This window comes from Pantoea sp. Ae19-2 (genome assembly GCF_059801205.1).
Window position 1 is genome coordinate 1,035,776 of record NZ_JBCHWE010000001.1, and the last position, 57,671, is coordinate 1,093,446.

The 57,671-nt window shown below is 50.2% G+C and carries 50 protein-coding genes, 1 tRNA gene, 1 pseudogene and 1 other annotated feature (2 of these 53 running past the window's edge); of the genes and pseudogenes, 25 read left to right on the plus strand and 27 right to left on the minus strand.

Annotation, left to right across the window (positions count from 1 at the left end; all coding sequences use genetic code 11):
• The 4 genes from hisC to hisL all read right to left on the minus strand — a co-directional run.
• Nucleotides 1–725, minus strand: partial view of a histidinol-phosphate transaminase gene (gene hisC / locus AAIE03_RS04805; protein ID WP_013026348.1) — the 5' portion only. 346 nt of this gene lie to the left of the window's left edge; 725 of the gene's 1,071 nt are visible here — the first part of the coding sequence; it begins with the start codon at nucleotides 723–725; its stop codon lies off the left edge, out of view.
• Complete coding sequence (gene hisD, locus AAIE03_RS04810; RefSeq protein WP_498562828.1) at nucleotides 722–2,029, minus strand: histidinol dehydrogenase; 1,308 nt, start codon at nucleotides 2,027–2,029, stop codon at nucleotides 722–724. Before hisD ends, hisC begins: the two co-directional genes overlap by 4 nt.
• Before the next feature lie 3 nt (nucleotides 2,030–2,032).
• Nucleotides 2,033–2,932: an ATP phosphoribosyltransferase gene (gene hisG / locus AAIE03_RS04815; RefSeq protein ID WP_013026346.1), complete on the minus strand. Its 900-nt coding sequence runs from the start codon at nucleotides 2,930–2,932 to the stop codon at nucleotides 2,033–2,035.
• A gap of 52 nt (nucleotides 2,933–2,984) precedes the next feature.
• Nucleotides 2,985–3,105, minus strand: a sequence feature (His leader region).
• A complete protein-coding gene (hisL, locus tag AAIE03_RS04820; protein ID WP_100396937.1) occupies nucleotides 3,081–3,128 on the minus strand; it encodes a his operon leader peptide in 48 nt (15 codons plus the stop codon). Its footprint overlaps the feature before it by 25 nt.
• 179 nt (nucleotides 3,129–3,307) lie before the next feature.
• Here hisL and AAIE03_RS04825 point away from each other — a divergent pair, with 179 nt between their 5' ends.
• The gene (locus AAIE03_RS04825) at nucleotides 3,308–4,135 is read left to right on the plus strand and encodes an SDR family oxidoreductase (protein WP_013026345.1); all 828 of its coding nucleotides are present in this window, start codon (nucleotides 3,308–3,310) and stop codon (nucleotides 4,133–4,135) included.
• 33 nt (nucleotides 4,136–4,168) lie between these two features.
• Here AAIE03_RS04825 and AAIE03_RS04830 read toward each other — a convergent pair whose 3' ends face one another.
• Genes AAIE03_RS04830 through puuD form a run of 3 tightly spaced genes read right to left on the minus strand, consistent with a single transcriptional unit; the run spans nucleotide 4,169 to nucleotide 6,789 of the window.
• Complete coding sequence (locus AAIE03_RS04830) at nucleotides 4,169–5,446, minus strand: NAD(P)/FAD-dependent oxidoreductase (RefSeq protein WP_498562829.1); 1,278 nt, start codon at nucleotides 5,444–5,446, stop codon at nucleotides 4,169–4,171.
• Between the two features lie 27 nt (nucleotides 5,447–5,473).
• A complete protein-coding gene (gene puuR / locus AAIE03_RS04835) occupies nucleotides 5,474–6,031 on the minus strand; it encodes an HTH-type transcriptional regulator PuuR (protein ID WP_498562830.1) in 558 nt (185 codons plus the stop codon).
• A complete protein-coding gene (gene puuD / locus AAIE03_RS04840; protein ID WP_014594054.1) occupies nucleotides 6,028–6,789 on the minus strand; it encodes a gamma-glutamyl-gamma-aminobutyrate hydrolase in 762 nt (253 codons plus the stop codon). The genes puuR and puuD overlap by 4 nt, the downstream gene beginning before the upstream one ends.
• Before the next feature lie 212 nt (nucleotides 6,790–7,001).
• Between puuD and AAIE03_RS04845 the strand changes: the two genes are divergently transcribed.
• Both AAIE03_RS04845 and AAIE03_RS04850 read left to right on the plus strand, forming a co-directional pair.
• The gene (locus tag AAIE03_RS04845) at nucleotides 7,002–8,417 is read left to right on the plus strand and encodes a glutamine synthetase family protein (RefSeq protein ID WP_015699960.1); all 1,416 of its coding nucleotides are present in this window, start codon (nucleotides 7,002–7,004) and stop codon (nucleotides 8,415–8,417) included.
• A 372-nt stretch (nucleotides 8,418–8,789) separates the two neighbouring features.
• A complete protein-coding gene (locus AAIE03_RS04850; protein ID WP_013026340.1) occupies nucleotides 8,790–10,148 on the plus strand; it encodes an APC family permease in 1,359 nt (452 codons plus the stop codon).
• Between the two features lie 50 nt (nucleotides 10,149–10,198).
• On the opposite strand, the gene ygbI is transcribed toward AAIE03_RS04850, so the two are convergent.
• The gene (ygbI, locus tag AAIE03_RS04855) at nucleotides 10,199–10,969 is read right to left on the minus strand and encodes a DNA-binding transcriptional repressor YgbI (RefSeq protein ID WP_022623379.1); all 771 of its coding nucleotides are present in this window, start codon (nucleotides 10,967–10,969) and stop codon (nucleotides 10,199–10,201) included.
• Nucleotides 10,970–11,233: 264 nt separating this feature from the next.
• On the opposite strand from ygbI, the gene ltnD reads away from it, so the two are divergent.
• From ltnD to AAIE03_RS04880, 5 genes are all read left to right on the plus strand, one after another.
• Nucleotides 11,234–12,139 carry an L-threonate dehydrogenase gene (gene ltnD / locus AAIE03_RS04860; protein ID WP_498562831.1) on the plus strand — a complete coding sequence of 302 codons (906 nt, stop codon included), beginning with the start codon at nucleotides 11,234–11,236 and terminating at the stop codon, nucleotides 12,137–12,139.
• The gene (gene otnK / locus AAIE03_RS04865; protein ID WP_498562832.1) at nucleotides 12,139–13,401 is read left to right on the plus strand and encodes a 3-oxo-tetronate kinase; all 1,263 of its coding nucleotides are present in this window, start codon (nucleotides 12,139–12,141) and stop codon (nucleotides 13,399–13,401) included. Before ltnD ends, otnK begins: the two co-directional genes overlap by 1 nt.
• Nucleotides 13,394–14,020 (plus strand): 3-oxo-tetronate 4-phosphate decarboxylase, encoded by a 627-nt coding sequence (gene otnC, locus AAIE03_RS04870; protein ID WP_014605475.1) that lies wholly within the window; start codon nucleotides 13,394–13,396, stop codon nucleotides 14,018–14,020. The genes otnK and otnC overlap by 8 nt, the downstream gene beginning before the upstream one ends.
• The gene (locus tag AAIE03_RS04875; RefSeq protein ID WP_282844204.1) at nucleotides 14,020–14,805 is read left to right on the plus strand and encodes an HPr family phosphocarrier protein; all 786 of its coding nucleotides are present in this window, start codon (nucleotides 14,020–14,022) and stop codon (nucleotides 14,803–14,805) included. The genes otnC and AAIE03_RS04875 overlap by 1 nt, the downstream gene beginning before the upstream one ends.
• A 128-nt stretch (nucleotides 14,806–14,933) precedes the next feature.
• Nucleotides 14,934–16,289, plus strand: a complete 1,356-nt coding sequence (locus AAIE03_RS04880) for a GntP family transporter (RefSeq protein WP_014594048.1) — start codon at nucleotides 14,934–14,936, stop codon at nucleotides 16,287–16,289.
• Nucleotides 16,290–16,336: 47 nt separating this feature from the next.
• Here the strand turns inward: AAIE03_RS04880 and sbcB are convergent, their stop codons facing one another.
• Nucleotides 16,337–17,758 (minus strand): exodeoxyribonuclease I, encoded by a 1,422-nt coding sequence (sbcB, locus tag AAIE03_RS04885; RefSeq protein WP_013026333.1) that lies wholly within the window; start codon nucleotides 17,756–17,758, stop codon nucleotides 16,337–16,339.
• 198 nt (nucleotides 17,759–17,956) lie between these two features.
• On the opposite strand from sbcB, the gene dacD reads away from it, so the two are divergent.
• The 3 genes from dacD to tmaR all read left to right on the plus strand — a co-directional run bounded on the left by dacD (nucleotide 17,957) and on the right by tmaR (nucleotide 20,870).
• Nucleotides 17,957–19,114: a serine-type D-Ala-D-Ala carboxypeptidase DacD gene (dacD, locus tag AAIE03_RS04890; RefSeq protein ID WP_014605477.1), complete on the plus strand. Its 1,158-nt coding sequence runs from the start codon at nucleotides 17,957–17,959 to the stop codon at nucleotides 19,112–19,114.
• A 213-nt stretch (nucleotides 19,115–19,327) separates the two neighbouring features.
• Nucleotides 19,328–20,383 (plus strand): FUSC family protein, encoded by a 1,056-nt coding sequence (locus AAIE03_RS04895; RefSeq protein ID WP_024471873.1) that lies wholly within the window; start codon nucleotides 19,328–19,330, stop codon nucleotides 20,381–20,383.
• A 160-nt stretch (nucleotides 20,384–20,543) separates the two neighbouring features.
• Nucleotides 20,544–20,870: a PTS system regulator TmaR gene (gene tmaR, locus AAIE03_RS04900; protein ID WP_013026330.1), complete on the plus strand. Its 327-nt coding sequence runs from the start codon at nucleotides 20,544–20,546 to the stop codon at nucleotides 20,868–20,870.
• A gap of 100 nt (nucleotides 20,871–20,970) precedes the next feature.
• On the opposite strand, the gene AAIE03_RS04905 is transcribed toward tmaR, so the two are convergent.
• Entirely contained in the window at nucleotides 20,971–22,029 is a 1,059-nt protein-coding gene (locus tag AAIE03_RS04905; protein ID WP_498562833.1) for a LacI family DNA-binding transcriptional regulator, read from the minus strand.
• A gap of 92 nt (nucleotides 22,030–22,121) precedes the next feature.
• Complete coding sequence (locus AAIE03_RS04910; RefSeq protein ID WP_072136934.1) at nucleotides 22,122–23,036, minus strand: ketopantoate reductase family protein; 915 nt, start codon at nucleotides 23,034–23,036, stop codon at nucleotides 22,122–22,124.
• Between the two features lie 269 nt (nucleotides 23,037–23,305).
• Between AAIE03_RS04910 and AAIE03_RS04915 the strand changes: the two genes are divergently transcribed.
• The 5 genes from AAIE03_RS04915 (at nucleotide 23,306) to AAIE03_RS04935 (ending at nucleotide 27,194) form a co-directional block, all read left to right on the plus strand.
• Nucleotides 23,306–24,328 carry an LLM class flavin-dependent oxidoreductase gene (locus tag AAIE03_RS04915; RefSeq protein WP_019106503.1) on the plus strand — a complete coding sequence of 341 codons (1,023 nt, stop codon included), beginning with the start codon at nucleotides 23,306–23,308 and terminating at the stop codon, nucleotides 24,326–24,328.
• Between the two features lie 480 nt (nucleotides 24,329–24,808).
• Entirely contained in the window at nucleotides 24,809–25,291 is a 483-nt protein-coding gene (locus AAIE03_RS04920) for an Hcp family type VI secretion system effector (protein WP_013026326.1), read from the plus strand.
• A gap of 30 nt (nucleotides 25,292–25,321) precedes the next feature.
• A complete protein-coding gene (locus tag AAIE03_RS04925; RefSeq protein WP_013026325.1) occupies nucleotides 25,322–25,804 on the plus strand; it encodes an Hcp family type VI secretion system effector in 483 nt (160 codons plus the stop codon).
• A 35-nt stretch (nucleotides 25,805–25,839) separates the two neighbouring features.
• Complete coding sequence (locus AAIE03_RS04930; protein WP_013026324.1) at nucleotides 25,840–26,670, plus strand: hypothetical protein; 831 nt, start codon at nucleotides 25,840–25,842, stop codon at nucleotides 26,668–26,670.
• Nucleotides 26,671–26,972: 302 nt separating this feature from the next.
• Nucleotides 26,973–27,194, plus strand: a complete 222-nt coding sequence (locus AAIE03_RS04935; RefSeq protein WP_013026323.1) for a SymE family type I addiction module toxin — start codon at nucleotides 26,973–26,975, stop codon at nucleotides 27,192–27,194.
• Between the two features lie 219 nt (nucleotides 27,195–27,413).
• Here AAIE03_RS04935 and aldA read toward each other — a convergent pair whose 3' ends face one another.
• Nucleotides 27,414–28,847 (minus strand): aldehyde dehydrogenase, encoded by a 1,434-nt coding sequence (gene aldA, locus AAIE03_RS04940; protein WP_014605480.1) that lies wholly within the window; start codon nucleotides 28,845–28,847, stop codon nucleotides 27,414–27,416.
• Between the two features lie 830 nt (nucleotides 28,848–29,677).
• Between aldA and rhaT the strand changes: the two genes are divergently transcribed.
• The gene (gene rhaT, locus AAIE03_RS04945) at nucleotides 29,678–30,712 is read left to right on the plus strand and encodes an L-rhamnose/proton symporter RhaT (protein WP_116219920.1); all 1,035 of its coding nucleotides are present in this window, start codon (nucleotides 29,678–29,680) and stop codon (nucleotides 30,710–30,712) included.
• Between the two features lie 36 nt (nucleotides 30,713–30,748).
• Here rhaT and rhaR read toward each other — a convergent pair whose 3' ends face one another.
• The gene (gene rhaR, locus AAIE03_RS04950) at nucleotides 30,749–31,615 is read right to left on the minus strand and encodes an HTH-type transcriptional activator RhaR (protein WP_064374012.1); all 867 of its coding nucleotides are present in this window, start codon (nucleotides 31,613–31,615) and stop codon (nucleotides 30,749–30,751) included.
• 14 nt (nucleotides 31,616–31,629) lie between these two features.
• Nucleotides 31,630–32,451, minus strand: coding sequence for an HTH-type transcriptional activator RhaS (rhaS, locus tag AAIE03_RS04955; RefSeq protein WP_014594038.1), 822 nt, complete (start codon nucleotides 32,449–32,451; stop codon nucleotides 31,630–31,632).
• 288 nt (nucleotides 32,452–32,739) lie between these two features.
• Here rhaS and rhaB point away from each other — a divergent pair, with 288 nt between their 5' ends.
• The 4 genes from rhaB to rhaM are packed head-to-tail and all read left to right on the plus strand — an operon-like array spanning nucleotide 32,740 to nucleotide 36,618.
• A complete protein-coding gene (gene rhaB / locus AAIE03_RS04960) occupies nucleotides 32,740–34,221 on the plus strand; it encodes a rhamnulokinase (protein ID WP_498562834.1) in 1,482 nt (493 codons plus the stop codon).
• Nucleotides 34,205–35,461, plus strand: coding sequence for an L-rhamnose isomerase (locus tag AAIE03_RS04965; RefSeq protein ID WP_015699975.1), 1,257 nt, complete (start codon nucleotides 34,205–34,207; stop codon nucleotides 35,459–35,461). The genes rhaB and AAIE03_RS04965 overlap by 17 nt, the downstream gene beginning before the upstream one ends.
• Before the next feature lie 10 nt (nucleotides 35,462–35,471).
• A complete protein-coding gene (gene rhaD, locus AAIE03_RS04970) occupies nucleotides 35,472–36,314 on the plus strand; it encodes a rhamnulose-1-phosphate aldolase (RefSeq protein ID WP_014594035.1) in 843 nt (280 codons plus the stop codon).
• Nucleotides 36,304–36,618 (plus strand): L-rhamnose mutarotase, encoded by a 315-nt coding sequence (gene rhaM / locus AAIE03_RS04975; RefSeq protein ID WP_042676333.1) that lies wholly within the window; start codon nucleotides 36,304–36,306, stop codon nucleotides 36,616–36,618. The genes rhaD and rhaM overlap by 11 nt, the downstream gene beginning before the upstream one ends.
• A 393-nt stretch (nucleotides 36,619–37,011) precedes the next feature.
• On the opposite strand, the gene AAIE03_RS04980 is transcribed toward rhaM, so the two are convergent.
• From AAIE03_RS04980 to AAIE03_RS04990, 3 genes are all read right to left on the minus strand, one after another.
• Nucleotides 37,012–40,344, minus strand: a complete 3,333-nt coding sequence (locus AAIE03_RS04980; protein ID WP_498562835.1) for an AIDA repeat-containing protein — start codon at nucleotides 40,342–40,344, stop codon at nucleotides 37,012–37,014.
• 55 nt (nucleotides 40,345–40,399) lie between these two features.
• The gene (locus AAIE03_RS04985) at nucleotides 40,400–41,578 is read right to left on the minus strand and encodes an autotransporter strand-loop-strand O-heptosyltransferase (RefSeq protein ID WP_105077014.1); all 1,179 of its coding nucleotides are present in this window, start codon (nucleotides 41,576–41,578) and stop codon (nucleotides 40,400–40,402) included.
• A 984-nt stretch (nucleotides 41,579–42,562) separates the two neighbouring features.
• A tRNA-Asn gene (locus AAIE03_RS04990) sits at nucleotides 42,563–42,638 on the minus strand.
• Nucleotides 42,639–42,955: 317 nt separating this feature from the next.
• Here AAIE03_RS04990 and AAIE03_RS04995 point away from each other — a divergent pair.
• On the plus strand, nucleotides 42,956–44,077 hold the full coding sequence (locus AAIE03_RS04995; protein WP_105076822.1) for a Gfo/Idh/MocA family protein: 1,122 nt from the start codon (nucleotides 42,956–42,958) through the stop codon (nucleotides 44,075–44,077).
• 72 nt (nucleotides 44,078–44,149) lie between these two features.
• Here the strand turns inward: AAIE03_RS04995 and AAIE03_RS05000 are convergent, their stop codons facing one another.
• The 3 genes from AAIE03_RS05000 to AAIE03_RS05010 all read right to left on the minus strand — a co-directional run bounded on the left by AAIE03_RS05000 (nucleotide 44,150) and on the right by AAIE03_RS05010 (nucleotide 47,089).
• Nucleotides 44,150–44,980, minus strand: a complete 831-nt coding sequence (locus AAIE03_RS05000; protein WP_105076823.1) for a glycosyltransferase family 8 protein — start codon at nucleotides 44,978–44,980, stop codon at nucleotides 44,150–44,152.
• A 17-nt stretch (nucleotides 44,981–44,997) separates the two neighbouring features.
• Complete coding sequence (locus AAIE03_RS05005) at nucleotides 44,998–46,380, minus strand: D-arabinono-1,4-lactone oxidase (protein ID WP_105076824.1); 1,383 nt, start codon at nucleotides 46,378–46,380, stop codon at nucleotides 44,998–45,000.
• A gap of 67 nt (nucleotides 46,381–46,447) precedes the next feature.
• Nucleotides 46,448–47,089 (minus strand): TetR/AcrR family transcriptional regulator, encoded by a 642-nt coding sequence (locus tag AAIE03_RS05010; protein ID WP_105076825.1) that lies wholly within the window; start codon nucleotides 47,087–47,089, stop codon nucleotides 46,448–46,450.
• Nucleotides 47,090–47,515: 426 nt separating this feature from the next.
• Here AAIE03_RS05010 and AAIE03_RS05015 point away from each other — a divergent pair, with 426 nt between their 5' ends.
• On the plus strand, nucleotides 47,516–47,887 hold the full coding sequence (locus tag AAIE03_RS05015; RefSeq protein ID WP_042676490.1) for a type III secretion system chaperone family protein: 372 nt from the start codon (nucleotides 47,516–47,518) through the stop codon (nucleotides 47,885–47,887).
• Between the two features lie 672 nt (nucleotides 47,888–48,559).
• Here the strand turns inward: AAIE03_RS05015 and AAIE03_RS05020 are convergent.
• Nucleotides 48,560–48,790: a helix-turn-helix domain-containing protein gene (locus tag AAIE03_RS05020; RefSeq protein ID WP_042676491.1), complete on the minus strand. Its 231-nt coding sequence runs from the start codon at nucleotides 48,788–48,790 to the stop codon at nucleotides 48,560–48,562.
• 526 nt (nucleotides 48,791–49,316) lie between these two features.
• Between AAIE03_RS05020 and AAIE03_RS05025 the strand changes: the two are divergent.
• Together AAIE03_RS05025 and AAIE03_RS05030 are read left to right on the plus strand one after the other, a co-directional pair.
• Nucleotides 49,317–50,289, plus strand: a pseudogene (locus tag AAIE03_RS05025) (integrase core domain-containing protein).
• A gap of 365 nt (nucleotides 50,290–50,654) precedes the next feature.
• Complete coding sequence (locus AAIE03_RS05030) at nucleotides 50,655–51,938, plus strand: cellulase family glycosylhydrolase (RefSeq protein ID WP_181460461.1); 1,284 nt, start codon at nucleotides 50,655–50,657, stop codon at nucleotides 51,936–51,938.
• Nucleotides 51,939–52,219: 281 nt separating this feature from the next.
• Here the strand turns inward: AAIE03_RS05030 and AAIE03_RS05035 are convergent, their stop codons facing one another.
• The 6 genes from AAIE03_RS05035 to AAIE03_RS05060 form a co-directional block, all read right to left on the minus strand.
• Nucleotides 52,220–52,606, minus strand: a complete 387-nt coding sequence (locus tag AAIE03_RS05035) for a type III secretion system chaperone family protein (RefSeq protein ID WP_042676492.1) — start codon at nucleotides 52,604–52,606, stop codon at nucleotides 52,220–52,222.
• A gap of 18 nt (nucleotides 52,607–52,624) precedes the next feature.
• Nucleotides 52,625–54,736 carry a hypothetical protein gene (locus AAIE03_RS05040; RefSeq protein ID WP_498562836.1) on the minus strand — a complete coding sequence of 704 codons (2,112 nt, stop codon included), beginning with the start codon at nucleotides 54,734–54,736 and terminating at the stop codon, nucleotides 52,625–52,627.
• Nucleotides 54,737–54,938: 202 nt separating this feature from the next.
• The gene (locus AAIE03_RS05045) at nucleotides 54,939–55,457 is read right to left on the minus strand and encodes a cytidylyltransferase family protein (protein ID WP_498562837.1); all 519 of its coding nucleotides are present in this window, start codon (nucleotides 55,455–55,457) and stop codon (nucleotides 54,939–54,941) included.
• Between the two features lie 3 nt (nucleotides 55,458–55,460).
• Nucleotides 55,461–56,066 carry a CDP-alcohol phosphatidyltransferase family protein gene (locus AAIE03_RS05050; RefSeq protein WP_112900175.1) on the minus strand — a complete coding sequence of 202 codons (606 nt, stop codon included), beginning with the start codon at nucleotides 56,064–56,066 and terminating at the stop codon, nucleotides 55,461–55,463.
• Nucleotides 56,063–57,640: an AMP-binding protein gene (locus AAIE03_RS05055; RefSeq protein WP_498562838.1), complete on the minus strand. Its 1,578-nt coding sequence runs from the start codon at nucleotides 57,638–57,640 to the stop codon at nucleotides 56,063–56,065. Before AAIE03_RS05055 ends, AAIE03_RS05050 begins: the two co-directional genes overlap by 4 nt.
• A protein-coding gene (locus tag AAIE03_RS05060) for a hypothetical protein (RefSeq protein ID WP_105076829.1) crosses the window boundary here: on the minus strand, nucleotides 57,627–57,671 show its end. Its footprint extends 1,011 nt past the window's final position; only the last 45 of its 1,056 coding nucleotides appear in the window; its start codon lies off the right edge, out of view — the gene reads right to left on this strand; it ends in the stop codon at nucleotides 57,627–57,629. Before AAIE03_RS05060 ends, AAIE03_RS05055 begins: the two co-directional genes overlap by 14 nt.

Sequence of the window (57,671 nt, forward strand, 5' to 3'; positions counted from 1 at the left end):
TAGGGCGCAATAACTTTCATCAGCAGATCGATAACCGTCTTATTGGCCAGCGTAAAGCCACAGCGCAGGCCCGCCAGCGCGAAGGCTTTTGATAACGTACGCAGGATCACCAGGTGCGGGTAATCCTTTAACCAGCCCGCCAGCGTCGCCTCGGGACAGAATTCAATATAGGCTTCATCCGCCACCACCAAGGCTTTTCCGGCGGTCATAGCCAGCAGCTGACGGATAGCGTCCTGGTCGATCAGGTTACCGGTGGGATTATTCGGGCTGCACATATAGACGACTTTCACGCCGTCCAGCTGTTCGGCGATGGCGGGCAGGTTTAACTGCCAGTCTTCCCGCGCCGGAACGGTACGGTATTCAATGCCGATGGTTTCGGCACTGACGCTGTACATGCCGTAGGTCGGCGGGCAGAAAAGAATGGCATCTTTGCCCGGCTCGCAGAAGGCACGCATCAGCAGCTCAATGCCTTCATCTGCGCCACGGCTGACCAGTACCTGCTCTGGCGTAAGCCCGGCATAGGCCGCATAGCGGGTGATAACCTGTTTCGGCTGACACTCCGGGTAGCGATTCAGGGTTTGCTGCGACAGCTCGAAGGGCACCGGCAGCGGGAATTCGTTGGCATTCAGCCAGACATCGCCATTGCCCCCCAGGCGGCGAGCTGACTGATAGGGCGTCAGCGCACGCACGTTGGCGCGTGCCAGCTGTTCAATTTCCTGACTCATGCTTGCTCCTTGAGTGCGGCAACGCGCAACGTGACGGCATTTTTGTGGGCGTGCAGCTGTTCAGCGGCCGCCAGGGTTTCGATGGTCGCCGCCAGGTTCAGGAAGCCCTGCGGCGTCAGCTCCTGTACCGTCATGCGTTTCTGAAAGTCGGCCAGGCCCAGGCTGGAGCATGTCGCGGTGTAGCCATAGGTCGGCAGCACGTGGTTGGTGCCCGAAGCATAATCTCCTGCGGATTCCGGTGACCAGTCGCCCAGGAAAACCGAACCGGCGCTGGTAATCTGTTCCACCAGATCCCGTGGCTTGCGGGTTTGCAGAATCAGGTGCTCCGGACCATAGCGGTTGGAGATCGCAATGCATTGCTGCATATCCCGGGCGACGATCAGGCGGCTGCTTTCCAGTGCCTGGCGGGCTGTCGCCGCACGTGGCAACTGGGCCAACTGATCCTCCACCGCCTCGGCGACGCGCTCGGCCAGCGCCAGCGAAGGCGTCAGTAAAATCACCTGCGAGTCAGGGCCGTGTTCCGCCTGCGACAGCAGATCAGAGGCAACGAAGGCCGGTGTGGCACCTTCATCGGCAATCACCAGCACTTCCGACGGGCCAGCGGGCATATCAATCGCCGCGCCATCAAGGCACTGGCTGACCTGACGTTTGGCTTCGGTAACCCACGCGTTGCCCGGACCAAAAATTTTATCTACCTTAGGGATGCTTTCGGTGCCAAAGGCCAGGGCGGCAATCGCCTGTGATCCACCCACCTGGAACACTTCTTCCACACCGCAAAGTTTGGCCGCGTAGAGAATTTCATCAGCAATCGGCGGGGGCGAGCAGAGTACCACGCGACCACAGCCCGCAATCCGCGCCGGGGTAGCCAGCATTAGAACGGTAGAAAACAGCGGGGCAGAACCGCCCGGAATATACAAACCCACCGATTTCATCGGGCGCGTAATTTGCTGACAGCGCACGCCGGGCTGCGTTTCCACATCCACCGGCGGCAGGATCTGCGCACGGTGAAAGGTTTCAATATTGCCAATGGCCACGGCCATCGCCTGTTTCAGCTCGTCACCAAGGCGATCGCTGGCCGCCTGCATCTGCTGTGGCGTAACGCGCAGGTCGTCTGTTTCAATCTTGTCAAAGCGCGCGCTGAATTCTCGTAAAGCCGCATCGCCTTCCTCTTTCACTCTGACCAACACATCGCGCACGATCTGGCTGATGCTCTCAGACGAGGCGAGCGCAGGGCGTGCCAACAGCGCCTGCTGCGCCTCGCTGCTGCAGGCTTCCCAGTTCACGGGCGTCATGATTCTGCTCATCGTTTACTCCAGCATTTTTTCGATTGGCAACACCAGAATTGAACTGGCACCCAGCGCTTTGAGTTTTTCCATGGTTTCCCAGAACAGCGTTTCACTGCTTACCATGTGCATCGCCACGCGGCTGACATCGCCCGCCAGCGGCAGAACGGTAGGGCGCTCGGCGCCAGGCAACAGGCTGATCACGTCTTCCAGACGCTCACTCGGCGCGTGCAGCATGATGTATTTGGATTCGCGCGCTTTAATCACGCCCTGAATACGGGTCATCATTTTATCAATCAGCTCCTGCTTGGCCGCTGGCATCTCGCCGTCGCGCTGAATCAGCACGGCTTTCGAGCGATAGATGACTTCGACTTCGCGCAGGCCGTTCGCTTCCAGCGTCGCGCCGGTGGACACCAGATCACAGATGGCGTCGGCCAGACCGGCACGCGGGGCCACTTCGACCGAGCCGTTTAATAAACAGGATTTAAAATTGATGCCTTGCTTGTCGAGGTACTGCTTTAACAGGTGAGGATAGGAGGTGGCGATACGGGCGTTATTCAGGCACTGTGGGCCGGTATATTCGTCATCAACCGGCATTGCAAGCGACAGGCGGCAGCCGCCAAAATCCAGGCGACGTAGCGTGAAGTAACGCGGGTCTTCGCCCTGCGCGCGGCGGTCCAGCATCTCTTCTTCCAGCACGTTCTCGCCGATAATGCCCAGATCCACTACGCCGTCCATCACCAGTCCCGGAATATCGTCGTCGCGCACCCGCAGGATATCAATAGGCATATTTTCCGCAAAGGCGATCAGACGCTGTTGCTGAAGATTAATTTTGATACCACAGCGCGCCAGGAGCTCGCGTGAATCATCGCTTAATCGACCTGATTTCTGCATAGCTATGCGTAAACGGCTATTGTCTAACATCGTTCCTGTCCCCTTGATTGACCTGTCCTGAATGATTGATTTGCGTCAGCCCATAAAAAAACCCCCGGAAGACGATCTTCCGGGGGTTCTCTTGCGTTCGCACCACTGGAAGATCCTAGACGTCTTCCAGCACACATCGCCTGAAAGACTAGTCAGGGTGATGGTGGTGATGATGGTTGAACTGAACGCGTGTCATAAAATTCTCGATTAATGAAATCTTATTCATTTGTGTGGAATTAACCTAACGAAGATAGTTGAAATTGGCAACTCTTTTTTAATGTTGATATTCGCAAAGCGCCGAAACACTTTGAACTGGTTTGCAACTCAGGGGGAGCTTAAGATGGGAGAATCTTTGAGTCTGCAGCAGGAGACAACATGAAAAAGGTCGCAATAGTAGGACTGGGTTGGCTGGGCATGCCGTTAGCCATGGCGTTGAGCGCCCGAGGCTGGCAGGTGACCGGCAGCAAAACCACGCCGGATGGCGTTGAAGCGGCCCGTCGCTGCGGGTTAGACGCGTTTCAACTGGAACTGACGCCCGACCTTATCTGCGATGCTGAAGATCTGGATGTGCTGTTCGACGTTGACGCCCTGGTCGTTACCTTACCCGCCAGTCGCACGGCAGAGGGCGGGGACGCCTACGTTCAGGCGGTACAAAACGTGGTAGACACGGCGTTGGCCCATAGCGTACCGCGCATTATTTTCACCAGCTCAACCTCCGTGTACGGCGGCAGTTCGGGGATCAAAACGGAAAAAAGCCTGCTGCAGCCGGAAACCACAGCGGGCAAAACGCTGGTGGATCTGGAAAACTGGCTGCACGATCTGCCCGGTACCAGCGTGGATGTTCTGCGTCTGGCGGGGCTGGTGGGGCCTAAGCGTCATCCGGGACGTTTTTTGGCCGGTAAGCAGGCGCTACCCAACGGTTCCCACGGGGTCAATCTGGTTCACCTTGATGATGTGGTGGAAGCGATCATGCTGCTGCTGCAAACGCCCAGGGGCGGCCGGACCTTTAACCTGTGCTCTCTGAAACATCCGTCCCGCGCGCACTTTTATCCCGGCGTGTCACGCCAGCTCGGCATGACGCCGCCGACTTTCGCCGCCGAGGCGAGTGACGACAGCGGTAAGCTGATAGACGGTTCGCGTATCTGTCATGAGCTGGGTTTTGAGTACCGCTACGACGATCCCCAAAAAATGCCGCTGGAATAACGCTGGCGCTGCCCTGCACGCGCAACCCGGTATTTACACGCCGAGCCTGTCGCGCAGCGCATACCATGCGGCGCCCATTGCCGTCAGTGGCACTTTAAACCGCCGTCCGCCAGGGAAGGGCAGATGCGGAAGCTTCGCAAAGGCGTCGAAGCGCTCCGCATCGCCGCGCAGCACTTCGCTGATAAGCTTGCCGGAAAGGTGAGTACAGGTGACGCCGTGACCGCTGTCGCCCTGCATAAAATAAACGTTGTTTTCCAGCCGACCAAACTGCGGCATGCGCGACAGCGTCAGCAAAAAATTGCCGCTCCAGGCGAAATCAATTTTTACGTTGTGCAACTGCGGAAAGGTGCGCAGCATCTTGGGACGGATCATTTTCTCCACGTCGCCAGGCTCCCGGGCGCCGTAAACGACGCCGCCGCCGTATAGCAGGCGGTTATCTGCGGTCAGGCGGAAATAATCCAGCAGATAGTTACAGTCCTCGACCGAATAGTTATTGGGTAACAGCGCAAGCGCCCGATCCCGTGACAGCTGCTCGGTCGCGATAATCTGCGAGCCGCACGGCATGCTTTTCCGGCTCAGGCGTGGTTCCAGCTCCGAAGGTAAATAGGCGTTACCCGCGAAGATCAGAAAAGTGGCACGCACTTCACCTTGTGCTGTTTTCACCCGGTTTGGCGCACCATAGTCAACGCTTAACGCAGCAGAATGCTCATAAATGCGTCCGCCGTGACGACGAATCGCTTCGGCTTCGCCCAGCGCCAGATTCAGTGGATGCAGATGCGCACCACGTTTGTCGAGTAATCCGCCGACATAGCGTTCTGTCGCGACTTCCCGCCGAATGCCCCGTTCGTCCAGCAGTTCCAGATCATGATTGCCATAGCGCGCCCAGGCCGCTTTTTGTTTCGCCAGATGCGCCATCTGACGAGAATTAAAGGCGGCAAAAATGCCACCCGGGCGGTAGTCGCAGGCGATCGCATAACGATCGATACGATCGCGGATAATATTCCCGCCTTCAAACATCATGCTGCCCAGCATTTTCGCGGTATCTTTGCCATAACGCTGTTCAATCACATCCACATCCCGGCTGTAGGAGTTCACTGCCTGTCCGCCGTTGCGACCGCTGGCACCAAAACCGACCCGTGCGGCTTCAAGCAGTACCACATCATAGCCCGCCTCGGTTAAAAACAAACCGGCTGACAGGCCAGTAAAGCCCGCGCCGATAATGCAGACGTCACACTGAATGCTTTCCTGTAATACTGGCCAGGGCGCATGTGGATTCATTGTTGCGGTGTAGTAATTTTCCACATAATTCATATTTAGCTCCTTGGCAGACGGCCCCCATCAAAAATTGGCGGGCGTGTGGGCACTGACGATGCGGCAGGGCACATCGGCAAGGTTGGTAAAGCTGTGCGGCAGGCCCGTATCAATGACGTAACTCTCACCGGCAGACAGGTGAAATTGCTGGCCGTTTATCTCCAGAACGATCTGACCTTCCAGCAGCGTACCGGTTTCTTCGCCCGCGTGGTGCAGTTTTTCCCCGGTACTGGCACCGGGAAGATAGGTCTCCAGCAGCATGCCCAGGGCGCGCTTTGGGGTGCCGTTATCAATCAGCTTCAGTGAAACGCCCCGGCTGCCGATCTCCAGCAGATCCTTGGGCCGGACAACCACGTTGGGCGCATCCTGGCTGTGAGGTTCGGAGAAAAATTCCGACAGCGACAGACCATAAACTTTCAACAGTTTTTGTAGCGTGCTGACCGCCGGGCTGACCTTGTCCTGCTCGATGGTGCTGATGGCACTGTGCGTCAGGCCAGCCAGTTCAGCGACGCGCCGTTGAGATAATCCCATCGCCTGGCGAATTTGCGACAGCCGACGTCCGGGAGCCTGATTCGCATCATTCATTGCTGCTTTTCCCGTTGATAATGACGCGCGGCCTGAATAAAGCCGTTAAACAGCGCAAAGGACGGCGTTGCGGGTTTCAACTGCCACTCGGGATGCCACTGTACTGCCAACGCAAAAGGATGCCGGCTGAGGCTGACCGCCTCAATCAGGCCGTCTGGCGCCCGGGCTTCAATGCGCAGCTGTGGCCCGGTTTCGCGTATCCCCTGATGATGAACGGAATTCACGATTAACGGTGCCGGGCCGAGCAGCGCGGCCAGTAGCCCTCCGGGTTCAATATTCACATCATGGGCAGGTGCATACTGTTGCGACAGCGGGGCAGCGTCATCGTCGTGATGGCGCTGAAACTGTGGATGCTGATTAAGATGACGGTAAAGTGCGCCGCCGTTGGCTACCACCAGCTCCTGCATGCCGCGGCAGATGCCAAAGAGCGGGAGTTGTTTACCCACGGCGTGTGTGATCAGATTAAAGGCCAGCCGGTCCCGTCCGGCATCCGCGTCGGGTTCTTCGCCTGCTTCACCATACAGCCAGGGTTCAAGGTTGCTGGGGCTGCCGGTCAGTAAAATTCCGTCCAGCGCAGCCATAGCGTTTTCTGATAGATGAGGGGCAGCCATAAGCTGATGAGGCAGCGCAAGCGGCACGCCACCGGCGGTAACGACGGCATCAAGATATTTATTGTGCACCGACTGAACCGGATGCCCGTGATGATGCGTCTGACACATCACTACGCCGATCAATGGCTTGTCAAAAATAATGCCCATCTTTCCCCCTCAACAGCTGTTCGAAATATTTGACGAAAAGGGCATATCTGATGGTTAAGTGTGCAATATTTTGTCAATCTAGCAACCCACTGCCGGATCTTCAAACAGATTTGTTACATTTGCACACTTTTTGTGTTAGCGCTATGTTAGAGGTGTGGCGGTTTTTTTGAGCATTACGCACTCCCATTTTGTGGTTAAAGGCGGATGAAATCATGACTAACCTGGTAGAAGTAGAAGACTTCACGTTGCACAGTGAAGAGAGACGAACCAGCGCGTTCCAGCAAGAGGTTAAAAACTGGCTGGAGCGCCACCCTGAAACCCAGTACGTTGATATTTTACTTAATGATTTAAATGGTGTTTTTCGCGGTAAGCGTATTCCCGTCTCCGCGCTGGCTAAGCTGGAAAAGGGCTGCTACTTTCCCGCCTCGGTCTTTGCCATGGATATTCTTGGCAACACCGTTGAAGAGGCCGGACTGGGACAATCCCTCGGTGAGCCCGATAATCTTTGCCTTCCTGTTCCCGGCACGCTCGTTCCCTCCGCCGCCGATCCGCAACACATTGCACAACTGCTGCTAACCATGTGCAACCAAGATGGCACTCCCTTTGACGTTGAACCCCGAAATGTCCTGAACCGGCTGTGGCAACAGCTGCGTAACCGTGGACTGTTTCCGGTGGTAGCGGTAGAGCTGGAGTTCTATCTGGTCGATAAAAAGCGCGACGCGGAAGGTTTTATTCAGCCGCCCTGCGCACCGGGCAGCGACGATCGCAATATGCAGAGCCAGGTCTATTCCCTGGACAATCTTGATCACTTCTCTGAAGTCTTACGGGATATCGATACCCTGGCCCGCCTGCAGGGCATTCCTGCCGACGGCGCGCTGGCGGAAGCGTCACCAGGGCAGTTTGAAATTAACCTGCATCACACCCGGGATGTCCTGAGCGCCTGCGATCATGCCATTCAGCTTAAGCGCCTTATCCGGCAGGTGGCTGAGAATCACGGTATGACCGCTACCTTTATGGCGAAGCCCTATGAAGACTATGCGGGCAGTGGGATGCACGTACACATCAGTATGCTGGACGCGGCCGATCACAACGCCTTTGCCTGCGACGACGGCAGCGACTCTCCGCTGCTGAAGCGCACCCTGGCCGGTATGATCGATTTAATGCCGGCCTCCATGGCGTTGCTGGCTCCTAACGTCAATGCCTTCCGCCGTTTTGTCCCGGAGGCGTACGTGCCGTTGCAGGCCTCGTGGGGCCATAACAACCGCACGGTGGCGTTGCGCATTCCCTGTGGGGATCTTGAAAGCCGCCGAATCGAGTATCGAGTGGCGGGAGCGGATGCTAACCCCTATCTGGTGATGTCCGCGATTTTAGCTGGCATGTTGCACGGTCTGGATACGCAACTGCCTTTGCCGCAGCCGGTTAAAGGCAATGGTCACGAGGCGGAAGGGTTAGCGTTACCCATCCGTCAAAGTGATGCCCTTACCGAGTTTGAAAGCAGCTATCCTTTACAAAAATTACTGGGTGAGAAATTTGCCAAAGTGTGGTTTAGCTGTAAAAATTATGAGCTAATGCAGTTTGAAAGGTTAATCACTGCCACAGAAATCGACTGGATGTTAAAGAATGCCTGATTAATTTTTTGCATTCTCTGCGACAACGTCTTGAAATAATGCGTTGGGTTGGGGCAAAATACGCCTCCTGCAAATTCAGAACATAACCGACGCTCACCGCGTCGGTTATTTTTTTGCATGTTACAACAGAGTGAATTTTCACTGACACAAACGAGGCCGGGCGCGTACCCGGATAGATAAACACTGAAAACACGCACCCGCGTGAGATTGAGGATGTAAAGATGGGGTTGTTTAACACACTGCCAGCGCAGGCTGGTACACGTTTTCGTGATGACTACGGCGCCGCTGCCGCAAACCTTACTCCCTGTCGCTTAATGCGCAGTATCCTTGTGAATCAACCCAGTCAGGTTGCTGCGCAAGGAGGACTGAAGCATGTCGCTTAATACCTCTGCTGCACCACAACGTGCCCAACTGAAAAAAACGCTGACTTTACTTCCGGTCGTCATGATGGGCTTAGCCTACATGCAGCCTATGACCCTGTTCGATACCTTTGGTATTGTGTCGGGCCTGACCGATGGTCACGTTGCCACCGCCTATGCTTTCGCCCTGATTGCGATTCTGTTCACTGCCGTGAGTTACGGTAAGCTGGTACGCCGCTTCCCATCTGCGGGCTCCGCTTATACCTACGCTCAAAAGGCAATCAGTCCGCACGTCGGTTTTATGGTGGGCTGGTCATCGCTGCTGGACTACCTGTTCATGCCGATGATCAACATCCTGCTGGCAAAAAACTATTTTGAAACCCTGGTACCAGGTATCCCCTCGTGGATTTTCGTGGTGCTGCTGGTGGGCTTTATGACGCTCTCCAACCTTAAGGGAATCAAAACCGTCGCCAACTTCAACAGCGTGATCGTGATCCTGCAGGTTGTGGTGATGGTCGGTATTACTGCCATGGTGATCTACGGTGTGGCGCACGGTGAAGGTGCAGGAACAGTGGTAAGCAGCAAACCGTTCTGGTCGGAAAACGCCCACGTGGTGCCGATGATTACGGGAGCGACCATCCTGTGTTTCTCTTTCCTGGGTTTTGACGGCATCAGTTCGCTGTCGGAAGAAACGAAAGATGCAGAACGTACCATTCCGCGTGCGATTTTCCTGACCGCGCTGATTGGTGGCCTGATGTTTATCGTGGCCTCCTACTTCCTGCAGCTGTACTTCCCAGACATCTCGCGCTTTAAAGAGCCGGACTCCTCACAGCCGGAGATCATGCTCTACGTCGCGGGCAAAGCGTTGCAGGTCGGTATCCTGATCTTCTCCGTGGTCACCGTACTGGCTTCCGGCATGGCGGCGCACGCGGGCGTATCGCGTCTGATGTACGTAATGGGCCGTGATGGCGTATTCCCGGAGCGTTTCTTCGGCTATATCCATCCGAAATGGCGCACGCCGTCACTGAACGTGATTCTGGTCGGTGCCGTCGCGCTGATGGCCATCAACTTCGATCTGGTTACCGCGACTGCGCTGATTAACTTTGGTGCGCTGGTGGCGTTTACCTTCGTTAACCTGTCGGTGATTGCGCAGTACTGGGTACGTGAAAAACGTAACAAAACCCTGAAAGATCACTTCCAGTATCTGGTTCTGCCGATGCTGGGCGCGCTGACCGTTGGTGCGCTGTGGGTTAACCTGGAGCAGAGCTCGATGGTTCTGGGCTTGATCTGGGCCGCCATTGGTATTCTCTACCTGGCCTTTGTGACCCGCAGTTTCCGCAATCCGGTTCCCCAGTTTAGCGAAGAAGTGTAATCCCCCTGGTCCTGCTCTGTGCCCAATAACGGGACAGAGCAGGGCTGTTCTTATTCGTTTTTTCCGGCCATCATCAGTTCCCAACTTCCTGCCTGTAACGCATTTCGTCCTGCGGTATTCAATTGATCATCCGTCACGATCACATCAAACTTCTCCAATGGTAAGGCCAGCCACGTCGCGATTTTATCGTACTTAGAGCTGTCGCTGAGCAGGATGCGTTTGCTGCTGACCTCGCACACGGCCTGTTTAACCGCCACCTTGTCTTCATCCGGCGTAAACAATCCGCGCAGCCCCCAGCTTGAGGTGGACACAAAAGCGATATCTATCGCAAGTTGACGCAGGTGGCGTGCCGCCGCATCGCCAATGCAGGAGCGGTTATCCCGGCACACCGTACCGCCGGTGTGAATCACCCGACAACGACTCGCCTCCATCAGCAGATTGGTCACCATAAAATCATTAGTGACGACCAGCAGATCCTCCCGATCGGCAATTTCCCGCGCCAGCGCCAGCGTGGTGGTGCCGGCATCCAGATAGATGCAGCTGTCAGGCGGAATAAGCTGAGCGGCTAACTTGCCAATGGCTTTTTTTTCTTCATTGAACAGGGCCGTTTTGGTCAGATGTGAGGGCTCGCTCGCCAGCCTGTTAGCGGAACGAACACCGCCCGACACCGAGAGTACCGCGCCCTGTTCTTCCAGCTTTTGCACATCCCGGCGAATGGTCATATGTGACACGCCAAAACGCTCCGTAAGCTCGTTAATGCTCATTACGCCGCGCTCTGCCACCAGAGCCAGAATCTGTTGATGACGCTCAACCGGAATCATAACCACCTCGTTTTATCATTTTTTCACATTGTAGAGCATCGTCATGTGAAGAAACATGGAAATTTTGACTCTATTTTTCCTGAAAAACCGCGCATTCACTGCCCGGGTGGGGGAATTGCAAGCGGTGAGTGATGTGAAAAAATGTTTTACAGTGGCCTCTTTGAGTTAATTTATGTGAATAAGAACACGTTTTTGTGCGTCGTTTATTGGCACTATTAACAACAGAAATCAAAAATTCACTTAAATTAACAATGGAGGCCAACGATGCCAGTTTCACATATTTGTGTCATAGGCTTAGGCTCAATGGGAATGGGCGCCGCGAAGTCCTGCATTCGTGCCGGGCTGTCAACCTGGGGCGTGGATCTGAATCCGCAGGCGCTGGATGCGCTGCGTCAGGCGGGCGCGCGCGATGCTCAGACGTCGGCGCATGCCTTTGCCAGCCAGCTTGATGCTGTGCTGCTGCTCGTGGTGAATGCCAAACAGGTTAACACGATCCTGTTTGGCGAGCAGGGGCTGGCCGCCAGGCTGAAGCCAGGCACGGCGGTAATGGTTTCTTCCACCTTGTCCGCGCAGGATGCACAGCAGATCGCCGCAAAACTGGCGGACTATCACCTCCTGATGCTGGATGCACCGGTATCCGGCGGGGCGGCCAAAGCCGCCAGCGGCGAGATGACCGTGATGGCGTCCGGCAGCGACGAGGCGTTTGCTGCCCTGCAACCGGTACTGGATGCGGTGGCCGCGAAGGTTTATCGCGTCGGCACGGAAATCGGTCAGGGATCGACGGTCAAGATTATTCATCAGCTGCTGGCTGGCGTGCACATTGCCGTCGGGGCCGAAGCCATGGCGCTGGCCGCCCGCGCCGGGATCCCGCTGGAGACGATGTATGAGGTGGTGACCAATGCGGCCGGCAACTCGTGGATGTTCGAAAACCGTATGCGCCATGTCGTCGATGGCGACTACCGACCGACATCCGCGGTAGATATCTTTGTCAAAGATCTCAACCTGGTCGCCGAGACGGCGAAAGCCCTGCATTTCCCGCTGCCGCTGGCCTCCACCGCACTGAATATGTTCACCGAGGCCAGCAATGCCGGTTATGGCCGTGAGGATGACAGTGCGGTCATTAAAATCTTCAGCGGCATTACGCTGCCTCAACGCGAGGGGGAAATCTGATGCGGTTAGGGGTCATTGCCGACGATTTTACCGGCGCAACCGACATTGCCAGCTTTCTGGTACAGAACGGGCTTTCTACCCTTCAGTTTAACGGCATCCCGAAACAGGCCGCTGTGCCGGATGCTCAGGCCATTGTGGTCAGCCTGAAATCGCGATCCTGCCCGCCCGCGCAGGCCGTCAGCCAGTCGCTTGACGCGCTGCGCTGGCTGCAGGCGCAAGGTTGTGAGCGCTTTTATTTTAAATACTGCTCCACGTTCGACAGCACCTCCGAGGGCAATATCGGTCCGGTGACGGATGCGCTCATGGCCGCACTGGATGAGACGCTGACGGTGATCTGCCCGGCGTTGCCGGTGAACGGGCGCACCGTTTATCAGGGTTATCTGTTTGTGGGTGAACAGCTGCTGTCGGATTCCGGCATGCGCCATCATCCGGTCACGCCAATGACCGACAGTAACCTGCTACGGCTGATGGAGAGCCAGAGCACGGGAAAAGCCGGGCTCATCTCTGCGACCACGATAGAGCAGGGCGCAGGCGCGATATCACGGCAACTTGAGCAGCTGCGTGCTCAGGGGGTGAATTACGCGGTGCTTGATACGCTTACTGAGCAACATCTGCTGAACCAGGGCGAAGCACTCACCTCGATGCGGCTGGTCACGGGCGGCTCCGGGCTGGCGATTGGCCTGGCGCGCCAGTGGTCAACGACCCACCGCGATGAGCCGCAAGCGCAGCGCGCGGGTTACCCACAGGGCCAACGGGCGGTAGTGCTCTCGGGCTCCTGCTCACAAATGACCAACCGCCAGGTCAATGCCTATCGCCAGCAGGCATCCGCCCAGAAGATCAGCGTGTCGCGCTGCCTCAGCGACGAAAAGTACGCCGAGGCGTTATGCGACTGGGTCGCAGAGCATGCTGATGAGCCCCTCGCACCCATGCTCTATGCCACCGCGGATGCGCAACAGCTGCAGTCGATTCAACAGCACTATGGCGTACAGCGCAGCAGTGAGGCGGTGGAGCAGCTGTTTGCCCAGATAGCTCGCACGCTGAAGTCCCGTGGCTGGCAGCGCTTTATCGTCGCAGGCGGCGAAACCTCTGGCGTGGTCGCCCAAAGCCTGGGCGTGACTGCATTCCATATTGGTCCGGTGATTTCGCCCGGCGTGCCCTGGGTGAGAGATATCGGGCAGCCGTTGTCACTCGCGCTGAAGTCAGGCAATTTTGGTGATGAACAGTTTTTCCGCCGCGCACAAACGGAGTTTTCCCATGACTGAACAACAGGCCCGTGAAGAGATGGTCAGGCTGGGCGCATCTTTCTTCCAGCGCGGTTATGCCACCGGATCGGCCGGTAATCTTTCGCTGCTGCTGGACGATGGCACCCTGCTGGCGACGCCCACCGGCTCCTGCCTGGGCGAACTGGATGCCCAGCGCCTGTCTAAAGTGACGTTACAGGGGGAGTGGATTGCCGGGGATAAACCCTCAAAAGAGATCGCCTTTCACCGCGCGCTCTACCTGAATAACCCCGACTGCCGGGCGGTGGTTCACCTGCACAGTCACTACCTGACCGCGCTCTCATGCCTGCAAAATCTGGACAGCCAGAACTGCATCCGCCCGTTCACGCCCTATGTGGTGATGCGGGTGGGAGACGTGCCGGTGGTGCCCTACTATAAACCCGGCGACGCGCGACTGGCGGAGGACCTGGCTCTTCTGGCGCCGCGCTACCGTGCTTTTCTGCTGGCGAACCATGGTCCGGTCGTGGTGGGCAAATCCCTGCAAGAAGCGGCGGACAATACCGAAGAGTTGGAAGAAACCGCACGCCTGATGTTTACCCTGGGCGACCGGGCCATTCGCTATCTTACCGCCGACGAAGTCGCCGAACTCAGGAGCCGATAATGCCAACGTTTGCAGCTAACTTATCTACCCAGTTCAATGAGGTGCCCTTTCTGCAGCGCTTTGCCGCCGCTGCACAGGCGGGCTTTGACGCGGTTGAATTTCTGTTTCCTTACGACTATCCGGCTGAGCAACTGAAAACGCTGCTCGATGACAACGGGCTTAAACTGGTGCTGTTCAATACCGCACCGGGCAACGTGGCTGCGGGGGAATGGGGGGTTGCAGCCATTCCCGGCCGGGAAGCGGAGGCAAGAGCCGATATCGACAGGGCTCTGGACTACGCGCTGGCGCTGGATTGCCCACAGGTGCACATCATGGCGGCAACCGTTCCTTCCGGTGCCGATCGCCAGCAGTATGTTGAGACGTTCATCGGTAATATGCGTTATGCGGCAGAACGCTTCGGCCCACACAACATCCGGTTGTTAATCGAAGCGCTAAATCCCACCACCAAACCCCATTATCTCTATGCCAGCCAGTATCAGACGCTGGAGATGGTTGAGCTCATCGATCGTCCCAACGTCTTTACCCAACTGGATCTGTTCCATGCCCAGATGGTGGACGGCAATCTCAGCCACCTCATTCGCCACTACGCCGGGCGTTATCAGCATGTGCAAATCGCCGCTGCGCCCAGTCGTCATGAACCTGACGAGGGCGAGATCAACTATCCCTGGCTGTTCAGCCTGCTTGATGAGGTGGGTTACGAGGGCTGGATCGGCTGCGAATATTTCCCGCGCGGGGACACCGTGGAAGGGCTGAGCTGGCTGGCGCCCTGGGCGAAACACCGCTGAGTTAAGGTTAAAAAATCACACCGGTGCTGCGGCAGCGGTGCAGTTCTGATCGTCTTTAAAACGGACCAGCACCAGGTAGAGCTGTAGCCAAAAAACGCTAAAAAAGATAACTATTCCAGAGGTTTACTATGACGACTGCGTTGCTGTTAGCCATTGCGACCGCCAGCATTGTGATTTTGCTGTTGCTGGTCATTAAAGCCAAAGTCCATCCCTTTGTCGCCCTGTTGATTGTCAGCCTGCTGGTGGCGATCGCCACCGGTATTCCGGCTGAAAAAATCATGGAAACCATCATCAGCGGTATGGGTGGACTGCTGGGGCACATCACCATCATTATCGTGCTGGGAGCCATGCTCGGGGCGATTATCGAAGCTTCGGGCGGCGCCGAGTCGCTGGCCCAGCGCTTCAGCAAAACGCTGGGCCTGAAACGCACTGTTGCTGCACTGACCATGGCCGCCTTTATTCTGGGCATCCCGGTGTTTTTTGAAGTGGGTTTTATCATTGTTATCCCGCTGATCTACGGCTTTACCAAAGTGGCGCGGGTTTCTCCCCTGAAGTTTGGCCTGCCAATGGCCGGTGTGATGTTAACGGTACACGTGGCGCTGCCCACCCATCCGGGTGCCGCGGCCGCTGCGGCCATTTTGCACACCGATATGGGCTGGCTGATGATGTTGGGGATTCTGGTCTCGGTGCCGGTCGGCATTTTAGGTTATTACGTCGCAAAGGTGATGAACCGTCGCCAGTATCATCTGTCGGTCGAGGTGCTGGAGCAGCTGCAGATGGCGAAGCCGGAAGGCGCGCAGAAGAAAAATGAACCTGCACCGCCGGGTGCGCTGACCATAAGCGGTTTGATTGTGGTGCCGATTGTGCTGATTGTATTAGGTACGCTGTCTCACTCGCTGCTGGCGCAGGACAGCCTGCCAGGTAAAATCATGACGGTGATTGGCACACCGCCCATAGCGCTGCTGATTGCGTTGGGCCTGGCCGCCTGGCTACTGGGCATCCGCCGTGGCTGGAGCAAAGATAAGCTGGAAGATCTGACCGGCCGGGCCATTCCGGGATCGGCGAGCGTGATTCTGGTGGCGGGCGCGGGTGGGGCCTTTGGGAAGGTGCTGGTGGAGTCCGGCGTCGGTAAAGCGCTGGCGCTGGCGCTGGAAACGCTGCACCTGCCGTTAATCCCCGCGGCCTTTATTCTGTCGCTGGCGCTGCGCGCCTCGCAGGGATCGGCTACCGTCGCGATTCTTACCACCAGCGGCCTACTGACGCAGGCCGTGACCGGCATTGATGATATGCACCGTGTTCTGGTCACGCTGGCAGTGTGCTTCGGCGGGCTAGGGCTGTCTCATGTCAACGATGCGGGCTTCTGGGTGGTGACGCGCTATCTGGGCCTGTCGGTAGCGGATGGATTAAAAACCTGGACGGTACTGACAACCCTGATGGGGATGACCGGTTTTGTTCTGACGTGGGCGCTGTGGTTTGTGATTTGATATGTTGGCCGGGAAAGGCGATTCGCGTTTCCCGGCCAGTCTGAGCGTCAGGACACCAGTTCCTGCGCATACAGATACAGCGCTTTTAACTGGGCCAGCTTTTCCTGATCGCTTTCATGCAGGCTGGCCAGCGATTCCAGCTCCATCAAAAACGACTGCACCTTATCCGGATTCAGTACTTCGCGACGGTGCTGCAGCCAGCGCTGTTGTTCAGCATCATCCAGGGTGCCGGGGAAGTTCCGCGCCCGATAACGAAACAGCAACTTCGCCACGCGCGGACTGTCAAACGTCAGATCCAGCGCGGGCAGGTTAGCCGGCGCCGTCTGGCGAATAATGTTCATGCCCGCCCGATCGGCATCGCTAAAGAAGCCATCGTAGAGCTGGGTATCCACATCATCCGACGGCGTAAAGGGTTCCGCATCGGCAAATATCGCCACCAGCTTTTCACGTATTTCAGGATGCTGACGCAGCGTCGCCAGATTATCCAGACAAGACTTGCGATCGATGCCCAACCGCCCGGCATCTTCAGGCCGCAGGGTATTCGCCGGAGCCAGCACGGGGCACTTATTGATGTGCACCAGCTTAACGGGAATGGCTGATTGATCGCCCAACTCGCTTTTGCGCGTGTAGAGACGTTCGCGCAGGCTGTCGGCATCCAGTGTTAAAAGCGGCGTCATATCGCCGGCCAGGTCGACCACGATCAGCGCATTGCGGTTATCCGGATGCCAGGCAAGCGGCACCACCCAACTGGTATTGCCGCGTGCTGCGCCAAACATGCCGGAAACGTGCACCAGCGGCTTCATCTGTGGAATATCGATCAGGGTCATGAGTTTGTTTTTGTTGCGATGCGTAAACAAAAACTCGAACAGCTTAGGCTGTTTCTCTTTCACCAGTTTCGCCATTGCGAGTGTGGCATAGACATCCGACATCGCATCGTGGGCGTTTTCATGGGCTACGCCGTTGGCTTTGGTCAGGTGCTCCAGCCGGAAGCTGGGAAAACCGTCTTCATTTTCGGGCCAGTTGATGCCTTCGGGCCGCAGCGCATAGCAGGCACGCATCACGTCCAGCAAATCCCAGCGAGAGTTACCGTTTTGCCAGCTCCAGCCATAGGGATCGTAGAAGTTGCGGTAGAAAATATTGCGTGTCACTTCATCGTCGAAGCGCACGTTGTTGTAGCCCACCACGCAGGTTTGTTCGGCGGTGAACAGGGCATGAATACGGGCGGCAAACTCGGCCTCGCTGACGCCCCGCGAGGCGGCAATTTGCGGCGTAATACCGGTAATCATTACCGCTTCAGGCTGGGGCAGATAGTCGTCCGGCGGACGGCAGTAAAACACCTCTGGCTCGCCAACCGGATTAAAGTTGCTGTCGGTACGTAACCCGGCAAACTGCGCCGGACGATCCCGTGACGGACTGGTGCCGAAGGTTTCGTAATCATGGAATAAGAAAGTGAATTCAGAGGCGGGCACGTCGCTGTCCTGTCTGCAAAAAAATCAACGTTCAGGATAGTCTTCTGCGCTCGCCAGCACAACCGTACTGACCAAAGCTGCGTGGTGGCACCCGGCAGTTCATATTTTTTTTCAATTTAATTAAACCTTCTTAAGGCTTTTGCCGTAAAACGTCCGGCTGTTCCCGTCTGTTTTATTTGTGCAACTAAGGATGAAGTGTTGAAAAGGCGTCTGTTAATTACCGTAACTGTTTTTTGGGCTTCGCTGGCACAGGCCGACGATATGCCGTTTCCCGTGACGCCGCCGGCGATCGATGCCGCATCATGGGTGCTAATGGATGCCACCACGGGGCAGGTGCTTACGGCGGGCAATCCTGACGAACGCCGCAATCCGGCCAGCCTGACCAAGTTAATGACGGGCTATGTCGTTGACCGCGCCATCGATCAAAAGAAAATTACGCGCGACGATATGGTCACCGTGGGGAAAGACGCCTGGGCCGCAGGCAATCCGGTCTTTAAAGGTTCATCGCTCATGTTCCTGAAACCGGGCGATAAGCTGAGCGTGCGCGACTTAAGCCGCGGTGTCATTATCGATTCGGGTAACGATGCCTGCGTGGCGCTGGCCGATTATGTCGCGGGCAGCCAGGACAACTTTGTGAAGTTGATGAATCATTACGTGGAGAAACTGGGCCTGACCAATACCCATTTCGAAACCGTCCACGGTCTGGATGCGCCAGGACAGTTCTCCAGTGCGCTGGACATGGCAAAGCTGTCTCGCGCCATCATCGACGGCGAGCCGGATTTCTATGCCATGTACCGTGAGAAAACCCTGACCTGGAATGGCATCACTCAGAACAACCGCAATGGTCTGCTGTGGGATAACAGTCTTCACGTGGATGGTCTGAAAACAGGTCATACCGAAACCGCAGGATTTAATATCATCGCCTCAAATGTGGTCGGTCAGCATCGCCTGATTGCCGTGGTGATGGGCGGTAAAAGCGCGAAAGGGCGCGAAGAGCAGGCGCGTAAACTGCTGGTCTGGGGCCAGAATACGTTCGATACGGTCCAACTGTTCCATGCGGGCAAGAAGATCGGCAGCGAACACGTGTGGTACGGCAATCCGCATCAGGTTGAGGTGGGCACGGCAAATGATGTTTACCTGTCGCTCCCGCGCAGTGAAATTCCGAACGTGAAAGCCAAATACGTGATTAACCGTAGCGATCTGGAAGCACCGCTGAAAGCCAATGAGAACATTGGTGAGATTCAGGTTATGGATAAAGACAAGCAGATTGCCAGTTATCCGCTGGTGGCGCTCAGTGCCGTTAACGAAGCCGGCATGTTTAGCCGCCTCTCCGACTATCTGAAACGTAAGTTTTAATCTCAGGCCACGCGCACCTGCCTGCCGGGCAGGTGCCGCGAGGGCTCGCATCGCAGGACCCTATTGCCACCTGAACGGTTTATTTTGCTGATTTACCGCCACAGGTTGGTGATAATGGCCCAATGTGTCACGTATTGACTAAAATATTGACGGCGCGCCAGGACTCACACGGTGCATCGCGTAGAATCACCTCTTTACCCGCGGACAGCTATCTTGCGCTCTGATAAGCCCATCTCTAATCTGGAATTCTGGTTATATCGCCATTACCGTAGCGTGCACGGCTTGCGCATCGCGGTGGCGTTTCTTTTTGCCTTTTTGTTTGTGCGGATGACCGGCATTCCCGAAGGCACCTGGCCGCTGATTACGCTGGTGGTGGTGATGGGGCCGATCTCCACGTGGGGCAATGTGTTTCCCCGCGCCATTCAGCGCATTGGCGGCACGATTGCCGGGTCAATTTCGGGATTGATTGCGCTCAAGCTGGAGATGATTTCGCTACCGGGCATGCTGGCCTGGTGCGCGCTGATCATGTTTATCAGCGGCTATCTGACCCTGGGAAAGCATCCCTATATGGCGCTGTTGATTGGCATTACGCTCTGCGTAGTGGTCGGCGCGCCAATGGGGGATTTCACCGTCGCCATGTGGCGTGGCGGCGATGTGATTTTAGGCTCGCTGCTGGCGCTGATATTTACCGCTGTCTGGGCACAGCGCGCCTACATTCACTGGCGTATCCAGCTTTCGGATACGCTGGGCGAGATGGCAAAAATCTATCATGCAGGTTTTTCCGCTAACCTGGTGGAAAAGCCGCGACTGAATAAGCCCTTTGGGAAGTTGCTCTCCAGCGTCATCAAAATGCGCGCGCTGTTGGAGCCGTCCAGCAAAGAAACGCGTATTCCTAAATCGGTATTTGAAGCGATTCAGACCATAAACCGTAATATGGTGTACACCATTGAGATGCAAATTAATGCCTGGTGGGCATCGAGGGAAAGCCATCTGATTATGCTGAATGCGCCGACGCTGCGCCGTACTCAGCAGATGACGGAAAACGCGCTACGAACGTTGTCGGAGATGGCGGTGAAAGGGGAAACCTATGACATCATCGCGGCCAACCATGAGTTAACGGAAATCGTCAATGAACTTAAGCAGTTGATCGCCAGCGGCAGTGACCGTCTGGAGGAAACGCCAATTTATGGCTATGTCTGGTTGAGTCTGGAGCTGGCGAAGCAACTGGAGCGCATGACGGACTTACTGCGTCTGGCGCTGCGTAAATAATCACCTCAGACAATGACTTAATGCGAAACCCGGTTTTTTTGCGCTAAGATAAGAGCCAGTCCGAATTTAGCTGTGAGAATTGCCCTTAAGGCTGGCTAGCCGCTAAGCTGATCGTTTTGACTCTCTCCCTGCTTTAGCAGGCTTAAAGAAAGGTGCCATCATGGAAAATGCCAAGCAATCATTTCAGGACGTACTTGAGTTTGTCCGTACGTTTCGCCGCAAGAACAAACTGCAGCGTGAAATTGTCGATAATGAGAAGAAAATTCGTGACAACCAAAAGCGTGTTCTGCTGCTGGACAACCTGAGCGAATACATTAAACCCGGCATGAGCGTGGAAGCGATACAGGAAATCATCGCCAGCATGCGTGCGGACTATGAAGATCGCGTGGATGAATACATCATCAAAAACGCCGACCTCTCGAAAGAGCGCCGTGAGCTGTCTAAAAAGCTCAAGACCATGGGCGTGGGTGAAACCAAAGCGCCGTAAGGGTGCGCGAATAACGGAAACCCTTCGCTGCGGATAACCTGCCCGCGCAACCTTCAGGTTGGGCGGGCTTTTTTTATGGCTGAGAGACGTCGGTGAAGACTTAGCGGGTCAGCCTACGTGCAATCTGCTGGAGTTGACGCGCCAGATCCGATAAGTCCAGGTTTTGGCTGGCGGGCGCTGCGGTGGTTTCTCTGATCACCAGCATCGGCTCCAGGGTACGTGACGCCACCGCTCCACCCCGCAGTTCGGCCAGCACCTGATCCACGCTGTGGGTGCCGAGCTGCTGAAGATCCTGGCGAATGGTGGTCAGTGGCGGCTGGTACCAGGCGCTTTCTGCCGTGTCATCGTAGCCGACAAGAGAAATATCGCCCGGAATCGCCACGCCGTGCTGATGTAGCGCCCGCATCGCGCCCAGCGCCATCTCATCATTCGCCACTAAAAGCGCCTGGGGCAGGGCATTCGGGAGTTGCGCCAGCATCGCCTGATAGCCGGATTTGGCGCTCCAGTCGCCGCGCAGGACGCAGCAGGGAGATAACTGATGCTCTGCCAGCGCCTGACGCCAGACCGCTTCGCGCTGACGAGCCGACACTGAGCGCACCGGGCCATTCAGCAGGCCAATTTGCCGGTGCCCGAGCGCAATCAGATGTGCAACGGCGGCACGCGCCCCTTGTTCGTTTGAATACTGGCAATGAGATACGAGAGCATGGGGATCGGCATCCAGAAACAGCACCGGCTTTTTACCGCACATCACGCGGATTTTTTCCGCCTCGGCCGCCTCTAACGGCATATTGATCAGCACCGCATCCACGCGCTGGGCCATCAGTTCATTCACTGTCGCTTCCGCATTATCCTCACTGTCCATCGCGATCACCAGGTGATAACCGGCGCTGGCGGCGCGCTGCTGAATGGCCGAAGCAATCTGCGCCGGGGCCATCAGGGCCAGGTTACTGGTTGCAAGGCCTAAGGTTCGGGTCGCTTTTCCCGCCAGCTGCTGTGCGACCCGATTGGGCACATAGTTAAGCTGCTGCATCGCCGCTTCAACTTTTTCACGGGTGCGGGGGGAAACCTGCTCAGAGCGGTTAAGCACGCGAGAAACCGTTTGATAGGAAACGCCAGCCAGTTGGGCAACATCATCAAGGGTCACAGAGCGGGACGTCATTATTCCTCCAAAAGATGAGGCAGCGAGTGTAACAAAATTCCGTTACTCGCGCGCCCTGCGACGGCGCGGCTGCTTTCCCATCACATCCGTGTTTAACGGTTCTGTTGATAGATTTGCAGGTTAACATTTACCGCATTCAACAGTGGCACAGTCATACCATGACGACTGGCTCGTAGCAGCAGGTCGCCAATGATCGTATCGGCTTCAATAGCAAAACCCTGGGTCAAATCACGATACATGGAGGAGGTCATAGGCGTCGACGGGTCGTTCAGCAATTCATAAATTTTTGCGGTAACGGCAGGGCGGGGCTGATAGCCCTCCGCGCAGATAACCTGAAGCACCTCACTGTAAATGCCCTGAAGCAGCATCTCGCCACCGGCCTGGGTCAGTATCTGTTGCGTATTCCCCCGCGCCAGACAACACACCGCGCCGAGCGTGCTTAACAGCAGCCATTTTTCCCATAACTCACCGATAATATTGTCGGAAAAAAACGTTTCCACGGCACTACCACGTAGCGCGGCATCGACCTGCTGCAGTCGGTCATCGTTGTTGCCATCCAGTGCGCCGTAATAGATCTGGTGTAAGGGCGTCAACTGCACCACATGGCCTTTATCGTTCAACGTGGCGTTGATTTTGCACAAGCCACCGATCACGCGATCGGCACCGAAGTGGGTGAGCAAGGTGTCAATATGCCGCATGCCATTCAGAATCGGCATGATCAGGGTTTGTGGCCCAACAGCCGGCTGGATGTCGTGAATCGCCTGCGCCAGGCCGGTACTTTTAACCGTTAAGATGATTAAGTCGTAATGCGCGTCAAGCCTGGCGGCGGTGACCAACTGGGGTTCAAGCGTTTCCTGCCCTGAGCGGGTTTGCAACACCAGGCCGGTTTGTTGTAACTGATTAAAACGGCCTTCACGGACCAGGAAGGTCACATTCTGCCCGGCCTGTATCAGCCGTGCGCCAAAATAGCCGCCGGTTGCCCCCGCACCTACAATCAAAATACGCATCCCTTCTTCCTCCATTGAACGCATCTGCCCAGATGCAGGGCAGTGATTTACGTTATGCGTTAAAACCCAATCTGCCCGCAAGCATTATTACAATCTGCACCCACACAGAATAGTGCACTGACCGCAGTCAGGTCAGCGCAAGCTATGTCAAAATTCTTGAATGTAGCGCTTAAGGATATTCACTATCCGTCACGGCGCGGCTGGCGTAACCTTATTTCATTGAGGTTTATCACGCGAAAGCATTGTTCTTTCGTCAGGAGACGTAACAGATGAAAAAGATTGGTTTTCTCTCATTCGGCCACTGGACGCCATCATCGCAGTCCGCCACGCGTTCTGCTCAGGACGTGTTGCTGCAGTCTATAGATTTAGCGGTAGCGGCAGAAGAACTCGGGGCCGATGGTGCCTATTTCCGTGTGCATCACTTCGCCCGCCAACTTAGCTCGCCGTTTCCACTGCTGGCAGCGGTCGGCGCTCGCACCAAAAAAATTGAAATAGGTACTGGCGTTATCGATATGCGCTATGAAAATCCGCTCTATATGGTGGAGGATGCCAGCGCTGCCGATCTGATTTCCAACGGTCGCCTGCAGTTGGGCCTGAGCCGCGGCTCGCCAGAGCAGGTGATTGAGGGCTGGCGCTATTTTGGTTATGCGCCGCAGGAAGGCGAGACGGATGCGGACATGGGCCGTCGCCACACAGAAGTTTTCCTGGATGCGCTGCGTGGCGAAGGTTTTGCCAAACCGAATCCACAGCCGATGTTCCCGAATCCACCGGGCCTGCTGCGTCTTGAGCCGCTGTCTGAAGGCCTGCGCGATCGCATCTGGTGGGGTTCGGGCTCCAACGCCACGTCAGTATGGGCGGCGAAGATGGGCATGAACCTGCAAAGCTCGACGCTCAAAGATGATGAAACCGGCGAGCCGTTCCACATCCAGCAGGCAAAACAGATCCGCGCCTACCGTGAAGCATGGGAAGCGGCGGGGCACTCGCGTAAGCCACGGGTTTCCGTCAGTCGCAGCATTTTTGCGCTGGTGAACGATATGGATCGGGCTTACTTTGGCCGCAGTGGACAGGATCAGGATTCAGTCGGTTTTCTGGATGAGAAAACCCGCGCCATCTTTGGTCGCAGCTATGCCGCCGAGCCGGAAAAACTGATCAAACTGTTGGCAGAGGATGAGGCGATTGCCGAAGCGGATACACTGCTGCTCACTGTACCGAATCAGTTGGGCGTGGACTACAACGCACACGTCATTGAATCGATTCTGAAGTACGTGGCGCCGGAGCTGGGCTGGCGTTAAGCCTGCTTGATCTTGCCAGATTAATAACCCCACACAGTCCTCGCTGCGTGGGGTTTTTACTAAAATAATAATGCCTCTTCTACTGTAATATTTCTCACATTCCCCGCCGATAATATTGCTGGCCAGTGCAGCGAGATGTTTAGCGTTATTAACCTCTGAAACTATCAGCCGCTGAAAACATCAGCTTTAAGATTTATCTCAATAATACATTGTTAGTTGTAAATTAATTGACATGAAGTTGTGTTAATTTTATTAATGTATAAAGACCTTCAAGGTTAACTGTATTCTGGTTACCTGACATATTCATATTTACTGAGAAAATTCTCAGGCGTTACTATTTCTGTTAGCACGATGCAACAGCATTGATATGCTGCTGCCTGTTTCTTAATGCAAATGGCTCTAAATTCTGTCTGAACCTGCCGAATATAACGGATTGCAACACCCGTTTCATCATTATCACAGCGTAATCGGAAAAAATTAATGGCGATTGATATTTATTTGAAAGTTGAAGGGACTACTGGAGAATCACAGGACAGCAATCATAAAGGATGGACCGACGTGCTCTCATTTAACTGGGGGGCTTCGCAACCCGGTAATATGGCGGTAGGTGGCGGTGGCGGCTCAGGAAAAGTGAATTTCAACGATCTGCGTGTTAAAGCGTTAATCGACAAATCCACTGCTGCCATTCTTAAATACTGCTCCAGCGGAAAGCATGTTTCAAAGGTAGAACTGTCGGTTTGCAAAGCCGGTGGCAACCAAATTGAGTACACGAAGATTGTGCTGGAAGATGTACTGGTTACGGCAACGGATTTTAACGGAGTAGGGCAAGGTGACACCATTGTGGTGGACTACGCCTTTCAGGCATCCAAAGTGTCTACCAGCTACTGGGAACAAAGTGCCAGCGGTACCAAAGGGGCGGAAAGCAAAGCTGGTTGGGATATTAAACAAAATAAAGAGAGCTGAGTTAATCCGCCCTTAAAATAAAGGTGAAAAATGGCTATTGATATCTTTTTGAAAATAGATGGAATTGAAGGTGAGTCGCAAAATGCAAACCATAAAAAATGGATAGATGTTCTGTCATTTAACTGGGGCGCGCAGCAACCAGGTAATATGTCCGTTGGCGGTGGTGGCGGTGCGGGAAAAGTGAATTATCGCGATTTAAGCGTTGAGGCATTGATCGATAAGGCCACACCGGCGTTAGTGAAATATTGTGCAAGTGGTAAACATCTGCCAAAAATTCAGCTGTCTGTTTGCAAGGCAGGCGGGCAGGAAGTGGAATATACTCGCATCACGCTTGAAGATGTGCTGGTTACGCAGACTGACTTTACCGGCATTGGTCACGCGTCCACGCTGGGTATGCAGTATTCCTTTCAAGCCAGCAAGGTTGCGCTGGAATACTGGGAACAGGCTTCTCAGGGAACGAAAGCCGCTTCTGTGCAGATGGGTTGGGATATCAAGCAAAATAAAGAAAGCTAATCAAAGGAACTGTTACATCTTAAAAAGAGGTTATTATGGCATTTCCAGGCATACATGTGATTGAGGGACTCACGACGAATCCCAGTTTAAATTCTGATACTTCAGGCAGCTTTTTACCCTCTGAAATTCTCAAAGAATCATTGATTCTGATGAGTTCGCTTGAGCCGATGGAAATTGCCAGTCTTTCTAAAAGAGAAACCAGTGTTATTGCCAGTGCGTTGAACGATTATAAAAATAACAGTAACAGTCGTTTTAAAAATCCTCCCACAGAGCAGGCTACAGGGCGGCGGCCGAATGGTGAGATAAAGCATATTAACAATCGCATACTCGGCATTCCTGTACAGCATTATAATACCACTTCAATGGGAGCCGTTGCGTTAAGTTCAGCCACCTTATTGGCAATCTTTTGGACCTCAACTGCAGGTTTATTTAGCATCGTTGGACGAAGTATCGTCCCTGCTGTGGCGAGTCTTGGCGGAATTGGTTTATCGTACCATTCAAATAACCGCACCCTGTCAATTAATCAATTAGCTGCGCATTTGAAAAATCTGGCAGACAATTTTAACAGCGCGCATGATGCGCTCGTTGCTTTTTCTCAGAAGGCAAAGTTGAAAAAACATAATTTTAAACCCTCCAAAGACACAGAGCCGACTTTTGCAGGGGAGGTCATATCTAAAAACCCTATTCCAGCAGCACACCGTGAAAGAATGTCGTATATTTTAAATCAATTTACTTTTACAGAGTATCAGCGCGTCGAGCTCATTGGTGATAGTGCGAATTTTGTGAAGCTGTTTTTTAATCAGAATGAGCAATTGACTTTAACAAAGATTGAATATGGCTACCTGACTGCGATGGATATTCCCTAATTCCGCGCCCGTCAATCTAAACCTCCAGATGGTGCATTTTAACGCTTCGGCAACCCGGATGAATGATCCTTGATAAAAGGGGCATAAGTCAAATTGTGCGAGCCGGGTTCCAGCACCTGGCTTGTTATCATCTACTTTAGGCGCTATGTTTTATCTGCTTTGTAAAAGCAGATAACGGGACGCTAAAAACGCTACTGGCCAGACAGCCAGCATAAATTTTTAACAGATATGCTTTTAATTTTTTACAGCCATGGCTGGCGCATTGTGTAAATACACCATCATCAAATAAGGGAGATTATTCAATGTCTGTTACCACGCTTAATCTTGTTCAGAAACCGTCTTCCGCGATTTCAAAAACTCAGCGCCGGTACAAAGTCGGCTACGTACCTAATTTTGGCGACACCAGCACGCCTGCGCTGAATATCAGCGGCAAATGGTTGCGTGAAGCCGGATTTGATACCGGCACGCGGGTCTCGGCAGAAATTAGCGAAGGATGCATTGTGCTGCGGGTCGATAAGTCATAAAACGGAAAGGTGTGATTGATTGCTCACTTCTCAAAGGCAGCGTTGCGGGTTGCCCCTTGAATTCAGGTCAGGTGAGCATAAAACCGCCTGGCCTACTTTATTGGCAGAACAAACAGATAACGCGGTTTCCTTCACCGCGTGAATTCAGTTGCCAATAAGGAAATGCCATCCGTTTAACCTCCTCAGGGTGCGACCCGGCAGGGCCGCAAACCGCCGTCGTTAACACTGCAAATACACAACATGCGTTTGCAGATATTCCTCGAGCCCATGACGACCATCAGCACCGCCGATGCCAGATTTGCGCCAGCCGGCATGGAATCCCTGCATGGCTTCAAAATTCTCGCGGTTAACGTAGGTTTCACCAAACTTCAGCTGACGCAGGGCGGTCATCGTGGTGGTCAGGTTCTGAGTGTAGATTGAGGAAGTCAGGCCGTACTCACAGTCATTGGCCAGTGCGATAGCTTCTTCGAGCGTTTTAAAGGTCATCACAGGAAGCACCGGGCCAAAAATTTCCTCACGCATAATCTCCATCTCTTGGCGTACGCCGGTAATAATCGTGGGCTCGAAGTAAAAGCCCTCGCGCCCCGCCCGTTTACCGCCCAACACAACCCTGCCGCCTTCTTCTACTGCCCTGGCAACTTTTTGCTCAACCCGCGCCAGCGCGGCGGCGGTGATCAGTGGCCCCATATCGATATCGTTTTTTTCAGCCGGATTGCCAAACGTCACGTGTTGCATCGCCTCTGTCAGTGCGCTGATAAAGCGGTCATAAATCCCTTCCTGTACATAAACCCGCTCTGCGCAGTTGCAGACCTGACCTGTATTAATGACGCGAGAGCTGACAATGGCCTTTACTGCCAGATCGAGGTCGGCATCATCCATTACAATGGCCGGCGCTTTACCCCCCAGCTCCAGAGAGACTTTGGTAACGTTTTTTGCTGCCGCTTCCATGGCGGCAATCCCGGCATTAACGCTGCCCGTCAGGCTTACCAACCCCACTTTTTCGTTGCCAGCCAGCTCCTGACCGATCTCAGGTCCGTAGCCGTAAACAACATTGAACACACCTTTTGGCAGGCCGATATCCGCAACGATCTGTGCAAACAGGGCCGCGTTATTGGGCGTCAACTCACTCGGTTTTATCGCAATCGTATTGCCGGTAATCAGTGCCGGCGCCGCTTTACGCGCAATCAAAAAAAACGGGAAGTTCCACGGTAAGATGCCGGTAGTAACGCCAATCGCTTTTTTAAAGACGAAAATATTTTCATTAGGACGATCGCTGTTCACAATCTCACCTTCGTAGCGTCGCGCCCATTCGGACATGTAGTCCAGGTAATCAGCAGTAAAAAGCACTTCGGTTTTTGCCAGCCCCTGGGTTTTACCGCCTTCTGCCACGATAGTGGCGCTGAGTTCGGGTTCACGCTGACGAATGGCTGTGGCAATTTTACGCAGCCAGCTGCCGCGCTCCACGGCCGGTAAGGCTTCCCAGCCCGGCTGCGCGGCATCGGCAGCGGCGATAGCGTCTGCGGCGTCCTGACGCGTGCCTTGAGGAATGCGTGACAGTAGCGCTTCGGTAGCAGGATTAATCACTTCAATCCACTTATCGCTGTGATTAGGCACAAAAACACCATTAATGAAATGTTGATGATGTGTTGTCATATGCAGGGCTCCGCTTTTAACTCGTTAACGTTATGTGAAAACAGAGTGAAACAGATTACGACGATATACCTTTTTATCTTTGCCAAAGCCACACTGCAGATGGCAGGGAAGGGAAGAAAGACACGACGAAGCCAGCATTTCCGCGGCGTGTTTTGTTATCTGAGCGGTCAGCGTCTTATAAAAAGGGTCGACGGGCTGAAACCCTGTATTCGCCAGCAAATGCCGGAACGCCTGGGATGGCGATAAGCCCGTGCCTGCCCGCGCAGTCAATGACGAAGCGGTAGGCTTTTGACGGGAGGCATCCCCGGCCAATTGTCCTTTCGGTTTGCCCTGCCACGCAAACGTCTCATTGCGTGACTGCAGTTAATAACATGCGCAGCGACTACTGCGCTGAATCGTAGAGTGCTTATCCAACATCATGCGATCTCCCGCTGATCACAGTATCCCCACTAGCCTTGAGTCATATCACAAACCTTTTCTGCCGACCGTTTTCCCTCTTCGTCCGCCAAACCATCTTTGCAGCGAACCCGCAGCTCAACTTTATGTCATTGCCACGTTAATAAGCGTGCTGGCAGTAAGATTAAAACTGTGCCGATCAACACAACAAACAACAAAAATATCTCGAATAATAAGCGGTTTAGGTAAAACGTCCGGTTACTGTCCTTAAATGTGAATTTGTGATCTTTATGTTGAAAATTCACCGGATTTTGCCAGCGGCCTGTGTTTTCCGGCAGCCATTCAAAGGCTGAGTGAAAGCAGCTCCCTCTAGACTGCTGCTTATCAGGAAACGTCGGTTTCCTGTTTGGCCTCAACCTTGCGAAGGAATAACAATGAACAGTGCCATTATTGCCGGTATTTTCTGGCATCTGGTGGGTGCCGCCAGTGCCGCATGTTTTTATGCGCCGTTTAAACAGGTCAAAAAATGGTCATGGGAAACCATGTGGGCAGTAGGTGGCTTGATGTCGTGGCTGATTTTGCCATGGGCAGTCAGTGCCGTACTGCTGCCGAATTTCTGGGCGTACTACAGTAGTTTCAGTCTGTCACAGCTGCTACCTGTGTTTTTGTTTGGTGCAATGTGGGGCATCGGCAATATTAACTACGGCCTGACCATGCGCTATCTCGGCATGTCGTTAGGCATCGGTATTGCTATCGGCATTACGTTAGTCGTCGGGACACTCATGACGCCGTTGCTGCAGGGCCGTTTTGTCGCGCTCTTTAGCTCGGCTGGTGGCCGTATGACGCTGCTTGGCGTTCTGGTCGCGCTGATTGGCGTGGCAATTGTATCGCGTGCCGGTTTGCTGAAAGAGCGCGCGCTGGGCATTAACGCCGAAGAATTCAATCTGAAGAAAGGGCTTGTACTGGCGGTTATCTGCGGTATTTTCTCGGCCGGCATGTCCTTCGCTATGGATGCCGCAAAGCCGATGCATGTTGCGGCAGCTAATCTGGGTATTAATCCGCTGTACGTGGCGCTACCCAGCTATGTGGTGATTATGGGCGGTGGTGCGCTGATTAACCTGGCGTACTGCTTTATCCGCCTGGCGGTTAAGCCGGAGCTCTCCCTCCGCCGGGACTTCTCCGTGGCAAAACCGCTGTTAATTGCCAATATCGCTTTCGCTATTCTTGGCGGCACCATGTGGTATCTGCAGTTCTTTTTCTATGCATGGGGCCATGCCAAAATTCCACCGCAATATGACTTTGTCAGTTGGATGCTGCACATGAGTCTGTATGTGCTGTGTGGTGGTCTGGTCGGACTGATGCTGAAAGAGTGGAAATCTGTCGGGCGTCGTCCGGTTAGCGTCCTGTCGATTGGCTGCATAGTCATTATCATCGCTGCCAATATTGTCGGGCTTGGCATGGCTGCCTGACTCCGCAGAGATAAAAGCCTGATGCGTTAACGCGTATCAGGCTTTTGCGTTATCAGTTAGCGTGGCGCATTGCGGTACAAAACGTTGCCGCCAGGCACTGGGCGTCATGCCGGTTTCACGCGTAAACACCACCGAAAAATAGTTACTGTCATCAAAGCCGCAGCGTGAAGCAATCTCGCTGATTAAACTTTCCTGGGTGCGTAGTAAGTATTTTGCCTGACAGAGTTGAAGCTGACGCAAATAGTGGCCAATTGTCATGCCGGTTTGCTGGCGAAACAGCTGTTTAAGCGCTCGCTCGCTGAGTTGGTGCTGCTCGCAAAAGTGGGCGAGGTCAAACGGACGGCTGATATCGGCCAGCAGCGACGACATCAGGAGATCAAGCTGTTCGCCTTCCGGTAGCGCCCAGGAACGATCGGCCGCGTAACCGTGGCGGCGCAGAATCAGCGCCAGCTGTAAAAACAAGGCTTCAGAAAGCTGAATGGACAAGGGATCGTTTTTGCGGCTTTCCCGCTCCAGTTGGCTGATGACGCCACGTGCCAGCGCCATACCCTGGGTGGTTAATCGCCAACCGGACTGAGCATTCTCTTCCTGAGGCGGTATAAGCTGGCTCCAGTCAAGATCGAGCCGAAAGCGATCGCGGCAATAAAGAATGTTGTCGAGCGCCAGGTCATGGACGCTGTCATAGCTATGGCAGTCGCTGTCGCGAATATAAAACACATCGCCGCAGGTAATCAGCCAGGGGCGATCGTTGAGGATGTGCAGCCCGTTGCCGCGCCAGACAATCACAATCTCGCTAAACCTGTGTTGATGAGGCGGGAAAGAGGGTTGTGGCATACGTTCGGCCACTGCGATGGGCAGGTTTCTGGCAGGAAAGTAGTCCTCGCGCGACAGAATTAGCGACATATTAAAAGCTCCAGTTACCACATCTGTTGACGCTCCATGCGGGGCGCGTAGCCAAATTCACGCCGGAACAGCGTGGAGAAGTGGTTGCTGTCACCAAATCCACACTGATAGGCGATGTCCGTTATACGCATATCGCTGTGGCGTAGCAGATGACGCGCCTGCAATAAACGCAGCCGATTCAAATAACGCTGTGGCGTACTGCCTGTCTGCTGCTTCATCTGGCGGTGCAGCGTACGCAGCGACAGTGAAAAGCTGTCGGCCAGCGCCTCCCATACGATCTCTTCACTGTAATGCTCATTCAGCCAGTCAAGCAATCGGTGCAGTCTGGCTTCCTGGTCCTGCGCGTTGTCATTGCGAGCGGCCTCACGTAGCAACACCAGCATTTGCAGAAAGAGTTGCTCCTGATGTGCCTGACGTTCGAGTGACCACAGAGGTTGCTGCTTCATCTGTGTCACCAACTGCAAAGCGTGCCCCATCACTTTTTGATTAATGCGCCAGTGCGACGCGTACCGGCCGTCCTCTTCACGCGGCAATAGTGCCTGCAGCCCGGAAAGAAAGCGGAACGCCCCCGGGCTTCGGTACAGCACATTGGTCAGGCAAAGGTTGTCGGTTTTTTCATACAGATGGCGATCGTGGTCGCGTACAAAGCACACGCAACCGGCACTCAACGCCTGCGGCTGACCATTAAACACATGAATACCTGATCCCTGTTCAACCAGCACAATTTCATGGAAATCATGGTGATGCTCTGGAAAAGCCTGCTGTGGCACGCGTGGCTCGATGGCAATGGCGTAATTTCCGGCGGGAAAGAAATCCGCGCTATGCAGAACGGTCATGGCTTGCTCTCCGTTAACAATGTTGCAACTGAGTCTACGCAGGCGCTGCGGACATCACCTTGAATTTTGAACGGGGCGGCGCAAGAAAATGGCGAATTATTTAAGATCGCCTAAGTGATTGATAGAAATGCGGCAAAGCTCACAACTCTATCGTCACGCGGTTCTGTGAGCTATCTCACGAACACCTTTGCAAACCTGCCAGCGAAGATCCTCTGCTGGCACTGCGCCTAAGGTGGCAGGCCTGCAGGCTTTTTATTCTGTAGCCATGTCATTTCAGGAAAACATGCCATGAATATGCGTAACATCGTTGCCATTGATTTAGGCGCATCCAGCGGGCGCGTCATGCTTGCGCAGTGGACGTCGGACAGCCAGAAAATCGCTCTGCGTGAAGTCCGTCGTTTCGCGAATCAGCGGGTTCAGCGCAGCGGCTATGACTGCTGGGATCTGGATCGTCTGGAGCAGGACATTCGCGCCGGACTGCAGCAACTGGATGATGAAGGCATCGTGCCGGACAGCATGGGTATTGATACCTGGGGCGTTGATTTGGTACTGCTGGACGCAGACGGACATCGCGTTGGCGAAGCCGTGAGCTACCGTGACAAACGCACCGAGGGCCTGATGGCCCGGGCGATTGACGATCTCGGCCAGCAGGCGATATACCAGCGCACCGGCATTCAGTTTCTGCCATTTAACACCCTATATCAGCTGCGCGCGCTACATCTGCAGCAGCCGGACTGGCAGGCGAGGGTGAAATATGCGCTGATGATTCCAGACTATCTGCACTATCGCCTCACCGGCAAAATGAACTGGGAATACACCAACGCCACCACCACGCAGTTACTGAATATTCAAAGTGGTGAGTGGGATCGTGACTTGCTGGACTGGGCTGGCGTCGACTCCGCCTGGTTCGGCACACCGCATGCACCGGGCAATAACGTGGGTTACTGGGCCAGCGCCAGCGGCAAGCGGATCCCGGTGATTGCCGTAGCCACGCACGATACGGCCAGCGCGGTGCTGGCCACGCCACTGATGCACGACGATGCAGCCTATCTCAGTTCAGGTACCTGGTCGCTAATGGGGATTGAAAGTCTCCAACCCTATGTGAATGCGACTGCTTTACAGGCCAACATAACCAATGAAGGCGGCGCGGAAGGTTACCGGGTGCTGAAAAACATTATGGGGCTATGGCTTTTACAGCGCGTCTGTAGCGAACTGAACATCCGCGACTTGCCCCTGCTTATTGCGGATGCCGCAAAGCAGCCAGCCTGCCGCTCGCTCATTGATCCTAACCACCCTCGCTTTATTAACCCAGACAACATGGTGCAGGCAATCCAACATGCCTGTGCTGAACAGGCGATGCCGATACCGCACACTGCGGCCGCACTGGCACGCACCCTCTTTGACAGTCTGGCGCTTTCATATCGCCAGACAATGCTGGAACTCGGCCAGCTACGCGGCACACCGCTACGGCAGCTGCATATCGTGGGCGGCGGCAGCCAGAATCCTTTACTCAACCAGCTGTGTGCCGATGCCTGTCAACTGCCGGTGATTGCCGGTCCGGTAGAAGCCTCCACGCTGGGAAATGTGGGTTGCCAGCTCATCGCGCTAGGTGAACTGCGTGACGTCGCGGATTTGCGCCGCTGCATCAGCCGTAATTTCCCGTCAGACATCTTTGAACCGCTCGACAACAGCGCGTTTGCGGCCCATCAGGCGCGCTTCACCGCGCTGCTCCAACCTGCTAAGGAACTTGCATATGACAAAGCTGATTGAACAGGCCTTTGACCTGGCGAAACAACGTTATGCTGAGAATGGCGTTGATGTGGACCTTGTGATGGCGCAACTGGATGAGATCCCGGTCTCGATGCACTGTTGGCAGGGTGATGACGTGCGCGGTTTTGAAAATCCCAACGGGCAACTCACCGGCGGTATTCAGGCCACCGGCAACTATCCGGGACGGGCACGCAACGCCGACGAATTGCGCGCCGACATTGAAAAAGCCATATCGCTAATCCCGGGCGCAATGCGCCTTAATCTGCACGCGATCTATCTTGAAAGCAGCCAACCCGTTGAGCGCGATGCCATCGAGCCGAAACACTTCAGCAACTGGGTAGCGTGGGCAAAAAGCAACAGGCTGGGGCTGGATTTCAATCCCACCTGCTTTTCACATGCAAAGAGTGCCGATGGCTTTACGCTGTCGCACGCCGATTCAGGTATTCGCCAGTTTTGGATCGACCACTGTAAAGCCAGTCGCCATATTTCGGCTTACTTTGGTGAACAGCTCGGTACGCCTTCCGTGATGAACATTTGGGTGCCGGATGGCATGAAAGATCTCACCATCGACCGCTTTGCGCCGCGCCAGCGCCTTGCCAGCGCGCTTGACGCGATCATCAGTGAGCAACTCAACCCGCAACACCATATTGATGCTGTGGAAAGCAAACTATTCGGGATTGGTGCGGAAAGCTACACCGTGGGTTCCAACGAATTCTGCCTTGGCTACGCCAGCAGCCGGCAGATTGCGTTGACGCTGGACGCCGGGCATTTCCACCCGACTGAAGTGATCTCCGACAAAATCTCTACCGCGATGCTGTACGTGCCGCGCCTGCTGCTGCATGTGAGCCGTCCGGTGCGTTGGGACAGCGATCATGTGGTGCTGCTCGATGATGAAACCCAGGCGATTGCCCATGAGATCGCCCGCCAGAAACTCTTCGACAAGGTGCATATCGGTCTCGACTTTTTTGATGCCTCAATCAACCGCATTGCCGCCTGGGTCATTGGTACGCGTAACGCCAAAAAAGCGTTGCTGCGGGCGCTGCTGGAGCCCAGCGATCGGCTGCGTAGGCTGGAGAGTGAAGGGGATTTCACCGCACGGTTGGCCCTGCTGGAAGAGCAAAAGTCGCTGCCGTGGCAGGCGGTGTGGGAAGCATGGTGCCTGCGCCATGACGTTCCTGCCGATGCCAGCTGGCTGAGCGACGTCCATCATTACGAACAACATACTTTGCGTCAACGCTAAGGGATAAACCATGCAAAACATTCTGACATCCTGGTTCGTACAGGGGATGGTAAAAGCCACCAGCGATATGTGGTTGAAAGGCTGGGATGAGCGTAACGGCGGTAACGTTAGCCTGCGCCTGCTTCCCGAAGAAGTGCAGGACTTCGCCAGCGACTTTTATGCCGAACCGCGCTGCATTGAACTGAGTAAACCGGCACCGGCGTTAGCTAACGACTGGTTTTTAGTGACCGGGTCTGGCAAGTTTTTTCGTAACGTGCAGCTCGACCCGGCAGACAGTCTGGTGCTGCTGCAGGTGGATGACCAGGGGTTGTCGTATAAAATTCACTGGGGATTAAGCAACGGTGGGCTGCCGACCTCTGAACTGGCGGCGCATTTCCAGTCGCACAGCGTACGCAAGCAGGTGACTCATGGAAGCGATCGGGTGATTATGCACTGCCATGCTACTCACTTTATGGCGCTGAGCTACGTTGTAAATCTGGATTCGGCACGCTTCACGCGCCTGCTTTGGGAAGGCAGCACAGAGTGTCTGGTGGTGTTCCCGGACGGGGTGGGCATTTTGCCATGGATGGTGCCGGGCACTGACGGTATCGGCCAGGCTACGGCTGATGAGATGGCGATCCACAGCCTGGTCATGTGGCCCTTCCACGGCATCTTTGGCGCGGGTCCTAATCTTGATGAGACCTTTGGCCTGATCGACACCGCTGAAAAATCATCGGAGGTTGTCGTAAAAGCCCTATCTATGGGCGGTATTCGTCAGAGCATCACCACCGCGCAGCTGATCGCGCTGGGTGAACGCTTTAACGTTAAACCCTGGCAGGCAGCACTGGATGCGGAGCGCAGCGATGTTACGTAAAGCTTTTGTCATGCAGGTGCATGCTCACTGCCACGATGAATACCTGCGTCGTCATTCACCCATCTGGCCGGAACTGGAACAGACGCTAAAAGCGCATGGTGCCCATCACTATGCTATCTGGCTGGATGCCGATCGTAACCAGCTGTTCGCCAGCGTTGAGATTGAATCAGAAGCCCGCTGGCTCGCGGTGGCGCAAACCGAGGTTTGCCAGCGCTGGTGGGCATCGATGAAAGATTTAATGCCGTCTAATGCGGATAACAGCCCGATAAGTGCAGAGCTTAAACCGATGTTTTTTCTGCCTTAGAGAGCTGATGAAGCAAAGGACAGAAGCCCTGATGTGGCGGTCCTGGTTTGTATTGTGTTGCAACCCTGCATCATGACTTGCAGGTGCGCCACACTCTTGCCGTACCTGCGATGGAACCGGCTGGACGATCCAGAACCGCGTAAAGTCGAACCCGCCAGCATGTAAGTGATCTTATCCCTGAAACTGTGACCTTCACCCCAAAAGTGCGTGAAACTAAAGCTGGTATACTTATATAAAGACTACTTGCTCAAGCATCTTTACTGGCGTGTGTTAAGAACAACATTAAATTAAACGTATTAACGTTCATTTTTTCTAAAATTTCTGACAGCGTCTAAAGTAGTAAGCATCTAAGATATAAAGAACACTGGAGAGTCGCGCCGGTGTTCTTTGCTGCTAATGGAATGAAATGACCAGATTTACAAGAGCATAATAGCCACTGGGTTCTCCTCCATTAAGTGATTCAGACCATCCGCTTTGCAAGTTCAGCGTCAAATTATTTCGAATGTGAGCTGCAAGGCCGGTGTTAAGGTTAATGCTGCTACCTGTGAGTTTACTTCGAAAAGTTGTCTGTGAATCGTCTACTTCCGGTATTGAGGCTGTCATCTCACTCTGGCCTCCATAAGACGCTACCAACGAAGGTGTTAACCACCATTCAAACTTCGCTTCATTATCACGTACTGAGCCAATTTTTAATCCCGTACGCACTGATTGTCGATAAGGCTTATGCCAGTTGATGGAGGCAGCTTCGTCCTGCCCTTGATTGATGCTGAGCCCCTGTATCGTATACTGAACTTGCGGCTCAATAGCCAGTCTTGAGGTTATATTAAATGCCTGCCCGATTTCAGCAGAGCTCAACCAACCAATCCCCGCAGTTGAGAGTCTGGTAGCGTCGTTTGAGGACGTCGACAAGCTGTGATAACTGGTTTGAAGTAGTCCGTCAATATGCAAGCCAGAATGCGTTAGCCCTGAAATATATCCACCGCCAGCATATATAGTGTCACGCGCCGTGCCTGCTGCATGATTTCCGCTATCGCGCCAAACATCATTGCGCATAATGCCTGTTGCGCCGTAAATACCTGCACGCCAGTATGTATTTTCACCATCGAGTTGCCATAAATCTCCACCGATTTGTACGAAGCTGTAAGCACTATTACTCTCAGGTTGGTTGCCCTTGATAAGATTGCCGCTATTAGGTTGACGAAGATATCCGGCAGCCAGTCGCCCCCATATTCTGCTGGAAGGTGCATAATGAAACCGAGAGTCGGCTGTACCCGCCACGAGGCGGTCATAATCGAGTGTTAGTGCAGGCATTGCGGCATATACCCAAACAGCATCGCGATAGTTTGGGAATTGCGTCACTGCGCTAACAGGTTGAAAGGAGCTATCGGGGCTTCCCGACGTATTGCCATCGTTAACAGTGTTAATAGATCGCACTTGTTGCGAAGTTAAATACCAACTTTGATCTGCGTTACGGTAAACACTGTAGGAGTAAGCGCCTGCATTGAGAGGTTGCTTCATGCTGAATGCGTTTACATCCGTTGTTGCACCGTTAATTGCTTTTATAATGGTGATGCCATTGCCTGTTGTTTGAGCACCGAGACCTCCGTGATTTACTATCAGGAGTTCAGTATTACCAGAGGCGCGTCCACCATCAATAATCACATGGTCAACTGGAGAATTCGTGTCACCTGCAACAGTGTTAAGCGTGAGGAAACCACCATTGCCAATGAGATTGGTTACTGTCAACGTGTGGGGTGTAAGACCTCCTGAAGTTGGTACAAAGACAACTTTACCTGCATTTGTCAAAGTGCTTACCAGAGAGTCACCCGTTATATTCCATGTGCTACTCTGGTCAATGTTAACATCTGTCGGATCTATAATGCCGTTCAGGATCGTGTTGTTTAATAGTGATAGCGATGTGCCGGATTGAGCAACAATTGTCGTCGTGGCCTCCAGCCCATCCATAACCAATGAACCTGCATTAAGATTAATCTGGGACTGGTTCAGGTTACCTCCTAAACGAAGGCCACCAATGCCATTTTTGGTAACTTGTCCACTGCCTGTCAAATTCCCATTCCAGACACTTGTGTTTTGAAGGACAAAATTCATATTTCCATTATTAATGATGCTATTACTTAATAAAATAGCTCCATCATTAAGGGTGGTTGTGCCACTCAGGACTCCACCACTCGAAACACTTAATGTTCCACCTGAATTCACCAACGTTTCTAAACCCAGAGCGCCGCCAGACAGGACCTCAAATCCACCTGAATTTATAAGTGTTGATGTGGCTGTACCACCTCTCAATACCGTTATGAGGCCGCCAGAATTCACTACAGAGGATGTAACTAAGCCGCCATTATTAACGTACTGGCTACCGGTAGAATTTACTATAGTCAATATTGCAGAACCGCCGCTGCTGACGTATTGACCTGCGTATGAATTCAATGTGGTAAATGTTGCGCCTCCCCCAGACTGAATCGTCTGCGTGCCTGTATTTATTGTGGTGCCAGTAGCTGATCCCCTGTCTCTCAGGGTCTGTGTTCCATTGTTCAATATCGTACCCGTCGCCACTCCACTGTTGAAAACAGTCTGGGAGCCGCCCGAGGTAACAATAGTCGATGTAACTGATCCTCCATCTTCAACCGTCTGCATGCCGCCACTGACAACTGTGCTCGTTGCCTGTCCGCCAGCTAAAACAGTCTGAAAGCCGCCTGCGTTTAATTCCGTGGATATGGCTGAGCCACCGCTACTGATGTACTGAGAACCGCCGGAGTTGATCAGGGTAGATGTAGCTGAACCACCACTACTTATGTATTGCCCTCCACTGGCATTCACTGTGGTGGTTGTCACTCTGCCACCATTCTGAATGGTCTGCGTACCAGAATTAACAAGAATGTTGCTTGCTGAGCCGCCGTTCATGATGGTTTGTGTGCCGCCATTTACCAGTGTACTTGTTGCTAAAGCTCCGCTCATAACGGTCTGAAAACCGCCAGCGTTAACGGTAGCTGATGTGACTGTGGCACCATCTTGTATGAACTGTGTTCCGCCGTTGACGAGAACGTCCGTAACCATCCCCCCGCCAAGTACGTTTTGAATTCCCCCTGAATTCACGGTTGTGAACGCAGCTGAACCTCCGCTGCTAACATACTGTAAACCGCCTGAATTCAAAATAGTCGATGTTGCAGTACCGCCGCTGCTGATGTATTGCCCCCCACTTGAATTCACGGTAGTGGCTGTTACCTTCCCTCCGTCCTGAACAGTCTGCGTACCAGAATTTACAAGAATACTACTCGCCGAGCCCCCATTCCTGATGGTTTGTGTGCCGCCATTCACAATCGTATCTGTTGCCATTCCATTGCTTAAAATAGTTTGAAACCCGCCAGAGGTGATCAGAGATGATGTTGCAAAGCCTCCACTACTAACATACTGCACGCCGCCTAAATTTACGGTTGTGGACGTAGCTAGACCACCACTGCTGATGAACTGATTACCACCGTTGTTAATCGTTGATGCAGTTGCGATATCCCCGTTCAGGATATTTTGTGACTGTGTGTCTCCTATCGTTTCATTGCTATGGTTTACGGCAGCGGCATTCTCAGATACAAAAGACAGCATTAACGTTGCGGCCAATAGCGGAATACTGCCACCATAGCCCGCTTGTTCTGAAGTGACGATCCAAGCCTGGCGCGCAACACTCCAAATTACTCGGTAAACTTTGTTCATCTGCTCGCCTCTTTGGCATTTTTTTGCAAGCCGCTATTAGCACATTTATTTTTTTTCATACGCTATTTTCTCGCGTAAGTTGATCGCGCAGCCGCTCTATCACTCCGATTACTTGTTTTCCCGTAATCAATCGAGTGCATTCATACTGACGCTCGGTTCCTTTGTGTCTTGGGCACCAAAAGAAGTCTTGGTGATCAAAATTTTCATGAGGACTGTCCCAGCAACCATTGCAACCATGACTACTGAATACTCTCCATGGCGTGTAAAATTCAGCACCCGGCAGACTAAATCCGCTTATAAGCACCACTGGAATTTTTGCAGCCCAAGCCAGCCAGGATAATCCACTCGCCAGGCCGATAAAAAAGCTGGCGTGCCTGAGCAGGTCTACACGCGACTGCAGCGGCAGGTTGCCAGTAAAATCTTCGGCACCATAAGGAATATGATTCCAGACAAACCCACTGCCTGTTATTGACTCCCGATCAATGCAAAGTACCCTGTAACCTTGAGCTTTAAGATGCGCAACGACTTCGGCCCAACCCTGTCCGTTGTTCCAAAATTTAGCCTGGCAAGTTGACTGGACAGCGATACAAACATAAGGCTCAGTGATTGTGCGTGAGGCATTCAAGTTAAGACGCGGTGCTTCTTCTCTGTGATCTACCGCCAGAATGTGTCCAGCGATACGGTGAAAGCCGGTCTGGCGAAAGTCCAGAGGTTGGTGCGTATCGTTGCCCCCAAAGAACAATCCAACCCGGTAGGTGGCATATGGAGATAACTGCCTCATGGCGTCGGGCGTGGAAAAGTGAATATCAGGATACTGTGCTTCTAGTAACGTAATGATATTCTGAGACATATTACATTCAAGATGGCAATTATGTTGTTGACGGAAGCGTTCTGCGTAATGGAACCAGCCAATGAGGTCGCCAAGCGTGCCGGTTGGGAAAGATATGAGTACATGACGCCCCTTAAGATCCAAGGCTATATCAAGTAAAGGGTCGGCGTCGTCTTCACACCAGATTCGAATACGGAAACGGACAAAATATTTTTTAGATGAAGTAACCCAACCAGCACCGGATTCGCACTGAAAAAGAACATTCCCTGAGTCGTCATCAAGAAGAGTGACACGCCAACGCCCTTCAGGTAAGAGTATTCTGGCTCCATCGTTAAAATCGTAAAAGATGCCAGCAGGTCCTGACTCTGAAGGGATAGGCGGTGGCAATATGAAAGAAAACGCCATATTGTTAGACACCCTTTTTTGAGCACATATCATATTGCCTGATGTGGAGATCTGTTCTTTCACAAACTCCCCCTGCTGATAAAATTGATGTAATAACAAGATTTCTGGTTAAAAGGGCAGCCGGTTGCTTTTCTGGCGTCAGCTTGCCGCCGGAGATTTTATTGCGTTCTGGTCACTTTAAAGCGACATGATGAGTGCGTAGCTACCATCAACCATCTTTCCTGCGTTCATTAGTAAAGGGATACTCTTTTACTGCGCGTACTGTAAGCCACATTTAAATCTGCTTGTTACAGCAACCGCGCAGAGTATAACCGTCATCTGAGCGGTAAAGCGCTGCAAAAAAGTAAGTGATAAAAACGGTTCAAGGACCATCTAAACCTCTCACTCTCAAAAAACTGCACGTAAGAAAACTTTGCTGTTATGGAAAATAATCTGAAATTAATATCGGCAGGAAGGTAAAAAATTTTAGAACTGTTGTAAAAAAAATGACATGATATTGAAATGTAATAACAATTTTCGGCGGGTGGTTTTTTTAAGTCTGGCTACGCTCATAGGCAGTATAAGCGCTTTTTTACACAAATATTAATGACCCATAAGGACAATCGAAGTAATCAAGAAAGAAGTTAAGCTGTAAAGAGAAGGAAATCATTTTTTCAATGAGCTAGATGGTAATTAGCGACTGTTCTACATCACTCTACTTATGTTGAATTTTTTTGAAATTGAGAATTAATATAAGCGTGTTTAATTAAGGTTACAATGTATTGTTAACTACATATAAAAAAGTGCCCATGTAATCCTTACGTCTCTTACACCTATGAGAAGCTGGTAGCCATTGGATCGTTTTTAAGAGTTAATGTCGACGATGGTCAGGACAAGAAGAATTCTCTGCTTCACGATAGCATAGCCGCTCAGCGCGATTTTTATTATGCTTAGCTTCGATGAAAAAAGCCCGCTCAGCGAAAGCTGAGCGGGCTTATCTAAATCTGGCTCCTCTGACTGGACTCGAACCAGTGACATACGGATTAACAGTCCGCCGTTCTACCGACTGAACTACAGAGGAATCGTTCGAACGGGGCGCATATTATCGACGTCGCGCATGCTTGTCAAAGCTCTTTTTCACAAAAGTGTCTGATTGCTGAAATACTCACCAACTCTGTCCTCTGCGTCGTATCGCTTAGGTCCGCGACCACGTTTGCCATGTGTATGAGGCTTTTTAGTCTGTTCATTGACACCGCATGTCAGCTTAAAACATGGCATCGCGTTAAACGCCTACGATTGTTCTTTATGTTCGTCACATTTATTTCATTTTTAGTTTGAAATGCCTATAAATGGAATTTATATTTCATTTCAACTTTTCTCTGTCCGCCCGGAGTTGAAATGAATAAAGTCAGAATCGGCATGATAGGCAGTGGGTATATTGGCCGCTGCCACGCAATCGCCTATGCCCAGGCCCCTGCAGTGTTTGCGTTAAAAGGGGAGATCGTTCGTGAAATGCTGGCAGAGGTGAATCCCGAACTGGCGGCAAAGCAGGCTGCCACCTTTGGGTTTGCCCGCGCCACGGGCGACTGGCGCGAGCTGGTGCGCGATCCCAATATTGATGTGGTCGACATCTGTGCCCCCAATTTCCTTCACAAGGAAATGGCGCTGGCCGCAATCGCTAATGGTAAACATGTCTATTCTGAAAAACCGCTTTCACTGAACGTTGCGGATGCTCAGGAAATGGTTGAGGCTGCAACAAAAGCCGGGGTGAAAACGCTGGTGGGCTTTAACTACATGAAAAACCCCACCAGCCAACTGGCGAAAGAGATCATTACGCGAGGCGAAATTGGCGATGTGGTGCATTTTTACGGCACGCACAACGAGGACTATCTGGCGAAACCTGACACGCCGCTCGACTGGCACTGCCAAAAAGCGTTGGCCGGACTGGGTGCTCTGGGCGATCTGGCTGCGCATATCGTTAATATGGCGCATTATCTGGTTGGCAACATTGCGGAAGTCAGCGGTGATATGATGACGGTCATCCGGTCGCGTCCCGATCCGAACGATCTCAACCGCCAGTTGCCGGTCGAGAATGAAGATCAGGCCAGCGCACTTTTGCGTTTCCAGAACGGGGCGCACGGCGTTATCGAAACCTCGCGCATCGCCTGCGGGGCCAAAATGGGTCTGACCTATGTCGTGACGGGAACGAAAGGGACACTGCGTTATACGCAAGAGCGGATGGCAGAGCTTGAACTCTATCTCCACGATGAACCTGCAGAACGTCAGGGCTTCAAAACGATTCTGACCGGGCCCGCCCATCCGGACTATGCCAGTTTTTGTGTATCAGCAGGGCACGGTATTGGCTTCAACGATCAAAAGACAGTAGAAATTCGCGATCTGATCAATGGTATCGCCGCAGGCGACCGCATGTGGCCAGATTTTGCCGAAGGTCTGCAGGTACAAAAGGTACTGGAGGCGATCGCGCAGTCAGCAACGGAACGGTGCTGGAAGGAAGTCTAGGTCATTCGTTATAGCAGACTTAACGCCGATCAACCGGATGCGCGCCTGCTGAAGGCCAGGCGCGCCGCGTCATCAGCGGTCAGAAACTTTGTCCCACCACAGCTTATCCATCGCGTAGTAGCGGTCACGCTGACTTACCGGCTGTGACAAATCCCGCTGCCAGGGTTTAGCCAGAATATAGTGCAGGTTCTTCACCTCTTCACATTGCCACAAGGTCTCATGCTGAAAGCGCAGGGTTTTCAAGGCGTTGTAAATGTAAGACAGCGGTAGCCACTTATCTTTAAAGGCTTCGTTGAGTAAGTCCTGCTCTGAAAAGGTGTACGCGCGCAAATCATCGATGGCGGCAATACGCGATTCAAGGTCCTGAAAGAGGGCCTCATCCGGTTCCAGCACCAGGAACCCGGCATTCAGATAGTCATCAACGTGTTCCGGCGGTGCCTGCTCCCGCTCCTGCCAGGTATAATGGCAGAACTTGGGCTCCCAACTGTCAGGATAGGACGCAATCTGATTAGGATTACAGCGACAGGCATGGCAGGCGGCAAGGGTGAACTCACCCAGATCCAGTGTAAACAGCTCATCCATATTTTTTAAGATGAGCATGTCAGCATCCAGAAACACCACGCGACGATAATCGGTCAACTGCCAAACGCGCAGTTTTGTCCAGACCTCACCAAAGCGTTCAGAGGCGTAATGCTGGTTCAGATCGCTGTGCGGATAAAGCGGGTCAACCCGACGGATAAGGCAACCCTCATCCTTAAGGGTTTCACAGTCGTCATGGCTTATCGCATCGGTCACCATCACAAGCAAAGGCCAGCGCGTTTGGGTTTGTTGCAGTGAACGGTGCAGCGCTTTTACGCCCACCAGGTAGTCCGGTTGCGTCAGTAACGTTACCCAGGCAAACATAGCATTCCTTCTCTGAATTATTTAAACAGCGCAGCGGTATAGTCGTTGCTGAAGCGATTGCTGGGATCAAGCCGTTCACGCAGGGCGCGGAAGCGATCCCAGTGCGGATAAAGATCCCGCCAGTGGTAGAGTGAGGCATCATAATATTTGCCCCAGTGCGGGCGGCCACCTTCTTCAGCCAGCAGTTTCTCAACTTCGCTCAGGAAGTGCAGGCCTGCCTCAGAAAGCGATCCATCATCAGCGTAATACACGACAAAACCAAAGAAGCAGGTCGGTTGGTCGAAAGCGGGGCTCAGCCAGGCGGAGGAGGCACCGGTGCAGCGCAGGATGATGGGATAGTGCATGTGTGGCCGGTTCTCGGCATACCAGCGTTTGATTTTGCTGATAATCGCCGGGGTACGTTCCAGGGGAACGCCGATCTCTACGTTGATCTGCGGTACGGCAACACCGCGACAGAACAGTTGATAGATATCCCCGGTAACGTCAGTAAAATCGCGGAAACGCGTGACGGTACTAAATTGTTTACCGCCTTTACCGTGAATCTGTGTATCGCGATGCATATGCTCCAGCGTCTGTTCAATCGTCTCGTTCAGGCTGTCATCACCTTCATCGGCATGCTCCACCACTTCGCGTCCCTGTTGCTCGTAACGCTGGATCTCGTCGTCGCTGGCCTGATGCGCATTCCAGACATGCATGATGTTGTCGTCGACAAACCACCAGACTTTACTGAGTGCGTAGTCTTCATTCCAGCGCAGCAGATCGCTTTCCAGAGTGTCTGCGGGGACCGCATTCTTGTGGCAGGTGAAGATGCGGAAAGGCTGGGTACGCAACGTCACTTCGGTCACAATACCCAGCGAGCCCAACGACACCAGCGCCGCGGCAAAATCGTCATCACCGCGCGACAGTTCCCGCACACATCCATCGCTCAGCACCAGTCGAATCTGCTCAGCTTCATCCGCGATGGAACTTTGCTGCAGGCCCTGACCGTGCGTACCGGTTGCCATCGCGCCTGCCAGTGTCTGCACGGCGATCACCCCCGGCGACGAGGCCAGCATCCGGTCCATGTCTGTCAGAGTGCGGTAGATGTGTTCAAGCGGCGTGGCGCCTGCAAAGGTGACACTGTGAGCATCGCTGCGGATCAGGCCCGTAAAGGCACTGAGATCCAGCAGCAGATCGTCGGGATGCACAGCCAGCATTTTGCCGGGCGAGTAGGTTTTACCCATCACGCGCACTTTGTTGCGGGCCTCGCGCAGCAACTGCTGCAGGGCAGCCTCATCGGTGGGGCGGTTTACCTGTTGTTGCGTACCTATTGGCGCATTCTGGGCCCAGTTCCAGAGTGTATTGTCGTGAGGATCACGTTGTGTCTGGCGAAGCGGATAAAGGCTGGTGTCTCTTCTCAAGCGGCTTTCCTTACTTAAGTTATATTATTAATACTTCTTAAGCTTAGACTATCGCGTTGAGCGCTTCTCACGCCTGCTGTGAGCCAATGTAACGCAGGGTTGCCGTGACGGCGAGCTGACGATTACGACGGATGATGGCGTCTTCATTCTCATCCCGACTAAACAGCGTGTTAAAGGTGAAGCGGTTGGACACCTGATGGACACAGATACTGCTGATCAGGCGATGCACGTCCAGTGTCTCAATCTCTTTGATGAACAGCCCCTGATGTTGTCCCCGACTCAGAATATCATCGAGTAAATCCAGTGCGCTGCGGTTCAGTTGACTCAGGCGGGCAGACTGCGAGATGTAGCGGCCGCGAGACAGATTTTCCATGCAGATGAGGCGCACGAAATCCGGGTGGGAAACATGGTAATCGAAGCTGGATTCAACCAGTTTGATAATGGCCTGCTCAGGGGCAAGGGAAGCCAGATTCAGGCCGGTTTCATGTTCCCTGATCTGCTGATAAACCTGTTCCAGTGCATCAATATAGAGCTGCTCTTTATTGCCAAAATGGTAAACAACCATCCGTTTGGTGGTCTGAGCGTTTTCAGCAATGTGCTCCAGACGGGCTCCTTGCATGCCAAACTCGGCGAAGGTGGTCAGTGCGCTCGCAAGAATGCGTTTTTTAAGCCCCTCAGGGTCGTTTTTGCGTTTCATAGTGTCCGACATAATGCTTAACAGGGCGCCCGATAACGATAAAGTGAGACGAGAACATTAACATAGCGTAAAAAAATGTTAGTTACACTTAAACAAAATGAAGATTAATAAGTCAGGTCTGGGACAACAAGATATATCATGTGCTGGACATATTAAGCTTCTGGACATATTAAAATTTCACATATTAGCTGTTATATTGAGGGGGTGAATCACTGTGAAATTAGAAATGCAAGCTAGAGACTGAAATTAAACGAGCTGATTTATAAACTCAAGTCTGGCGCTATGTTGCTAAAAATGACGCCCAGCTAATATGTCTGGGTTTATTTTATAAAAATATAAGTACTGGCTACTACCATGTGCGAAAAAAAACCACAAAAAAATGGAACCTTATCAAGAGAGAAGACACACAAAAAGTATACTTAAAGTTAAGTGAAAAAAATGATTGATGAAATACTGAGAGAGCTTGGTGTGGATGTAAACACTATTGAACCCTGTCAAGGCGAGGTGTATGCATTAACAATGAATGATGGAAATGAAATAAACTTACATATTGATGATAAAAATTGGTTACATGCAATGTCTGAGTTTTCATGTAGCGTTGACGAAAAAGGGATTATGTATAAACAGTTAGCATGGTTCAATGACTTCAATGTGTCACATCCACAACTTATCATGGGTGTGAACAGAGATAACGAAAAGATAGTTCTTCACAGCCGCTTTCACTGTGAAAATACGAACAGAGTTAAAGTCATTGAATTTTTCGAGGTATTCACTCTGAAGTTAAATGAGATTAAAAATTTCTTTAATTGATAATCTGTCTGAAATTATAATACTGTATTTATCTTGCATTATTAAGTGCAGTTTTTATAAAGTAAGTATTAAAATATGTTTAGATAAAGTGAAGTGTGATGATTTATCAGGAATGAAGAACATTGAGTGCATCCTGATTAGTTGTTACAAATGTATGTATATGCAAAAAAGATGAATTAACGAATGGGTACTGTTGACGATTTATCAAAAAAAATAGACTGTCTGATCGGTGGTATTGCTTGTGAGAGATTAAAAAAAGGGTTTGAAGTTAACCTTGCCGACGTTATTAGCGACCTCTATATACTAAGTCAGGCAACAGATAACTGGCGTGAACGGTCTAGGTGTAGATTGGCAATAAGAGTTTTATTAAACAGACTGAATTAATATTCGTAACGAAAAAAATTGAATGCCAGAAAGGAGTGGCTGAATGCTTTTAGATAGAAACATGAATTTTAGTATGTAATAACTCGCATTTGATTGAAAAATTACATACGTCATTTTTATAGCATAAACCTTAAGCCAGAGAAGTGGGATGAGGTTTATGCTAATTTTCAAAATATCTTTTTTAATTTTATAGAAAATAAAAGTCAGAAAGGAAATACGCTATCTTTGATAAGAAAATAAAGTGCGATTAGTGTCATTAAAGATAAGTTATTATATCTTCCGAGTTTATTATCGTGAGTGAAGTTTGTAATATGGATGTTTATCAGCAAATAATAGAAGAAGCTCATATTCAGCCTGAGAAAGCAAACTTTTTGTTTCTTTAGCTTCTCTTAACTGCCATGAGCGAAGACTAAAACCAAATCTTTCAGAAGCCTGAGCTTGTGTTAAATTCGCAGCGATCCTCAACTCTTTAATGTTCGTTTGAACAGGAATAAATGACATATAAGCGTTTCTATTCATAATTCATCCTTTTAAATTATATTTTTTTAAAGGGTAATCCCTGATGCTGGAAAATTTTAAAACTAAATAGGGTAAGTTCTTTTACAATGTTAGTCATTAATAATGCAATAGGTCAATATCTCAAAAGGTAAAGAATAATAGAGTGATTTTAATGTGAAGAAAAAATGCAAGTAATTGCACATTGGAAATAATTAAAAAACAAGCATAAAAATTTAACATGCTGTTTTTAAAAGGTTAAATTTTAAAAAGAAGAAGATAGAACAGTGGTTGATTAAAAAAACTAATTATTTAGATAGAAAATTTTCAAGACGTAGACTAGTAAATAAAAATCTTTATAAAATGATTTTTTCAAGAGAAAAACTTCCAAAAATTATGATGGATTTATATAAAAAGTATGAATCTCAAAGCAAAAATGCAGGTAATTAGCAGATTCTTAACGTTGATTAACGCACCGTCATGTTTGTCATGTCTTTGTCTGTCATATGAATAAACCTCTGCGAAGAAGCGTGTTTCCGACGAACACAACGTGAGTATCCGCTATGAAGCGGAAACTGGAGTTCTTGTCCGTAAACTTTGCAGTAACCACATCATTTCAGTTACCCGGTTATACACACAGCGTAATCAGTATGGCGGTGCCTGATGCCTCCCGAGGGAGAGAACAGCAGACTTAGTATTCTGCTGATCAAGCCATGCCGAACAAGGAGGCATCCTTTGAGAAGGCAGTGCCGACAGAGCTGCACCAGAAGCCGTGGAAGTTGTGCGCGAGGTTAATGGGACGTTCCTACGTCGTATCTGCAGGCTGACTGGTTTTTCCCTTAAAGCCTATCGAAATTAGATCAGCGTCCTGCTGCTGCGGTGCAACTGTCTCTACCATCAATGTATTGGCACCTGAATGCCACAGTTTTGCTTACCGGCGTTTCTGGCAGCTTCGTTAACCACAAGTAGGACTACCGCATTTCTCAACGTAATGGGCTGAAAAATACAGAGGATGTCTTGCAGAACTGGCAAAAGAAGGTATGCCGCAGCGCTGCGCGATGGTGCAAAGTCTTAGTGGGTCAATGAATTTTGTCATGGACGCACTGGCCATCGGTAACAGATGAGTGGATGACTTCACAAAAGAATGCCTGACGTTCAATGCTGCTTTCAGGATTTCAGGGAGGGAGAGCACGCGTATTCTGGACATCATTGCACTTTGTAGAAACTAACCGAATACGATAAGCACTGATCAAGAACCGGCGTATAAATCAGTAGAGTAAACAGTGTGCAAATCTGCATGGCGTAGACCTGTGCTTGATTCAGCCAGTCAAGACAGCGCAGGACGAATTTATCAAGCGTTTTAACGGACGTTTTTGCGACCAACGCCTGAATAAGGACGGGTTAAGCATTGGTTTTCACAATAACAAAGTGATGAATAAGGGTGTCAGGATTATAACAAATGCCGCCCAAACTCGGCGCTAACTTACCAGACACGATATGAATATGAAGCGGACTGGGATTAGTAGGTGATCAAACCAATACTGCTAGCTTTTCGTTACATCCAAGCTTAGGTCAAGATTTATTATAATAAACGCAACCTAAACATCCAGAAAATGAAATAAATTCCGCTCTAGTATTAAAATTCAATAGGAAAAAATTTCACTTCCATCGGAACAAAAAAACATCACTTATCCACAAATACATAGATGTAAAGCTGTAAAAATGAAATGATCGGATTCAGTGATAACAGTCATTTAAAAAGGATTTTAATAGTTATAGTGTCGTCACTATCATTTAAAGATATTGTTAGTAAATAAGAAATGAATAAATTTATAGAAGAAATGGTTTTATAAACTTACTTTAACTTAAAGTGATTTAGGAGAAAAATATGTGTGTTAATAATATCTATAGCTCATCTTTACCAGTAAGTAGCATCGATGAAGGTAGAAGAGGTATTGGTGAAGGTAATCTAAAAATTGATTTGAAGATTGACAGTACTAATAACGCACCTTCAAATGTACAGTGGGGAGAAAGTATAAAGAGCTCGACGTCATTAAATGATAAGGTGGAAAATCAAAAAGGTGAAGTGGCAAGTGATAATTTGGGTAATGAAACGTTATTTAATGAACTTCGCTCACTGATAGATCAAGCACTTAAGATGTTATCACAAATTATGCAAGGTTCAAAAAATAACCAAGATGAAAATTTTATACAAGAGCAAGATGATGATCGGTTTAATAATGATGTTAGTCAGAGTACAGATGATATAACAGATGACGATATTAATCAGAATGTAAATTCATATGAAAAAGGCAACGTAGACTCTTTTGCTAAGAAAGATTCGAGTGGAATAAAAGGTGGGGCAAATACAGTACCAGACAGAATTTCATCTCCGCAAGCTGCAACACAAATGGTGCGTGATGTCAAAAGTGCTGGAGGGCAAACGTTACGCATTCAAATGACACATGATCAAATCAATTCACCGCAGCAAATGGATAAGCTAAAAGCATTAGTCAGTGAAGGTGACAAACAAGGAGTAAAGATTCAATTTACATTTAGGGATAATGCTAATGGCGGCGGAGGAAATATTCTCAAAGATGATAAATTGCAACAAGCCGCATCGGATATTAAAAATGTTGTAAAATCGCTGGGGCATCATCCCAGTTTTGTTCTAGATACTTTTAATGAAGGTGGACGTTCTGCAACTAAAGATTGGGCTGATATGCAGAGCACCCTAATCAAGTCTGCTAGAGACGCAGGTTATAAAGGTCAGATAGTAGTGGAGGACAGTAACTGGGGAGGCGGCCTAACTGAAGGTGGTGAAAGTGGACTCATGAAATATGCAGAACAACTAAAGCGTGCGAATGGCAACAACCCAGATTTAATTGGTAGTATTCACGAGTATGGCGCTGGATCAGATGCGACAAGTAGGCTAACCAAAGAAATTACAGGTCTAAAAGAAGCAGGCTTTAAACCACAAATTGGGGAAGTTGGAAATGCTAACTGGGTTGGAGGAGATAAGTTTGAAGAAAGAGATGGAGCCATCAATGCAGTTAAAGGAAATATAGATCTCCTTAAAGAGGCCGGAGCCACTGTGCTTCCATGGATGGATCAATTTAGGAACGGGAAAATAGAACATAAGGTAGGTTTTTCAAAAGAAGATCAATTTTGAAATGAAATATTAAATAAAATTTATTTATGTGTCGATTATAAAACTAACCACATATAACTTATGTGGTTAGTTGTTGTAAACAAATTTGGTAAAACATACGCAAAGGAAATCTTATTCGTTCTGTCGAAAAATTGATTTTATATTGTGGCACTATAAAACATTTTTAAATCACATTAAATCAGTTAAAAAAAGGACGTATGATGATGTTCTCTCTGGCACCTGCGTTTTCAAACAGTACTGCACAGAGGAAAGGCAATTATTATCAGTTATTCAAAGCACTTTTAGTCCAACCGACTGGCGGTGTCGAAGATAGCTGAGGTAAATCGATTAGCAAGGAGGGATAACTCGTCGTCTGATAGTTTCATAAGAGAAAACTTGGTCCATAAGATAACATCCATTTCTACATTTAAACTATAAGTAATAACGGGATGCGTATTTTCGAAAGTATTTTTTTGCAAGAAATAAATCAACACATCTTCTCGTAAATATTTTTTTTTATTTTTTAAACGAGATGCCAGCATAGCATCTCCGTTATTGGACAGTGTCAAGTAAAAGAAAAAACCGTCTGTTTCTAGTTCATAGTTCAAGGCAGGAGTGATAGTTGTTATCGATATGTTCAGCGCCTCAAAAAAAGGCTTAAGTACTGACAGCATCATTTGTTCATTCATATTCTATCCTGTTAATTATTAATCTCCGAGGCTCAACCAAAAATCCGCACTTTGTAACTCATCTGGCAAAGAACCGTAAGGAGAAAGGCTCGAAAAAAAAGGTTCACTCTGAAGAGGAAGGGAGTGATTGAGTTTAGGTGTAATATAGTTTAAAAGTTGATCTACAGGAGTATTAATTAACTCTTCAAGTGTTAAAGAGTCGAAACTTACCCCATCTGGTATGCTATGAAATTTTGTAGGATCAGAGTGCTCTTCAGCACTTGAATAACCTCCGTGCTGCAATATACCTGATGTATATGAAGAGAATGTGCCGATATCATTGTTTGCTTGTTGGATTATATTCGAGTTTGTTATTGATGTTGAGGATGATAAAGGATATTCCGATTTGTCAATCAGCATCATTTTTCCTGATGTATTCGACGAAAGATTATCAAAATTTACGTCACTGCCATTATGTGATTTTATCATTTTTAAAAGATCACTGTCGATTGAGCTCAAACCAGAATTAAGCATTGTTTCGAAAGCTTCGGGTGTCATGTTAGCAATACTTTCTATTTGATCATGTAAGGCGCTATAAGGCTGACTGAATGCTTTATCATCATAAGGCGTTGAGGACAGATTCATATCATGCTTAGAATAGAAAGTCGATGTTTCATCAGGATTATGCAACAGTTCGGAGAACTTAACGATTTCATCATTACTAATGTTTTTCAACATATCATCGAGGAAAAGCGAAAATTCGGCGGATGACATTTTAGACAAAATATTTTCGAATTCAGATAAAGAAGTACTCGCTGAGGCATTATTAATCGAGGTGCTATCGAGAGAAGAAGTAAATTGATAAACGTTATTATTAACTGTATCCTGTTGAACATGTGCCGTATTATGCAAGTGGTCTATGAATGGTAATAAATTGAAATGTGTGCCATATAACCCATTTATTGATGTAATGGGATTAGGTAAGTTTGTGATGTTCTCTGTATTTAAATTATAATCGATTTGAGTTGGGGAAACCGTATTTTCCTCAAATTTACTTGAGTTGATATTAGAAGAAGAAATATTAACATCACTCGAAAAGTTTTGTGACATTTCATCAGCTAATGTATTAGTAGAACTGTAATTACTATCATGTATATCCACAGGTTTAGCAATAAATTGTTTAGGGAATAATATTTGTGGTCTGAAGAGACCATTTATCACTGAGTTAAGATCGGACTTTTCTAATATATCTTTATTCATTTTCTCAGGAAGGTAGCGGCACCTTTCTATGATTGAAAAAGCGAGGCCCGGTAAAATATGATCCCCGTGAAAAAAAGAATTAAGCGTATTCAAGCCATTCACATGTTCATTTAGATGCTTCATTACAGTGTTTTGATCATTTTCATCAAGACACTCGAAACCTTTTAACCATTTAGGTGGATATGGAAATGCCTTTGTTATAGGATCAAAAAGATGCATTAGTGCATTTTTAGATGAAGAAACGTTTTCCAGTGGAAACGAAAACTTATAACGGCCAAAGCGACTGTGTACTTTACCTTTCTGTCCCGACTCTTCAATTGAAAAAAAAACATGATCATCTGTTGCCAACTGTTTAAGGTCAGCTTCTTGAGTGTTTGCCAAAGGAAACGCTATGCCTTTATTAAGTAATTTTTGGCGTGAAAACAATTTTGCATGACCACTTTCATCTAAAATATTTTGATTAGTTGTGTGAGTGAGTAAAAAGTTAGTTCCGAAAAATCTTTTTAAGAATACTATTTCATAGTGACTAAGCTTCCCGATTTTTTTATATAAATTACGCAGGTTATTGCCAGAAATAGACTTGACACATTTTATTCCAGTATGTGTTTTCCAATCTGTACCTGATGAAAGCATATTTTCTTGTACTTTAGCGGCGATTTTATTTCGGATGCTGAAGGTGAATTTTTTTGCAATGTTTTCTAATTTTTTATGAGTTAACTTTCCAGTTAGATGCCACTGATCGCACAACGAGTTAATGTCATGACAAGAGGGTGATGCAGAAAATATATGAGGAGGTTTATCCTCTGATTTCTCTTTTTCTTTACCTTTAGAATGTAATTGAGATTCAATGCATTCTAAATTTTTTTTATGATTTAGGTAAGGATGAAACATCTTGATCTCCTTTAAATAACACTCTCTTTTTGTGTAAAAAAAAAGGAGTTGGTTCACATGAAATATATTAATATATGCGGTTTTAGCAAAATGAGTTCCAAGTGAAATTTTTCAAATAGTGCAAACTGTGAGAAAATACATTCAAAAGAATAAACTAAATGGATAAATCTATAATTTATAATTCAATACAATTTGATGAGTCTCAAAATCGCGTCTTCTTCAAAGATAAAGCATATAAAAAATTTTTAACTAAAATAGCACTGATGATAAAAGAAATGAAAATAATAATTACTTGCAGAAAATTCAAATTGATCACGAGAGAACAGCCTGCCAGTACACCCAAGGCGGAATCTGCCTGATCGAAAAAAATGAATAATAGTCTATATCGCGTTGGTGTCACACCGGCAGGGACACCAATTTTTCTTTTGAAAAAAGAATTTGGAATTTCACCCAACATATAACCCCATCCGGTTGAAAATCCAAGAAGTAAAGATGTGTGGAGAGGTTCTTCAAGTAAATTTAAAATGACAGGGGCCACGAGTGTACTCAATAGAGGGACAACGATGAATCCTCTCAACGTTTTGTTTCTACCTAACAACTTTTCATCTATAGGTACTGCTAGAAACGAATAAAGGTTATAAGTAACAATAACCATATGCAAGCATCCTGCTATAATTACAGGAACAATAAGCAGCAAAATTGAGAAAGAAGATTCAGTCATTAGTTATCCAAAATGTAGAGCACCGAAAAAAAATGATCCAATAAGACATAACGTTATAATAATTTTAAGAGAGGAAAATTTAAAAAAAGGGCGATCAATTAGCATAGCAAGACTAAACCCTGTTAGAATTATACTAAGAATAATTGCGTTAATAAAATCGGGGAGTATATAGCTTGTTAATTTCCAACCGCTGATTATAAAAATACTCCAGAAAACGGGCATTCCTTTGTATGCAATCCTCTTATTGTATTCAATATTACCTGTTGAGTTAAACAAAGACAGGCGTAAGCAACCACATACTATCATTAATATGATGAATAGTAACCATCCACCATTATAGTTGTTCTGGTACAAAAATAGCGACGGTGTAATTAAGTAAATAATAAGATCTGCAAAACCATCAAGATATCGTCCGAAAGGACGTTCATTAGCGTAATAACGTGCGACTTTACCATCAAGTGCATCCGCAAGCATGGATAAATACAACAAACAGAGTGTTAACCAGTAAAAATTATGCAAAGCAGCATAGCTTGCTAAAAGTGCTAAAACTAAACCACATAAAGTTATACCGTCAGCAAGTGTAAGCGAGATGATAAGTCTAATTTTCATTTCAGCGTTTCTCTATAAAAAGGTTTGATTTTTTTATTGCGTAACATAATGCGAATACGCTTGTGATCAATTCGACTATGATGACGAGAGTCGACAGGTAATTTCTTAACTATGAAAAAATCAATATTCTCGTTAGGGACGAGATCTTTAAGAATTGCATATGCATACTGAATGCAATCGTGTTTTTGTAAAACGACACCAATATGATTATCATTACTTTGAATGACGGCACAGATTCGTATATGAGGAGACGCATTTAATTTTTTTTCTAATATGTAGGGAGCGATTACTTTACCACTCGTTGTCTGAATAATATCGTTAACTCTACCCGTGAGCCATATGCGTCCTTTATTATCGAGAAACCCCGTGTCACCAGTAGAATGCCAAAACCGTCCATCTGAATCAGTTATTTTATGAAGTCTTTCTGCTTCCGGATTTTCAAAATAATGTTTTAGTACTTGAGGACCGCATACCAGAATTTCACCATGATCGCTGTGGCCAAGAACATCAAATAAGTCTGGATGAGGACGTATATACACCTTAAGCCCTTCAACTGGTTCGCCTGCCAGGTAACCAGGATGTTCACTCCACTCCTTAAGCAATGTATTCATGTCGATGTAGCTAATGGGTTCGGCCTCAGTCGAGCCATAATTAATACCGCATTCTGCGCGAGGGAAGTGTTTTAAACACCCTTCAATTAGGACTTGTGTCACAGGCGCTCCGCCAATGATAACGCGTTTGACAAATGGGAAATACAAATTATGCTGAGAAGCATAATTTGTTAATTGAGATATCCATGCAGGAGAGCCAGACAAACGAATCGGAGTTTTTGGCAAAAAATGTTTTATAATTAATTCTACGTTTATAGTGCCATCTGGTTCAGATTTGGGTAAAAGAAAGCTTGAACCGGATACATAATGACTAAACAGAGCGAGTACGGGGAAAGAACTAATGTCATGCTGGTTTTTTTCCGGAAAGTATTTTAGCAAAGCTTCGCTTTGTGCATTTAGGGAACCATGAGTGCGAACAGCACCTTTAGGAAGGCCTGTTGAACCTGAGGTAAAAGTAATTAAAGCAGTGTCATCGTCATTAGCAGGAGTAACATCAAAAGCGCTTATATGCTTATCTAGCATTGATTCACTAATATCGTCTAAAAATCCCATAAACAGACGTTTTTTTCCTATGCTTAAACGGCGAACTCTCCATAGCTCAGGTAATATGAACCATTTTTTTGCTAAATCAGGCATAACTAACATAGCATCCAGACGGGCATGGCTAAGGCACTCTCTGGTTTTTTTTAAACTTAGGCCACGTTCAATAATGACGGGTATAATCCCAGCACCTAACATGGCATAGAGTAAAATGTAAAAAGTTATACTGGTTGAAAGGATAAGAAGCGTTCGGTCACCTCTTTTTAAGCCAGCATTACTAAGTTTTTTCTGGGCAAGGCCAGAGAGTCGAAGGAGTTCAGAATATGTTAATGATACAACTCTCTTATCTGAATTCAAGTAAGTAAAAGCAGGATTATGCGGTGTGTTATTTTGATTAATGACCAGGTTTTCACAGTAATTCATTTCTAATATCCTTATTAAAAAGACCATAATA

Excerpts from the sequence above, each read along its gene's own strand:
- hisD (WP_498562828.1), bottom strand. The coding sequence starts at position 2,029 with ATGAGCAGAATCATGACGCCCGTGAACTGGGAAGCCTGCAGCAGCGAG.
- hisG (WP_013026346.1), bottom strand. The coding sequence starts at position 2,932 with ATGTTAGACAATAGCCGTTTACGCATAGCTATGCAGAAATCAGGTCGA.
- AAIE03_RS04825 (WP_013026345.1), top strand. The coding sequence starts at position 3,308 with ATGAAAAAGGTCGCAATAGTAGGACTGGGTTGGCTGGGCATGCCGTTA.
- AAIE03_RS04830 (WP_498562829.1), bottom strand. The coding sequence starts at position 5,446 with ATGAATTATGTGGAAAATTACTACACCGCAACAATGAATCCACATGCG.
- puuR (WP_498562830.1), bottom strand. The coding sequence starts at position 6,031 with ATGAATGATGCGAATCAGGCTCCCGGACGTCGGCTGTCGCAAATTCGC.
- puuD (WP_014594054.1), bottom strand. The coding sequence starts at position 6,789 with ATGGGCATTATTTTTGACAAGCCATTGATCGGCGTAGTGATGTGTCAG.
- AAIE03_RS04845 (WP_015699960.1), top strand. The coding sequence starts at position 7,002 with ATGACTAACCTGGTAGAAGTAGAAGACTTCACGTTGCACAGTGAAGAG.
- AAIE03_RS04850 (WP_013026340.1), top strand. The coding sequence starts at position 8,790 with ATGTCGCTTAATACCTCTGCTGCACCACAACGTGCCCAACTGAAAAAA.
- ygbI (WP_022623379.1), bottom strand. The coding sequence starts at position 10,969 with ATGATTCCGGTTGAGCGTCATCAACAGATTCTGGCTCTGGTGGCAGAG.
- ltnD (WP_498562831.1), top strand. The coding sequence starts at position 11,234 with ATGCCAGTTTCACATATTTGTGTCATAGGCTTAGGCTCAATGGGAATG.
- otnK (WP_498562832.1), top strand. The coding sequence starts at position 12,139 with ATGCGGTTAGGGGTCATTGCCGACGATTTTACCGGCGCAACCGACATT.
- otnC (WP_014605475.1), top strand. The coding sequence starts at position 13,394 with ATGACTGAACAACAGGCCCGTGAAGAGATGGTCAGGCTGGGCGCATCT.
- AAIE03_RS04875 (WP_282844204.1), top strand. The coding sequence starts at position 14,020 with ATGCCAACGTTTGCAGCTAACTTATCTACCCAGTTCAATGAGGTGCCC.
- AAIE03_RS04880 (WP_014594048.1), top strand. The coding sequence starts at position 14,934 with ATGACGACTGCGTTGCTGTTAGCCATTGCGACCGCCAGCATTGTGATT.
- tmaR (WP_013026330.1), top strand. The coding sequence starts at position 20,544 with ATGGAAAATGCCAAGCAATCATTTCAGGACGTACTTGAGTTTGTCCGT.
- AAIE03_RS04905 (WP_498562833.1), bottom strand. The coding sequence starts at position 22,029 with ATGACGTCCCGCTCTGTGACCCTTGATGATGTTGCCCAACTGGCTGGC.
- AAIE03_RS04910 (WP_072136934.1), bottom strand. The coding sequence starts at position 23,036 with ATGCGTATTTTGATTGTAGGTGCGGGGGCAACCGGCGGCTATTTTGGC.
- AAIE03_RS04915 (WP_019106503.1), top strand. The coding sequence starts at position 23,306 with ATGAAAAAGATTGGTTTTCTCTCATTCGGCCACTGGACGCCATCATCG.
- AAIE03_RS04920 (WP_013026326.1), top strand. The coding sequence starts at position 24,809 with ATGGCGATTGATATTTATTTGAAAGTTGAAGGGACTACTGGAGAATCA.
- AAIE03_RS04925 (WP_013026325.1), top strand. The coding sequence starts at position 25,322 with ATGGCTATTGATATCTTTTTGAAAATAGATGGAATTGAAGGTGAGTCG.
- AAIE03_RS04930 (WP_013026324.1), top strand. The coding sequence starts at position 25,840 with ATGGCATTTCCAGGCATACATGTGATTGAGGGACTCACGACGAATCCC.
- AAIE03_RS04935 (WP_013026323.1), top strand. The coding sequence starts at position 26,973 with ATGTCTGTTACCACGCTTAATCTTGTTCAGAAACCGTCTTCCGCGATT.
- aldA (WP_014605480.1), bottom strand. The coding sequence starts at position 28,847 with ATGACAACACATCATCAACATTTCATTAATGGTGTTTTTGTGCCTAAT.
- rhaT (WP_116219920.1), top strand. The coding sequence starts at position 29,678 with ATGAACAGTGCCATTATTGCCGGTATTTTCTGGCATCTGGTGGGTGCC.
- rhaR (WP_064374012.1), bottom strand. The coding sequence starts at position 31,615 with ATGTCGCTAATTCTGTCGCGCGAGGACTACTTTCCTGCCAGAAACCTG.
- rhaS (WP_014594038.1), bottom strand. The coding sequence starts at position 32,451 with ATGACCGTTCTGCATAGCGCGGATTTCTTTCCCGCCGGAAATTACGCC.
- rhaB (WP_498562834.1), top strand. The coding sequence starts at position 32,740 with ATGAATATGCGTAACATCGTTGCCATTGATTTAGGCGCATCCAGCGGG.
- AAIE03_RS04965 (WP_015699975.1), top strand. The coding sequence starts at position 34,205 with ATGACAAAGCTGATTGAACAGGCCTTTGACCTGGCGAAACAACGTTAT.
- rhaD (WP_014594035.1), top strand. The coding sequence starts at position 35,472 with ATGCAAAACATTCTGACATCCTGGTTCGTACAGGGGATGGTAAAAGCC.
- rhaM (WP_042676333.1), top strand. The coding sequence starts at position 36,304 with ATGTTACGTAAAGCTTTTGTCATGCAGGTGCATGCTCACTGCCACGAT.
- AAIE03_RS04980 (WP_498562835.1), bottom strand. The coding sequence starts at position 40,344 with ATGAACAAAGTTTACCGAGTAATTTGGAGTGTTGCGCGCCAGGCTTGG.
- AAIE03_RS04985 (WP_105077014.1), bottom strand. The coding sequence starts at position 41,578 with ATGGCGTTTTCTTTCATATTGCCACCGCCTATCCCTTCAGAGTCAGGA.
- AAIE03_RS04995 (WP_105076822.1), top strand. The coding sequence starts at position 42,956 with ATGAATAAAGTCAGAATCGGCATGATAGGCAGTGGGTATATTGGCCGC.
- AAIE03_RS05000 (WP_105076823.1), bottom strand. The coding sequence starts at position 44,980 with ATGTTTGCCTGGGTAACGTTACTGACGCAACCGGACTACCTGGTGGGC.
- AAIE03_RS05010 (WP_105076825.1), bottom strand. The coding sequence starts at position 47,089 with ATGTCGGACACTATGAAACGCAAAAACGACCCTGAGGGGCTTAAAAAA.
- AAIE03_RS05015 (WP_042676490.1), top strand. The coding sequence starts at position 47,516 with ATGATTGATGAAATACTGAGAGAGCTTGGTGTGGATGTAAACACTATT.
- AAIE03_RS05020 (WP_042676491.1), bottom strand. The coding sequence starts at position 48,790 with ATGAATAGAAACGCTTATATGTCATTTATTCCTGTTCAAACGAACATT.
- AAIE03_RS05030 (WP_181460461.1), top strand. The coding sequence starts at position 50,655 with ATGTGTGTTAATAATATCTATAGCTCATCTTTACCAGTAAGTAGCATC.
- AAIE03_RS05035 (WP_042676492.1), bottom strand. The coding sequence starts at position 52,606 with ATGAATGAACAAATGATGCTGTCAGTACTTAAGCCTTTTTTTGAGGCG.
- AAIE03_RS05040 (WP_498562836.1), bottom strand. The coding sequence starts at position 54,736 with ATGTTTCATCCTTACCTAAATCATAAAAAAAATTTAGAATGCATTGAA.
- AAIE03_RS05045 (WP_498562837.1), bottom strand. The coding sequence starts at position 55,457 with ATGACTGAATCTTCTTTCTCAATTTTGCTGCTTATTGTTCCTGTAATT.
- AAIE03_RS05050 (WP_112900175.1), bottom strand. The coding sequence starts at position 56,066 with ATGAAAATTAGACTTATCATCTCGCTTACACTTGCTGACGGTATAACT.
- AAIE03_RS05055 (WP_498562838.1), bottom strand. The coding sequence starts at position 57,640 with ATGAATTACTGTGAAAACCTGGTCATTAATCAAAATAACACACCGCAT.